Here is a 57,671-nt window from a genome sequence, read left to right on the forward strand (position 1 = left end):
GGGCGAGAAGGGCCCGCTCTGGCTGCGGCTGCTCACCCCGCTGCGCAACCCGATCGCGGTGGGCTCGCTCGCCGGGGTGGCGGTCGCCGCGACCGGTGTCCATGTCCCGGATCCGGTCATGGACCCCCTGACCCTGATCGGCAACATGTCGGTGCCGGCGGTCCTGCTGGCCTTCGGCATCTCCCTGTGCGGCAGCACGATGCCGGGGCGGGGCGCCGACCGGAACCCGGTGTTTCTCTCGGTCGCGCTGAAGTCGGTGGGCCAGCCGCTGGTGGCCTGGGCGCTGGCGGCGGGGGTGTTCGGGCTGCACAGCGCCCAACTGCTCGACGTGGTGGTGACGTCGGCGCTGCCGGCCGCGCAGAATCTGTACACGTACGCGAGTCGGTACCGCGTGGCGGAGGGGCTGGCGCGGGACTCGATCCTGCTGTCCACGGTGCTGTCGGTGCCGGTGCTGGTGGTCGTCGCCGCCCTGCTCGGCTGAACCCGCCCGGGCCGGAATGGCAGTCACCGAAGGCCGGAGCCGGTCCTTGGCCGATCCGGCCAGTCCTTGAAGGACGAAGGGGCCGGATCAGGAACGACGAAGGGGCCGGCCCCGCAAGGCGGACAGGCCCCTTCGTCCACCACTCGGCATCGTCAGGCGATGCGCTCCAGGACCACCGGCGACGCCGTGAAGGACGTCCCCGCCGCCCCGATGTCGTAAGAGCCCTCCACCGCCTGCAGCGCGTACTCGAAGCGCTCGGGGGTGTCGGTGTGCAGGGTCAGCAGGGGCTGGCCCTCGGTCACCGTGTCGCCCGGCTTCGCGTGCATCTCCACGCCCGCTCCCGCCTGCACCGGGTCCTCCTTGCGGGCGCGCCCCGCGCCCAGGCGCCAGGCGGCGACGCCGATGTCGTAGGCGTCGAGGCGGGTCAGGACACCCGCGGTCGGGGCCTTGATGACGTGCTGTTCCTTCGACGTGGGCAGGGTCGCGTCCGGGTCGCCGCCCTGGGCCGCGATCATGCGGCGCCAGACGTCCATCGCGGAGCCGTCGGCCAGGGCCTTCGCCGGGTCGGCGTCCTTCACTCCGGCCGCGTCCAGCATTTCGCGGGCCAGGGCAATGGTCAGTTCCACTACGTCCGACGGGCCGCCGCCGGCAAGGACCTCCACCGACTCGCGGACCTCCAGCGCGTTGCCCGCGGTCAGGCCCAGCGGGGTCGACATGTCCGTCAGGAGCGCGACCGTCTTCACACCGTGGTCGTTGCCGAGGCCCACCATCGTCGAGGCCAGTTCGCGGGCGTCCTCGATGGTCTTCATGAAGGCGCCCGTGCCGACCTTCACGTCCAGGACCAGGGAGCCCGTACCCTCCGCGATCTTCTTCGACATGATCGACGAGGCGATCAGGGGGATCGCCTCGACCGTGCCCGTGACGTCGCGGAGCGCGTACAGCTTCTTGTCCGCGGGGGCCAGGCCGTCGCCCGCCGCGCAGATCACCGCGCCGGTCGTGTCGAGGACGCTCAGCATCTCCTCGTTCGAGAGCAGGGCCCGCCAGCCGGGAATCGACTCCAGCTTGTCCAGCGTGCCGCCGGTGTGGCCCAGGCCGCGGCCCGACAGCTGTGGGACCGCCGCACCGCAGGCCGCCACCAGGGGCGCCAGCGGGAGAGTGATCTTGTCGCCGACGCCGCCCGTCGAGTGCTTGTCGGCCGTCGGGCGGGACAGGGACGAGAACTCCATGCGCTCGCCGGAGGCGATCATCGCCGCCGTCCAGCGGGCGATCTCGCGGCGGTTCATGCCGTTGAGCAGGATGGCCATCGCTAGCGCGGACATCTGCTCGTCGGCGACCTCCCCGCGGGTGTACGCGTCGATGACCCAGTCGATCTGCTCGTCGCTGAGCTCGCCGCGGTCCCGCTTGGTGCGGATGACGGAGATGGCGTCCATGGCCATGACTTGGCTTCCTTCCGAGGGTCCAGAAGTCGTACGGCCCCTCTGAGCCGGTCGCTTGAGCAACTCAGAGGGGCCGCACGGGAGTTACTTGGTGAGATGGCCCGGCCCGAAGGCCTGCGGCAACATCTGGGACAGCGGCAGGATGCCCGCCGGGGTCTCCAGCAGCAGGTCCGGGCCGCCGAACTCATGGAGCAGCTGGCGGCAGCGGCCGCACGGGACCAGGATCTCGCCGTGCCCGTCGACGCAGGTGAAGTGCGTCAGCCGGCCACCGCCGGTCCGCTGCAGCTCCGAGACCAGCCCGCACTCGGCGCACAGGCCGAGGCCGTACGAGGCGTTCTCGACGTTGCAGCCGGAGACCGTGCGGCCGTCGTCGACCAGGGCGGCGACCCCGACGGGGTAGCCCGAGTAGGGGGCGTACGCATGGGACATGGCCTCGCGGGCCAGCTCGCGCAGCGCCTCCCAGTCGACGTCGGCCGGCGGGGTCACTTGCCCTGGCCCTTCCGATAGCGCATGCCGTCGGCCTTGGGCATCCGCAGGCGCTGCGCGGACAGCGACAGCACGAGCAGCGTGACGACGTACGGCGTGGCACCCACGAAGTCGCTCGGCACCTCGTCGGTGACCAGGTACCAGACCAGGACGAGCGCGGCGACCATGAGGCTGATCCCGCCCTGCCAGTGCGCCTTCTTGTACAGCTTCCAGCCGGCCAGGCCCATCAGGAGCACGACCAGCAGGAGCAGCAGCGCGTGGACGGTGTCGCCGCCGTTGCGCAGCTGCAGCGCGTCGGAGTAGCCGAACAGGCCCGCGCCCATGGCGAGTCCGCCCGGCCGCCAGTTGCCGAAGATCATGGCTGCGAGACCGATGTAGCCGCGTCCGCCGGTCTGGTTCTCCAGGTAGGTGTGCGAGGTGACCAGCGCGAGGAAGGCGCCACCGAGGCCGGCGAGACCGCCGGAGACCGCCACGGCCACGTACTTGTACTTGTAGACGTTGACGCCGAGGGACTCGGCGGCGATCGGGTTCTCGCCGCAGGAGCGCAGGCGCAGACCGAACGGGGTGCGCCACAGCAGCCACCAGCTGCCGACGAACAGCAGCATGGCGAAGAGCGTCACCACGGACAGGTCGGTGACCAGGCCGCCGAGGATGCCGGCGATGTCCGAGATCAGGAACCAGTGGTGGTTCTCGAGGGACTTGAGGCCGTCCGACAGGCCCGGCACGTCGATGTTGGGCAGCGAGTCCACGGGCGGGGACTGCTTGGGGTTGCCGCCCGCGTCGGCCGCCTTGCCCTCGGAGAAGAAGAGCTTGGCGAGGTACTGGGTGGTGCCGAGCGCGAGCAGGTTGACCGCCACACCGGAGATGATGTGGTCGACGCCGAAGGTGATGGTCGCGACCGCGTGCACCAGGCCGCCGAGGACGCCGAAGCCGACGCCGCACAGCAGGCCCAGCCACGGGTTGGACTGCCAGCCGATCCAGCCGGCGCCGAAGGTGCCGAGGATCATCATGCCCTCGAGGCCGATGTTGACCACACCGGAGCGCTCGGACCAGAGGCCCGCGAGACCGGCCAGACCGATCGGCACGGCGAGGCCGAGCGCGGCCGAGACCTGGCCCTCGGAGGTGAGCTGGTCGGAGCCGGTGATGACGCGGACCGCGGCGACGAGCAGCAGCGCACCGGCGACGATCATGAGGATCTGGCCGGTCGAGCGGCCCGAGCGGCCGCGTTCGGTGTCCGCCTTGGGAGCCGCGGGGGGCGGCGTGTCGGTCATCGTGGCAGTCATCACGCCACCTCCTGCTTCTTGGTCGGGGCAGCGGCCTGGGCGGCGAGCTCGGCGCCGACGCGCTGCTGCTGGCGCTTGAGGCCGTAGCGGCGTACGAGCTCGTAGGCGATCACGACGGACAGGACGATGACGCCCTGGATGACGCCGAGGATCTCCTTGTCGTAGCCCTCGAACTCCAGGTGGTTGGTGGTGCGTTCCAGGAAGCCCCACAGGAGGGCGCCCAGCGCGATGCCGACGGGGTTGTTGCGGCCGAGCAGCGCGATGGCGATGCCGGTGAAGCCGATGCCCGACGGGAAGTCGTTGCTGAACTGGTGGCTGTCGTTGAGCAGGGTCGGCATGCCGATCAGACCGGCCACCGCACCCGAGATGACCATGCTGGTGGCGATCATCTTCTTGACGGAGACACCGCTCGCGGTGGCCGCGCTCTCGGACTGGCCGACGCTACGCAGGTCGAAGCCGAAGCGGGTGCGGCCGAGCACGAACCAGTACGCGACGCCGATGATCACGGCGATGACGATGAAGCCCCACAGCTCGCCGGCCGCGCCCGTGTTGATCTGGAAGAAGTACGAGGACTCCGGCAGCGGTTTGGTGGAGATGACCGTGCCGCCGCTCTGCAGCTCGGCGAGCTTCCCGGGCTGCAGCAGGTAGGCGATGATCGCGGTCGCGATCGAGTTCAGCATGATCGTCGAGATGACCTCGCTGACGCCTCGGGTCACCTTGAGCACGCCCGCGATGCCCGCCCACAGGGCGCCGGTCGCCATGGCGCACAGGATGATCAGCGGGATGGCGATCCAGCCGGGCACGGTCAGCGCGCCGCCGAGGACGGCGGCGAAGAACGCGGCGATGCGGTACTGGCCGTCGACACCGATGTTGAACAGGTTCATACGGAAGCCGATGGCCACCGAGACACCGGCCAGGTAGTACGTCGTCGCCTTGTTCAGGATGTAGACCTGGCTGTCGCTGGCGCTGCCGTAGGTCACCATGTCGCTGAAGGCGGCGCCCGGGTTCTTGCCGGTGGCGAGGATGACCAGGGCGGTGACGACGACCGCGGCGACGATGGCCAGCAGCGGCGCCGCGATGCCGAGGAGCAGCCGCTCCTTGTCGATGCGTTGGGTCAGCTTGTTCATCGGGCGTCGTCCTCTGTGCTCTCCGGGCCGGAGGCCTCTGTGTGCTCCAGGTGGCCGGTGGCCGCACCCGTCATGGCGGAGCCCAGCTCCTCGGGGGTGATGGTGGCGGGGTCGGCGTCGGCGACCAGTCGGCCGCGGTACATCACCCGCAGGGTGTCGGAGAGCCCGATGAGCTCGTCCAGGTCGGCGGAGATCAGCAGCACGGCCAGGCCCTCGCGGCGGGCCTCGCGGATGTGGTCCCAGATCGCGGCCTGCGCGCCGACGTCCACACCACGGGTGGGGTGGGCGGCGATGAGCAGCTTGGGCGCGTGGCTCATCTCGCGGCCGACGATCAGCTTCTGCTGGTTGCCGCCGGAGAGGGAGGCGGCGGTGACGTCGATGCCGGGAGTACGGACGTCGTACGCCTGGATGACGCGCTGGGTGTCGGTGCGGGCCCCCTTGATGTCGAGGAGCTGGCCGCGGGAGTTGGGCCTCTCGGTGACGTGGCCGAGGATGCGGTTCTCCCACAGCGGGGCCTCGAGGAGCAGGCCGTGGCGGTGGCGGTCCTCGGGGATGTAGCCGACGCCGGCCTCGCGGCGGTGGCGGGTGGGGGTGTGGGAGATGTCGGTGCCGTCGAGGGTGATGACGCCCGCGTCGGGGTCGCGGATGCCCATGATCGCCTCGACCAGCTCGGACTGGCCGTTGCCCTCCACACCGGCGATGCCGAGGACCTCGCCCTTGTGGATGGTGAGGGAGATCGCGTCGAGGATGATGCGCTCGATGCCGTCGAGGTCGGTCTGGCTCAGGTGCAGCTTGTCGATCTCGAGCAGCGGGACGTCCGTGACCGTCGACTCCTGGGTCTCCGGCGTGGGCAGTTCGCTGCCGACCATCAGCTCGGCGAGCTGCTTGGGGGTGGTGCCGGCCGGCTCGACCGTGCCGACGGTGGTGCCGCGGCGGATGACGGTGATCTCGTCGGCCACGGACAGGACTTCGCCCAGCTTGTGGGAGATGAAGATGACGGTGAGGCCCTCGGCCTTGAGCTCGCGCAGGTTGTCGAAGAGCGCTTCGACCTCCTGCGGCACGAGCACGGCGGTGGGCTCGTCGAGGATGAGGGTCTTGGCGCCGCGGTAGAGGACCTTGAGGATCTCCACGCGCTGGCGGTCGGCGACGCCGAGCTCCTCCAGCAGGACGTCGGGCCGTACGTTCAGCCCGTAGGCGTCCGAGATCTCCTTGATCTTCGTGCGCGCCTTGGCGCCGATGCCGTACAGCTTCTCCGCGCCCAGGACGACGTTCTCCAGGACGGTGAGGTTGTCGGCGAGCATGAAGTGCTGGTGCACCATGCCGATGCCGCGGGCGATGGCGTCGGCGGGGTTGCTGAAGGTGACCCGCTCGCCGTTCACCGTGATCGTGCCCTCGTCCGGCTGCTGCATGCCGTAGAGGATCTTCATCAGGGTGGATTTGCCGGCGCCGTTCTCACCGCACAGGGCATGGACGGTGCCCGTACGGACGGTGATGTCGATGTCCTTGTTGGCCACGACACCGGGGAATCGCTTGGTGATGCCGCGCAGTTCGACGGCAGCGGGAGGGCTGGACGCGTTGATGGCGCACTCTCCTCGGGGAAAAGGGGCTGCGTAGGGGAGGGCAGGCGTCGGTGACGCTAGCGCGGCAACTCCGTGCTACACGCGTAGAGTTGACACATTGTTATGGCTCGACGAGGGGGTTTGTCGAGCGCCCCCTCGCCGAGCCCGGGTTCCCGCGGGAACCGTCAGGTCAGCTGGTCTTGACCTTGACGGTGCCGTCGACGATCTTCTTCTTCGCGGCGTCCAGCTGGGTCTTGATGTCGTCGATGAAGCCACCGCTGGTGGCCAGGCCGACACCGCCCTTGGCGAGGGAGTAGACCTGGTTGCCGGTCAGCGGCTTGCCGTCGTGCACGGACTTGACGAAGTCGTAGACACCGACGTCGACGTTCTTGACCATCGAGGTCAGGATCGAGTTCTTGTACTTGGACAGACCCGGGATGTTGTACTGGTCCGAGTCCACGCCGATGGCCCAGGCGCCCTTGACGCCGGAGACGGCCTCGATCGAGCCGTTGCCGGAGGAGCCGGCCGCGGCGTAGACCACGTCGGCGCCGTTGTCGAGCATGCCGGACGCGGCTTCCTTGCCCTTGTCGGGGCTGGCGAAGCCGGACAGGTCGGAGCCGTGGGTCAGGTACTGGACGTCGACCTTGACCTTGGAGTTGGTGTCCTTGACGCCCTGGACGTAGCCCGCCTCGAACTTCTTGATCAGCGGGGTGTCCACGCCACCGATGAAGCCGACGTGGTCCTTCTTGGTCTTCAGCGCCGCGGCGACACCGGCCAGGTAGGAGCCCTGCTCCTCGGTGAAGGTGATGCTGTCGACGTTCTTGGCGGTCGCGACCGAGTCGATGAGGCCGAAGTTGACCTTCGGGTACTTGGCGGCGACCTTGTCGACCGAGGTGGCGTAGGAGAAGCCGACGGCGACGATCGGGTTGTAGCCGGCGTCGGCCAGGTCGGTGAGGCGCTGCTCGCGGTCGGCCTCGGTGTCGGAGCTCTTGGCGGTCAGTTCCTTGATGGAACCGCCGAACTCCTTCTCGGCCTTGTCGGCGCCGCGCGCGGCGGAGTCGTTGAAGGAACGGTCACCGCGGCCGCCGACGTCGTAGGCGAGACCGATCTTGATTCCGCCCTTGCCGCTGCTGGACGAAGCGGAGGACGAGCTGTCCTCTTCGGACGAGGTGCTGCCACAGGCTGTGGCAGTCAGTGCAAGAGCTGCGGTGGCGATACACGCAGCGGAAAGCTTGGCTACCCGGCGCACGGGAGGCTCCTTCACCTGACCTGAGCGCCTTGTCGGCGCTTCATGTGAGCACCATGCCAGTGCTCGGGCCCGGACGCCCCTGCGGCGTCGGCTTCGCGGCATCGTAACGCGCGTAGATGTCAGAAAAGGACCTACTCCAAAGCCGTTATCGATTCGAGGCAAACGGCGTCTGAACTCGGCGTCTGGAGCCGTCGCACGCACGGATTTCAATGAGTGCACGATTGGCTTACGAGCATGTTGCGCCGGGCGGCAGAACGGCCCCCGAGGGGGCCGTCCGACCAACTCCCGTGCTCAGTGCTCCGCCGCGTCCAGCAGCGCCGCCGCGGTGAACAGCTCCACACCCACGGTGATCGCGGACTCGTCGGCGTCGAAGTCGCCCTGGTGCAGGTCGCGCACGGTGCGCTCGCCGGGCGTGCGGACGCCGAGGCGGGCCATGGCGCCGGGCACGTGCTCCAGGTACCAGGAGAAGTCCTCGCCGCCGAGGCTCTGCTCGGTGTCCTCGACCGACTGGATGCCGCGTCGCGCGGTCATCGCGTCACGCAGCAGGTCGCTCACGTTCGGGTCGTTGACGACGGGCGGGACGCCGCGCACGTAGTTGATCTCCGACTTGGCGCCGTGCAGGTTGGCGACCTCGTCGATGGCGGCGACGACGACGTCCGGCGCCTGCCGCCAGGCGCCGATGTCGAGGCAGCGCACGGTCCCGGAGAGCTCGGCGTGCTGCGGGATGACGTTCGGGGCGTGCCCGGACTCGATCCGGCCCCAGGTGATGGCGAGCCCGCTGCGGGTGTCCATGCGCCGGCCGACCAGGGCGGGCACGTCGATGGCGACGCGGGCGGCGGCGGTGACCAGGTCGGTGGTCAGGTGCGGCCGGGCGGTGTGCCCGCCGGGCCCGTCGAGGGCCACCTCGAGCCGGTCGCAGGCGGAGGTGATGGCGCCCTGCCGCAGCCCGATGCGCCCGGCGTCCACCCTGGGGTCGCAGTGCACGGCGATCATCCGCCCCACCCCGTCGAGCACCCCGCCCTCGATCGCGTCGGCGGCGCCGCCGGGCAGCACTTCCTCGGCCGGCTGGAAGACGAGCCGCACGGGCCGCGGCAGCAGGCCCTGCCGGTGCAGCTCGGCGAGCACGAGGCCGGCGCCCAGCACCACGGTGGTGTGCACGTCGTGTCCGCACGCGTGCGCCCGGTCGGGCACGGTGGAGCGGTACGCGCACTCACTCTTCATGTCCGGGATGGGCAGGCCGTCGATGTCGGCGCGCAGGCCGAGCATGGGCCGCCCGCCGTCCCACTCACCGATGTCACAGACGAGCCCGGTACCGGTGGCGAGGACGCGCGGCCGAAGGCCTGCCGCCTCGAGCCGCTCCTTGATCGCGGCGGTGGTACGGAACTCCTGGTTGCCGAGCTCGGGATGCATGTGCAAGTCGCGCCGGAAGGCTACGAGTTCGGCACGCAGCGTCTCGGGCAGCATGCCGGGAAGCACGGCTTCCCCGGGTTGGTCGGCCTCGGGCTCTAGGGACATCAGTTGCTTCACCCTCTGAAGGGTAGGACGCCGGGGTGGCCAACTGACCCTCGATCAACAAAAGTTCAACCCGTTAGGCGAAGAAAAATTGGCCGCTCGACGCATGGCTGTGAGTGGAGATGGGTAAACCTGCCTTTTCTCTACGCATACCACGCTCCGGACGACCCCGGCGGTTCTGTTCGCCTGTCGGGACCGCACCGGAAGGACCGGCGCGCGTGCACACGAACACCTGATGCAGCCCCGGTGAACCTCGGGACAGCCGCCCGGCACCCGGACTAGGGTCCGGCCTCGTGAGCCTCGAAACCCCGGATTTCCTGCATGACACCCAGACCTCGTACGACGCGATCGCCCGCCCGTACACCGAACAGCTCGCCGACTGGCTCGGCGACAGACCGCTGGACCTGGCCCTGGTCGCCGGGTTCGCGGAGCTGGTGCGCGCGGGCGGTACGGCGCCCGTCGCCGACGTCGGCAGCGGTCCCGGAAACGTCACCGCCCGGCTGCACGCCCTCGGCGTGCCGGTGTTCGGGGTGGACGTGTCGCCCCGGATGGTGGCGCTGGCGCGCGAGGCGCATCCCGGGCTCCGGTTCCACGTGGGCTCGATGACCTCGCTGGACCTGCCGGACGAGACGCTGGGCGGCGTCCTCGCCCTCTACTCGATCATCCACGTCCCGGACGAGCACCTGTCGACGGCCTTCGCCGAGTTCCACCGCGTCCTGGTGCCCGGCGGCCATGTCCTGCTCGGCTTCCAGACCGGCGACGAGGACGACCGGATGCATCTGGCGGAGCGCTTCGGGCACGAGATCTCGCTCGACTACTACTTCCGTACGCCGGACACCGTCGTCGAGCAGCTGGTCAAGGCGGGTCTGCGGCTGCACACGCGCGTGCTGCGCGAGCCGGCGGACGAGGAGACGCGGCCGCGGGCGTACCTGCTGGCACGGAAGGACGGCTGAGACAGCCCCCTGGCGCGCCCCCAGCGCCCGTTCACGCCGCCGTGACGGCCGACAGGCGGGTGACGTCCCGTGCCGTGCCCGTGACCCCTGACAGGAAGCCCTGGGCGCGCGGTGAGGCGTTCTGCGTCAGCCAGGCCGGGTCGATGTCGCAGACGGCGACGCGGACCTCGGTGCCGACCAGGGCGAGGGGCAGGGTGTGCACGACGGTGGAGGGGAAGCTGAGGATCGTCCGGCCGACCGGGCCCCGGCGGGCGATCAGCTCCAGGGGCAGGTCGGGGCGGACGATCTCCAGGCCCGTCTCGACCGCCAGGCGGTGGAGCTTGTCCGTGCTCTCGCGACGATGGGCGAAGTAGCGGGTGGCGCCGTGGGCCTTCGCCAGGCTGCGGACGGCCTGCAGATAGCGGTCGCCGTCCACCACACCGGTCTCCACCAGCGAGGTGCCCACCATGTCGGCGCCCTTGGTGATGCGGGGCGGGCCGAAGCGGGCCCGGGTCCAGGCGAAGTCGTTCGCCGTCACCGTCACCCCCTCCGGCCTCTCGTCCATCGGCATGGAGGAGAAGATCTCCACCTGCCGCTTCCCGCCGGGGGTCAGCCGGCGGCGGGCCGAGGAGGAGACCGGGGCGAAGATCAGGTCCCGGGCGCCCGGGCGGCCTCCCTTGCGGTGCCAGCGCACCAGGCGTTCCCCGCGGGCGAGTTGGGCGACGAACTCCATGGTGGCCGTGCCGTCGTCGACGACGACGAGCTCGCGGGCCTTGGTGATCGTCAGCAGCAGCTGGACGTAACGGGAGAACGGGTCGCCCATCACGACCCGGCGGGCCCGGCGCAGCAGCGGGGTCAGCCCGCCGATGGTGTGGAAGGGGGCGCCCGGACCGCCGCGCGCCTCCTCCCAGCGGACCGCGTACCCCTCGTCCCGGGCCAGCTCGGCCATCCGGCGCAGCTGGCCGCGGGTCATGGGGTCGTTCGGCGACAGGACGACGACGGTGAGCCCCCCACCGGGGGTCTCCTCCGGGGCCCCGAGGGCATGGAGGTGCGCCCACTCCAGCACGTTCAGCAGCTGTACCGGGCTCTCGACGAAGGCGAGAGTGTGGGGGCCGGCTGACCCGGCGCGGGGGCTCATCTACGTACGACCGTCCCGTCGTAGAGCGTTACAGGGTGTTCAGGCTGTTCAGACGCCGACCGGCTCGCCCGCGGCGGCGGCGATCTCCGCCTCGGCGACGACGCCCGTGACGCGGCGCAGCTTCTTCATGGGGCCGAGCTCGGAGTCGTAGACCTTCTTGACGCCGTCACCGAGGGAGGCCTCGATGGTGCGGATGTCGCGGACGAGGCGGGTCAGGCCCTGCGGCTCGACGGAGGCGGCCTGGTCGGAGCCCCACATCGCGCGGTCCAGGGTGATGTGGCGCTCGACGAAGGCGGCGCCGAGGGCGACCGCCGCGAGGGTGGTCTGCAGGCCGGTCTCGTGGCCGGAGTAGCCGATCGGGACGTTCGGGTACTCCTCCTGCAGGGTGTTGATCACGCGCAGGTTGAGCTCCTCGGCCTTGGCCGGGTACGTCGAAGTGGCGTGGCAGAGCAGGATGTTGTCGCTGCCCAGGACCTCGACCGCGTGGCGGATCTGCTTCGGGGTCGACATGCCGGAGGACAGGATGACCGTGCGGTTCGTCGACCGCAGGGCGCGCAGCAGCTCGTCGTCCGTGAGGGAGGCGGAGGCGACCTTGTGGGCCGGGACGTCGAACTTCTCCAGGAAGGCGACGGCCTCGGTGTCCCACGGGGAGGCGAACCAGTCGATGTTCTTGGTCTTGGCGTACTCGTCGATCTGGCGGTACTCGTCCTCGCCGAACTCCACGCGGTGGCGGTAGTCGATGTACGTCATCCGGCCCCAGGGGGTGTCCCGCTCGATGTCCCACTGGTCGCGCGGGGTGCAGATTTCCGGGGTGCGCTTCTGGAACTTGACGGCGTCGCAGCCGGCCTCGGCAGCGGCGTCGATCAGCTTGAAGGCGTTCTCGAGCTCGCCGTTGTGGTTGATGCCGATCTCGCCGACGACATAGACGGGGTGGCCCGGGCCGGCGGTCTTCGAACCGAACGTGCGCAGACGGGAGTTGGTGCTCATGGCAGGAACTGTCCTTACTTGGTTAGGGAGTCGAGAGAGGGGCCGAGGATCCAGCTGGCGATCTCTCGGATCGCGCCGTCGCCACCGGGGACGGTGGTGACCGCACGTGCGGCGCCGCGTACCACGTCGTGGGCGCTCGCGACCGCCACGGGCCAGCCCACGAGGGCGAAGCACGGGAGGTCGTTGACGTCGTTGCCGACGTAGAGCACGCGCTCGGGCGCGATGCCCTGCTCCTCGCACCACTGCTTCAGTGCGAGGTCCTTCCGGTCGATGCCGTGCAGCACGGGAATCTGCAGCTTCCGTGCGCGGGCGGCGACGACCGGGTTCTGCTCCGTGGAGAGGATCAGCATCTTCAGGGCGCTCTTGCGCAGCGCCGCGATGCCGAGTCCGTCCCCGCGGTGCACGGAGACGAACTCCTTTCCATCGGCGTCGATCAGCACCCGGTCGTCGGTCTGGGTGCCGTCGAAGTCCAGTACGACCGCGTCGACGTCTTCGGCGGTCGGCAGCGAACCGGGGCGGTCCGCGTCGAAGAGGGGGGCCAGCGCGCGGGCGCGGGCCAGGTCGTGCGGGTCGTCGATCTCCAGCACCCGGGCGGGGTCCGTACGGACCAGTTCCGTACGGCCGAAGAAGCGGTGCTGGTGCTTGCGGAAGCCGGGGGCGTCCATCGCGTAGGCGGCGCCGGTCTCCAGGAGGTCCTGGGGGCGGTCCTGCCGGCGGGGGCGGAAGGACTTGTCGTGGTTGACGCCGTAGCCGCCGCCGGTGGCCGCGTCGGCCTCGGCGACCGTGCCGGGGACGATCTCGTCCTCCGCGTCGCGCCAGATGAAGCCGTGGAAGGGGGCCACCGTCACCGCGGTGTCCGCGCCGTTCTCGACGACCGCGCCGGCCACCCCGTCGATGTCCTCGCGGATGATGAACGGGCTGGTGCACTGCACGAACACCACCACGTCGACGGCCGCGCCGTGCAGGGCCTCGTGGGCCTCCATGGCGTGCAGGACGGCCGCCTCGGAGGTGGCCGTGTCACCGGCGATGGCGGCGGGCCGCAGCACGACCTCGGCGCCGGCCTGGCGCGCGGCGGTCGCGATGGCCTGGTCGTCGGTGGACACCACGACGTCGGTCACCAGGCGGGTCGCCCGGCACTCGCGCACCGCCCGCGCCACCAGCGGCACACCGCCGACGGGGGCGAGGTTCTTCGCGGGCACGCCCTTGGAACCGCCGCGCGCGGGAATCACCGCGAGCACCCGGCGCACCGAAGCGCCTTGGCCCGCTTCCGGGTTGGACATGGGCTGTACTCCTTGGGACGAAGACTCGGAAGGCCGTGACGGGGCGGGCGGCCGGGAACTCACAGCTCCCCCATCCGCCGGATCACCGGGGCCACGCGCTGCACCCCGTGCCGGTAGGCACCCCGTGCCGCCCGGCGCACGATCTGCCGGACCGGGCCCGGCTCCCTGTCGGCGGCGGGTGCTCCGGGCAGCGGGCTGCCGTCGGGGCCGAGATGGTGGCGGGCGAGGAGGCCGGGCAGATAGCCGGGCGCCGTCACGGGCGTGTAGTACGGGGTCAGGGGCGCCGGGCCGCCTGGCCGGTCGAGCAGCTTGGCGATGCGCTCGCGCGCCGCGTCCCACGAGGAGGCGTACGAGCCTCCCCCAGAGGGGGTACCCCCAGCGGCAACGCCCTGCCGGGCGACCCACTCCGGGTCGGGCGCCGGCCGGTGTCCGGCGTCCAGCTGGTCCCAGGAGGCGAGGCACCCGGAGCCGACGAAGTGGTGGTTGCCGAGCACCTCGCGCACACCGAGGTCGGTCAGCACGACGGTCGGAATGCGGCGGTGCAGCGACTCCAGCGCGGCCGTGGAACTGATGGTGACCAGCAGGTCGGTGCGGTCGAGGACCTCGCCCATGTTCCCGTACACCAGGCGGAAGTTGGCCGGCGGATCGAGCCGCTGGACCAGCTTCTGGTAGGGCTGCTCCTCGATGTGCGTGGTGTGCTCGCCCGGCCTGGAGCGCAGCTTCAGCAGCACCTCGCGCTGGGGGTGCAGCCGGGCGTGCTGGACCAGCCGGTTCAGCAGGTACAGACGGTCCTTGCGGCTGTCCGGGACGGACGGCTGCACGGCGAACACCACGGTGTACGGGTCGTGTTCACCCTCGTACGCGGTCCCGCCGAGGAACGGGAGTGCCACCTCGGTCACCGACGAGGCGTCGGCGCCCACGCCCTCGTACACGGCGCGAAAACGCTCCGCGTCCTGGCGTGAGTTGGCGAGGACGAGGTCCGCGCCGTGCCGCAGCAGGAGGCCGTCGGCGAGCTTCTCGTAGACGACGCCGACGTAGCCGGTGACGACGACGGGACGCCTGGTGCGGCCCTCCCACACGCGCTTGAGCCCGTGCAGCATGGCCTGTACGCCGCCGCCGACGAGCGCGAGCACGACGACGTCGTACTCCTCGTCGGCCATGGCGCGCAGGAACTCGACGGACGTGACCTCCTTGAGGGAGTCGGCCCGCACACCGACCTCCGCCAGCTGGCGGGCGGTCGGAGTCGCCCGCCCGCGCAGCAGGAATCCGCTCAGCTCGAGGCCGGCTTGCGCGTCCTCGTGAGATACGGCTTCCATGGACGGGCCCGGGGCGATACGAGCCGCGGTCAGCGCACCCCATTTCCAGCGGGTGTCGGAGTCCGCGAGTACGGCGATTCGCGTGGGCTTCGAGGTACTTGGTGGCACACCGAAGACGCTAGGAAGCAATTCCGAGGTGCGGCCCAACCGCACCTCAACAAAAAGTTAACAACACCTCGCCGAAAGCCGAACTGGCCCGCCAAATCCCCGGAAGTACAGGGGATGCACCGATCCGACACATTGAGTTCACCCACCGTATGGGCACCGGAAAGTTGCGCCGCCGGACGGCCTCCTAGGCTTCCTCACGTGCCTAAGCTTTCCGTGATCGTGCCGTTCTACAACGTGCAGCAATACGCCCCGGACACCCTCCGAAGCCTTCGATTGAACGCGCAACGGGATTTCGAGTTCGTACTGGTCGACGACCATTCGAAGGACGAAACTCCGGCCATTCTCGAACGTGCGGCCGAGGAACTCTCGGACGTCGCGCAGGTGCGTTATATCCGCCATGAGAAGAACGGGGGACTCGCCACCGCGCGCAACACCGGCCTGGACGCGGCGCAGGGCGAGTACCTGACGTTCCTGGACGGCGACGACTGGCTGGCGCCCGGCTACCTCTCCGAACTGGTGACGGCCATCGAGGAGTTGGGCTGCGACTTCGTCCGCACCGACCATGTGCAGGCGACCGCCCGCGCGCGGAGCGTGCACCGGGTGCCGATCGGCCGCCGCTGGGAGGTCTTCAACCCGCGCGAGGCGATCCTGCCCGCCGACCGCAGCACCTCCGTGGACTACGCCTACGCCTGGGCCGGCGCCTACCACCGCCGTCTCCTCGACAAGGGCCTGCTGCACTTCACCGACGGGCTGCGCACGGCCGAGGACCGGCCGTGGATCTGGAAGCTGCACCGCGAGGCGGAGTCGTTCGCCGTGTTGAGCCTGCTCGGCGTGTTCTACCGGCGCGGGGTCGCCTCCTCGCTGACCCAGATCGGCGATGTCCGCCAGCTCGACTTCATCCGCGCCTTCGACCAGGTCATCGAGGAGACGGCGCAGGACCCGGACGCGGACCGGCTGCTGCCGAAGGCGGTGCGGACGTACTGCGCGATCATCGCCCACCACCTCGCGGACGACAGCAAGTGGGAACCCGCCGTGGCCAAGCAGCTGCGGGCCATGAGCGCGGCGGCGATCAAGCGCATGCCGCAGGACGCGCTCGGCGACGTCCTGGAAACCATGGACATGCACCGCTCCTCCAAGCTGCGCCGGCTGCGGCGCCGGGTCACGACTGCGAAGGCGGCCGCCTGATGTCCCGTACCACCCGCATCTTCTGCGTCTCGACGCTGTACGGCGCCGCCACCCTGGCCGCCGCCCTCGACTCCGACTGCTTCAGGGAGCGGGACGGGCAGGAACCGGCGCGCCGGCTGCTGCTGGTGTTCAACAACTCCGCGACCCCGGAGACCACTCCGCCGGTCGACGAGATGCCGGGCTTCGAGCCGTTGCGCGGCCACTTCGACGCCGTACTGTCCTGGAACGAGGCCATCCGCCCCTTCCACCCCGGCGCCTGGACCCCGCGCGCGGACGACGTCCCCCTCTTCGAGCGCTATCTGCGGCTGCTGTGGGACCTGGGCGAGGACCGTGTGGAGCTGGTCCTGGAGTCCATCCAGGTCACGCCCGCCCTGACCGTGGCCCAGCTGTTCACCGACGCGCCGGTCGACGTCTACGCCGACGGCCTGATGAGCTACGGGCCCACCCGCAACAAGCTGGACCCACTGGTCGGCACGCGCGTGCGGCGGCTGCTGCACCTGGACCTGGTGCCCGGGCTCACGCCGATGCTGCTGACCGAGTTCGAGGTGCCCGCGCAGGTCGTGCCGACGGAAGCCTTCCTGAAGGTGCTGGGCGAACTCACCGCGTCCGTACCGGAGTTGCCCGCGCTGCCCGACAACTCGGCGCTGCTGCTCGGCCAGTACCTGTCCGCGCTGAACATCCTCTCCCCCGAGGAGGAGGAGGACCTGCATGTGCGGATGATGCGTGGGGCGGTCGAGCGCGGCCACCGGGCGATCGTCTTCAAGCCGCACCCCACCGCGCCGGCCCGCTACAGCCGCGCCCTGGAGAGCGAGGCCGAGAAGCTCGGCGTCGACCTCACCGTCCTGGACGTGCCCGTCCTCGCCGAGGTGCTGTTCGAGAAGTCGCCGCCCGGGCTGGTCGTCGGCTGCTTCTCGACGGCCCTGTTCACGGCGTCCGCGTTCTACGACCTCCCGGTCGCCCGCATCGGCACCGAGCCGCTCCTGGACCGGCTGACCCCCTACCAGAACAGCAACCGGGTGCCTGCCGTCCTCGCCGACGCCGTGATCCCCGACCTGGAGGGCCGCAAGGGCGAGGCTGCCGTCGCGGCGGACACGCTGGCCGGGCTGGTCGACGCGCTCAGCTTCACCATGCAGCCGCAGATCCACCCGGGCCTGCGTCAGGCGGCGGAGCGGTATCTGTCGAAGCACCTCGGGCCGCGCACCAAGCGGTACTTCCGCAGGAAGCGCCTCACCTCGCTCGGGCTGCCGGGCGGCATCCCGGAGCGGCTCGCCTTCCTCCCCCGCAACTCCACCGCGCGCCGGGTGGTGCGCCGGGCGCGGGCGCTGAAGAAGGCTGTTCGCCGCTGAGCCGGTGAAGCACGGCACGGCGACCGCCGCCCGGCCTGGAGAAGGCGGGCGGCGGTCGGTTTTCGCGGGCCGTACGGCGGTGTTCAGCCGCCCAGGACGACGCGCAGGTCGGCGGCGTTCGCCTCGGTGACCTTCCACAGTTCCTGCTGGCGGCCGTGCACGTCGGCCACGGTCTTCGCGTGGTCGGCGAGGAGGTCCTTGGAGCGCTCCACCAGGCGTGCGGCGAGGTGGCGGTCGTGGACCGAGACCCCCCACTCGGGGCGCTCGATGTCCCGCAGGAAGTACGCCATCTTCGGGTGCGAGATCAGGCTGATGATGGGCGTGCCGCAGCCGAACGGGATCATTCCCGCGTGGCCGCGCATGCCGATCACCAGCTGGGTGCGGGCGTACAGGTCGCGGATCTCGTCGTTGTCGAAGTCGTACATCGGGATGACGGGCAACGAGATGCCGTGCTCGCGGCGCAGGTCGAAGGCGATCTTCTCGTCGTCGAGCGAGTGCGCCGCGCACTTCACCTCGGCCAGCTCGCCCAAGTCCCGTACCGCCTGCGCCATTTGGGACAGGAAGTAGTCGTAGTCGTGGCCGAAGCGCAGGCCCGCGCGGTCGTAGGCGGCGTTGATCAGGATCGTGTCCTCGCGGTGGGCCGGGTCCTGCCAGCCCGCCACCAGCTGCCGGGTGACCGTCGTGGGGCACGGCTGGAAGCGCACCTTGTCGTGCAGGTGGGCCGGGAGCATGGCCCGCACCTTCTCGATCGAGCCGTGGTTGCGCAGCCCGAAGAAGCTTGCGCGCTCGACGAGTTGACGCAGCGAGGAGCGGAAGCGGCCGGCGCGGTAGGACTGCCCGTCGAAGGCGTTGAAACCGACGGCGAACACCGCGACGGGCACGTCGATGCGGGCCAGCAGCTCGTCCGGGACGTTCCACTGCCAGGCGCTGTTGCCGTTCGGCATGGTGTCCGGGATGAACAGGCCGCCGCCGCCGATGACCAGGCCACGGCGGGAGTTGACGCGCTCCAGGGCCGCCTCGTCGAACAGGCGGTGGGCGTGCACGGAGTGCCAGCGCCGGGAGGTGGTGTCCGGGCCGAAGGCGAGGCGGACGCTCTCCGGGAGGAGCTTGTCGCCCGCGTTGCCCTGCCGGTCCATGTAGAAGGCGACGTGGGCGAGTTGGTCCTCGGCGGCGCCCTGTTCCTGGGCGGGCACGGAGGCCGCGCGCTGCACCCACAGACGGCTGGGCCGGTGGGTGGGGTCGACGGAGATGCCGGCCGTGGCGTGCTTCAGGGCCTGGGCGTTGTCGCCGTGCACCCAGGAGATCTGGGCGAGACGGGCGTAGGCGGTGGCGGCCCGGTTGGGGGCGGCGGTGGCGAGCAGCAGCTGGGCCTTGGCCTCCTCGTACCGGGAGACGCTTATCAGCGCGTGGCCGAGGACCTCGTGCGGCCACGCCTCGTCGAGCGGGATGCGGACGCTGCTGAGGATGTCGACGGCGTCCTGGTAGTCGCCGGCCCCGATGTGGGCGGCGGCGACCTTGCGGGCCACCTCGACGTCGCCGGTGCGGGCGACGTGCGGGGTGCCGTAGTGGACGAGCAGGTCGTGGTGGAGGGCGCCCTGCTGCTCCAGGTAGGCGGCCTGGAAGTCGCCGTCGGACAGCTCGAACTCCCGCCAGCGCTCCTCGGCCTGGCTGTAGCCGGCCTCGCCGCCCTGCCAGGGCTTGTGGCGCCCGGTGAAGTGCAGGATCGCGGTGTCCTCGGGGACGGGCAGGTCGCCGGAGAGCCGCCGCTTGACGAAGTTGTAGCGCGCGTCGAGGCGGACGAAGTCGCCGTCCAGGACGGAGTTGAGGATGCCCTGGTCGTGCTTGTCCAGCTCGTAGTCGCCCGAGCGGCCGCACTTGTCGAGCCGGGCGCAGAACTCGTCGCTCAGATACTCGCGCTGGATGACCAGCAGCCCCGAGTTGAGCTTGTGCTGCCCGTAGAAGAACTGCGGGACGGCCGCCAACCCCGCGCGGAGTTGGAGCAGTTCGGTCAGGTCACCCAGGACGACCATGTCCGTGTCGAGGGTGATGACGGTGTCGTACTCGCGGATCCTGAAGACGTCGAGGATGAAGTACGCCTTGCGGACCAGGTAGTTGTCCTGGTCGCCCTTCCGGTACGAGTCGTAGTGGTCGGCGTCGACGCGGCGCATCACGATGCGCGGGTGCAGGGCGCGGATCTGCGCGATCGAGCCGGGACGCAGGTCGTCGTAGAGGACGACGAAGTCCTCGCACACGCCCGGGTTGGACAGGGCGAGGCTGCGCAGCAGGGCGAGGAAGCCGGGCAGGTAGTTCTCGTCGACGAAGGCGGCGAAGGCGACCCGCCGCTTACCGGTGATGTCGTGCGCGGCGGTCGCCGGGGCCGAGGGGGCGGTGGCCCGGGCCGGGGAGGTCGTGGTCATCGCAGGGATATCCTCGTGTCGGTCGCGCTCTGGGCCCGCTGCATGACCCATTCCTTCTCGCTGGTGTATTCGTGCACGGACGTGATGGCCAGCTTCATCGCCTCCGGCACGCGGTAGGCGCCGCTCTCGTAGAAGTCGAAGCCGATCAGGTCGAGCTTCGGGCTGACGTCCAGGAAGTCCAGCAGCCACAGCATGTTGAAGCCGGTGGTGGGAATGCCCGACCAGACGTCGCCACCGACCTGGCCGATGGTGCGCACGGGCCAGCGCAGCGACTCGTCGCCGAGGTAGGTCTGGGCTCCGGGCACCAGACGGTTGCGCAGCGAGTACTTCCAGTCGCCGGAGACACCGCCGAAGACGAGCCGGGTGGTGACCTGCTGGTCCCAGTTGAAGCCGTGCTTGTGGATGGTGGCGTGGATGTCGGTGCGGCTGCCGGTGTGCTTCGGGTCGATCCGGTACGAGTTGAAGCGGACCACGAGGTCGTACGCGTCGATCTCGGCACCCATCGAACTGGCGCCCACCCGGCCGGAGTTGGCGATCAGGCAGATGGACTTGCCGGCGATCCGGTTGCGGAACTCGCCGAGGCCGATCCACTGCACGCCGCCGACGGTCGGGTCGGCGACCGGGCCGCGCATCCGGGCGCGGCGCTGCTCGGCGTAGAGCGCGAGGGCCTCGGTGAGGGCGGCGAGGTCGATGCCGGGGGCGGCGGTGCGCAGGTCGAGGTACTGGCTGAGCAGTTCCTGCCGGTCGGCGACCGGGGCGTCCTCGGCGGTCAGCGCGAGGAGCGCTCCCACCAGGCGCGGCTCGGCCTCGGCCCAGTCGCCGACGGCGTGCGCGGCCAGGCCTTCGGCCCACACGTCGGTGGCGGGGCGCCGGGTGAACTCCTCGGCGCGCGGGCTCTGTTGCCGCAGCAGCCCCAGCAGCTCGCGCTCCTTCTCCCCCGCGATGCGCAGACCGGCGATCCGGGCGCGCACGCCGAAGCCGTCGTCCTGGGTGAGCTCGAGGTACTTCTCGTACGCCTGCAGCGCCTCGGCCTCGTCACCTAGGGCCTCCAGGAGACGGGCGCGCAGCCGCCAGCCGGCCCGGGAGTTCTTCCGCTGGGCGAGCACGGTGTCGCTGATGACCAGGGCGAGGTTCAGCTCGTCGTCGTAGCCGCACTCCAGCGCCTTGTTGGCGACGGCGAGCAGGGCGTCGAGGAGTTCGGCGGGGATGTCGGACGCCGGGGTCGCGGCGCCCTTGACGGCGCGCTTGAGCAGCGCGGTGGCACCGCCCGCCGGGGCGGGCGCGGGGGCCGTGGTGGCGGTCGTGCCCCACACGACGAGCAACTTGCGCAGCTGTTCGGCGAGTTCGACACGGCGCCGGTCGATGCTGCCGACGAGTTTGCCGCTGTGCGCCGCGCAGGCGCGCAGACAGTCGTCCAGCTCCCCTCCACGTGCCCGTCCCCGTTTTGTCTGGACCCTCGTCATGACGCTCCTGGGTGATGACCAAGTCATTGCTGTGAGGTGACGCTGATGACCGAATCGGTTGGTGGGTTTACCGAGGCGTGGGGGGATGCTGGGAAAAATTAGGTAGCGAAAGCGACTTCCAGGTGAACCGCCAGGTACCAAAGAACGAATCGTTCGCCCGTCAACCAAGTCTTCTTCACGATTCGGACCATTCGTCGTCACCGATGGCCGTCACCGATCGCCGTCACTCCGAGGGGGCGTACCGCGTCTCGATTCCGGCGACCACCAGCGCCAGACCCTCCTCGAAATGCCGGTCGTAGCCCTCGAAGATCTCCGCGCCGGCCGCGGCCGCGAGGGGGAAGTCGGCCAGCAGGCGGGCACGTTCCTCGACGTCGTACCCCTCGCGGCGCCGGCCGGGCAGGGGCTGGACGCCCTGCTCCTCGGTGACGAAGCCGATGGTGTACGAGTACGCGGTGGAGTTCGCGCGGACCGTCTGGGCGAGGGTGAAGCCGGCGGCCGTGAACAGGCGCAGGTTCTCCTCCATCTCCCGCGCGTGGTCGACGCCGGTGAACCGTGAGCCGCTGAAGACCTTCGCGCCGTCGCGGTAGGCGAGCAGGGCCGCGCGCAGTCCGCGGTTGGACTTCAGCAGCCGTTCCTGCCAGGTGTCGGCGGGGTCGAGGGCACTCCCGGCGACCATCCGGCGGTACATCTCCGTCGCCATCTCGTCGAGCAGCGCCTGCTTGTCCTTGAAGTGCCAGTACAGAGCGGGCGCCTTGACGTCCAGCTCTCTGGCGATGGTCCGCAGGCTCAGGCCGTCCAGGCCGACCTCGTTCAGCAGCTTCAGGGCGGTGTCCGCGACTCGCTTGCGGTCGAGGGGCGCGCGTCGTTCCGTACTCACGCTTGACAGCTTAACAGCGTTAAGGGCACCCTCGGAGTCGACGGCACTTAACATCGTTAAGGAGAGTGGATCATGAGTGCTGCGGATGTCGTGATCGTGGGCGCGGGCCCGACCGGTCTGGCCCTCGGCGTCGACCTCGCCCGGCGGGGAGTGGACGCGCTGGTGGTGGAGAAGGCGGACGGGCTGTTCCCGGGTTCGCGCGGCAAGGGCATCCAGCCGCGCACCATGGAGGTCCTGGAGGACCTCGGTGTCCTGGACGCGATCCTCGCGGCCGGCGGGCCCTACCCGGTCGGGATGATCTGGCAGGACGGCGAGCGGGCGGGCGAGCACCGGATGTTCGACCCGGCCGAGGTGAAGGAGGCGGCCGGGGACTCCGCGTTCACCGAGCCGTGGATGGTGCCGCAGTGGAGGACGCAGGAGATCCTCTTCACGCGGCTGAAGGAGCTGGGCGGGAGGGTGGACTTCGGCCGGGAGGTCGTCGCGCTCGACCAGGACGACACCGGCGTGACCGTGCGTTTCGCGTCCGGGCCCGATCTGCGCGCCGGGTACGTCGTCGCCGCCGACGGCGGCCGCTCGGCCGTGCGGCGCGCGCTCGGGATCGACATGACAGGAGAGACGGTCGACCCGAACCCGGTCCTGGTCTGCGACGTGCGGATCACCGGCCTGGACCGCGACAACTGGCATGTGTTCCCGCCGAGCGGAGAGGGCGACGGCTTCCTGGCGATCTGCCCGCTCGCGGGCACGGAGGACTTCCAGCTGGTCGCCCAGTTCCCGGAGGGGACGGAGGTGGACCTGTCCCTGGACGGCATCCGCAAGGTCGCCGCCGCCCGCTCGCACCTCGCCCCCGAGGACATCACGGAGGTCCGCTGGGCCTCGGACTTCCGCCCCCGGGCAGCCCTGGCGGACCGCTTCCGCTCCGGTCGGGTCTTCCTGGCCGGCGACGCGGCCCACGTGCACTCCCCCGCCGGCGGCCAGGGCCTCAACACCAGCGTCCAGGACGCCTACAACCTGGGCTGGAAGCTGGGCGCGGTACTGCGCGACGGGGCGGACCCGGCCCTGCTGGACTCCTACGAGGAGGAACGGCGCCCCATCGCGGCCCAGATGCTCGGCATCTCCACGGGCGTACACCGCGGCGAGGTCCGGCGCGGCGCGGCGACGGTCCAACTGGGCCTGGGATACCGGGAGTCGTCGCTCACGCAGGACACACGGGACGCCGTGGGCACGGTACGGGCGGGAGACCGCGCTCCGGACGGGACGGTGGAGGGCGTACGGCTCTTCGACGCGTTCAGGGGGCCGCACTGGACGCTGGTGGCGCTCGGCGTGGCTGCGCCCGGGCTCCCGGAGTCGGTGCGTGTCGTCCGCGGGAGCGCCCAGGAGCCGTACGGCAAGGGGCTGTTCCTCGTACGGCCGGACGGCTACGTCGGCTGGGCGGGGAACTCGGCGGCCGGGCTCGGGGAGTACGTCGCACGGTTCGGTTCCCACACGGTCTCCTGAGAGGGCCGGCTCCGGCCCTCGTCGGGGTCGGTGCCGATCAGAAGGCGTCCGACGGGACGTAGGTGCCCCACACCCCCCGCAACGCGTTGCACACCTCCCCCACCGTCGCCCGCGCCCGCAGCGCCTCCTTCATCGGGTACAGAACGTTGTCCTCGCCCTCGGCGGCCTTCTTCAGGGCCGCCAGGGCCGCGTCCACCGCCGGCTGGTCGCGCTCGGCGCGGAGCTTCGCCAGGCGCTCCGCCTGCCGGGCCTCGATGGCCGGATCGACGCGGAGTGGTTCGTAGGGCTCCTCCTCGTCCAGCTGGAAGCGGTTGACGCCGACCACGACCCGCTCGCCCGAGTCCGTCTCCTGGGCGATGCGGTAGGCGCTGTGCTCGATCTCGTTCTTCTGGAAGCCGTGCTCGATGGCGGAGACCGCCCCGCCCAGATCCTCGACCCTCCGCATCAGCGCGACGGCCGCCGCCTCCACGTCGTCCGTCATCTTCTCGACGACGTACGAGCCCGCGAACGGGTCGACCGTCGCCGTCACGTCCGTCTCGTACGCCAGCACCTGCTGGGTACGCAGGGCCAGGCGGGCGCTCTTGTCCGTCGGCAGGGCGATCGCCTCGTCGAAGGAGTTGGTGTGCAGGGACTGGGTGCCGCCGAGGACCGCGCCCAGGCCCTGGACCGCGACCCGGACCAGGTTCACCTCCGGCTGCTGTGCGGTCAGCTGGACGCCCGCCGTCTGCGTGTGGAAGCGCAGCATCAGGGACTTGGGATCCTTCGCACCGAACTCGTCCCGCATCACCCGGGCCCAAATGCGCCTCGCCGCACGGAACTTGGCGACCTCTTCGAGGATCGTCGTCCTCGCCACGAAGAAGAAGGACAGGCGGGGCGCGAAGTCGTCCACGTCCATACCGGCGGCGACTGCCGTGCGGACGTACTCGATGCCGTCGGCGAGCGTGAAGGCGATCTCCTGTGCGGGGGACGCGCCCGCCTCGGCCATGTGGTAGCCGGAGATCGAGATCGTGTTCCACTTCGGGATCTCCGCCCGGCAGTACTTGAAGATGTCCGCGATCAGGCGGAGGGAGGGCTTGGGCGGGAAGATGTACGTCCCCCGCGCGATGTACTCCTTCAGCACGTCGTTCTGGATCGTGCCCGTGAGCCGGGACGCCGCCACGCCCTGCTCCTCGCCGACCAGCTGGTACATCAGCAGCAGCAGGGCTGCGGGCGCGTTGATCGTCATCGACGTCGACACCTTGTCCAGCGGGATCCCGCCGAACAGCACCCGCATGTCCTCGACCGAGTCGATCGCCACGCCCACCTTGCCGACCTCGCCGTGCGCGATGGGGGCGTCGGAGTCGTGGCCCATCTGCGTGGGCAGGTCGAAGGCGACCGACAGGCCCATCGTGCCGTTGGCGATGAGCTGCTGGTAGCGGGCGTTGGACTCCGTCGCCGTACCGAAACCGGCGTACTGGCGCATGGTCCACGGGCGGCCCGTGTACATCGACGGGTAGACACCGCGGGTGAAGGGGTACGCCCCGGGCTCGCCCAGCTTCTGAGCCGGATCCCAGCCCTCCAGCACCCCGGGCCCGTACAGCGGTTCGATGGGCAGTCCGGACTCCGACTCGCGCGCCATGATGTGATGCCTCCCGCTCAGCGACCACTCGGGTGGGTGGACTCACCACAATGCCCCGCCGTTCGCAACCAGTCATCCGCGGGGAACATCTCAGGTGACATCCGTGCGGACGGCTGAGACGAGGGGGGCCTCGATGCGTACTACGGGCATGGGGAGATCGATCGCCGCCGCGGCGGCACTCGCGGCCCTGGTCACGGTGTGCGGCTGCACGGTGCAGGGCGCGGACGGCAAGGGTCACTCGCCGGTGCACATCCAGTTGCCGAGCAGCAGGGCCCCCTCCACCAAGGCCGACGACAAGCCGAGCGCGTCCCCCTCGAAGGCCGGCCCCGCCGTCCTGTGGTCCCCCGGCGACTCCGGCGGCGAGGTCCGCGAACTCCAGGCCCGGCTGCGCCAGGTCGCCTGGCTCTACGACGGCCCGACCGGGACGTACGACGACCTGACCGAGGACGCGGTCAAGGGGTTCCAGGGCAAGCGCGGGCTGCCGAAGACCGGGCGGACGGACACCGTCACCTGGCAGCGGCTGCTGAAGATGACGCACGAGCCGGGCAAGTGGGAGCTGTACCTGATGGGCGGCCAGCCCGCCGGCGCACCCGATCCGCGGTGCCTGACCGGACGGGTGCTGTGCATCGACAAGTCGAGCCGGACGCTGCGCTGGATGATCGCCGGGCGGACGGTGTCGACGATGTCGGTCCGCTTCGGCGCGACGGGCACCCCCACCCGGGACGGCGTGTTCCAGGTCTACTGGAAGTCCCGCCACCACTGGTCGACGCTCTACGACTCGTCCATGCCGTACGCGATGTTCTTCAGCGGCGGCCAGGCCGTGCACTACTCGTACGACTTCGCGGCCCGCGGTTACGCCGGCGCCTCGCACGGCTGCGTCAACGTCCGGGACGAGGCGGCGATCGCGGATCTGTACGGGCAGGTGCGCAATGGCGACAAGGTCGTCGTCTACTGGTGAAGTCCCGTGAGCGGGAAGGACGTTAGGGGCGCGGGCGGGACCGGGGGAACGTGTCCCGCCCGCGCCGGGGTGCACGAGCCGTGGGTACGGGGGGAACCCCGGCTCTGTGCGACGGCCGATGACCAGTCGGCTCACTCAGTACTGCGCAGGTGCGGCCGAAAACGTTACTGGCGGGGCGAAGAAAACCTCACAGACCGCGAAACCGCAGGTCAGAGCGCGGTCAGAGGGCGCTGTACGTCGGCGAAGGCGACGGAGCCCGCGTCGGCAGCAGCCGACTCGGCTGGAGGGGCGGGCGGGAGGACTGCGTGGCGGTGCCGCCGATCACGCCGGGGCCTATGTGGTGGCCGTCGCCGTCACCGCCCTGGTCGCCCTGACCGTCCTGGCTGCCGTACCCGTCCCGGCCGCCACCGTCGCCCTTGCCGTCCCGGCTCTGGCTCTTGCCGCCGTGGGCCGTGCCCTCGGTGACGGCGAGGACGTACTTGCAGTACTTCCACACGCGTCGCGGGTTGGTGCCGCCCGCCGCGCCCTCGAGGGCGCGCCTGCGGTCGGCGCTCAGCTCCTTGCCGTCGCGCACGTCGCGGCAGGCCGAGGGGGCACCCCTCCACCAGCCGCCAACGTTGCCATTCTTCTCGTCGGAGCCCGGCTTGGCGGAGGTGTCGCCGCCCGACGGGCCGCCCGGGGTCGCCGGGGCGGTGGAGCCGCCGGTGGAGCCGTCGGGCGTGGGCTCGCCCAGGGCGCCGTTCGGCGAGGGCGACATGAACGGGCGCTTGGGGGTCGCGCCGGCCGAGACCGAGGCGCCGGGGCCGGGCACGTCGTTGCCGAAGGGCGTCGGGAACACTCCGCTTGTCGCCGCGAACGCGACTCCGCCGAGCATGCCGGCCGCGAGCACCGCCGTCAGCCCGAAGCGCGCGGACCGAAACCGGCGGGAGCGCCCGGTGCCCGGGCCGCCGCCGATGCGGACGAGCCCGGCGTCGGAGGCCGAGGGGCGGGCGCGGTGACGGCCTACGGTGTCCTGCGCGGCGCTCCCGCCGGACCGCGCGAGGCGGAAGGCGGCCAGCGCGGCGGCCTCGCCGGGGAGTTCGGCGCTGCTCAGCGGGGGCTCGGCGGTCAGCTCGCCGAGGGTTTTCGCGAGCCGTTCCGCCTGGTCACGGGCGACGGCATCGACAGCTTCCAGTGACTCACCGCGCAGCAACGCCTCCGCTGTCTCACGGTCCAGCCATCTGTAGTGCTCGTCGGCCATCACATGTCCTTCTGCGTCCGCGCACGCATATGCGTCACACTCGCGGACGTCACCGCACGGTCGTGCGGTTCTCGCTGGGGCGGCAGTCCGTCCAGACCGCCGATCGATTCCGGATCCTCGCCGAGCAGTTCGGCCAGACGCTTCAGACCGCGGTGCGCCGCCGTCCGTACGGCGCCGGGGCGCTTGCCGAGCGTCTCGGCGGCGGTCTTGGCGTCGAGGCCCACGACCACGCGCAGCACGACGGCCTCGGCCTGGTCCTGCGGCAGCCGGGCGATCAGGGAGAGGGTGTGGTCGGTGGCCAGGGACTCCATGGCTTCGCCCGCGGTGTCGGACTCGGCGGCCCTGCCGGTCAGTTCCGTCTCGTCGCCGCCGATCGCGGGGCGGCGGCCGCGCATGCGTATGTGGTCCAGGGCGCGGTTGCGGGCTATCCGGGCGGCCCAGCCGCGGAAGCGGTCCGCGTCGCCGCTGAACCGCTCCAGGTCACGGGCGATCTGCAGCCAGGCCTCGGACGCGACGTCCTCCGCGTCCGGGTCGCCGACCAGTGTCCGGACGTATCCGAGCAGGCGTGGGTGCACCGCCCGGTACACAGTCCGGAACGCGGTCTCGTTCCCGTGCTGTGCCGCAAGCACCGCGGCGGTCAGCTCCGCGTCGTCCCCCAGCACCAGTGGTTCCTCGTTCGATGGTCGCGGCGTCGAGGCCGCCGATCGTTGCGATGATCATTCGTCTTCCGCGCCCGGCGCGAAAGGCACGTTACGACCTGAAACCGCTGCTCGTCCATGTCCGTACAACATGCAACCACCCTGTGACGGGGCGCTCTGTGCCCGGGGTGTGACAGAAACCGCACTCATGGCGCTGTAGAAAGTACGGGCCGCCGCGCGGCCCGTGCCGCGCGACGGCCGGGGCCTCTCCTGTGGGGGGTGGCGGCCCCGGCCGTTGCTTCGGTGGCGAACGGCGGGGCGCAGAAGGCTAGTTGGCCTTCTTCTCGGCCTGGCTGTCGGCGGGACTGCTCGCCTCGGCCTTCTCCGCTTTCTTTACCTTCTTCGGCTTCGGGGTCTCGGCCGGCGTGCTCGCGCCCGTGGCCTGCCCCAGCTGCTCGGCGCAGTAAGCGGTGACCTTCCCCTCACCGCCCGCGGCCGCGATCAGCCGCTGCCAGGCCGTCGAGTCCAGCGCGTTGCCGTGCCCGTCGACCTTCTCGTACGCCCGGCAGTGGGCCTCGGTGTCCTTCGCCGTGACCGGGCGGTCCGGCGTGGCGGAGGCGCCCGGCGTGCGGGAGGCCGTCGCGGACGGAACGACCGGCGCGTGCGACCGCTGCCGGGCCACGTGCCCGTCGTCCGACGAGCCGCCGCCCGAGCCGATCGTCGCGTACGCCACACCGCCCAGGGTGAGGCCGGCCAGGCTCAGCGTCAGGGTGGCCCGCAGCGAGCGGCGGGCCCGGCCGTGCTCGCGCGGGCGCCAGTCGTCCCGGCGCCGGGTCCGCGTGCTGTGCGCCCCGGCCTCCCTGGCGGCCAGGAACGCGGCCACCGCCCGCTGCTCGGCGTCGGCGTCGAGGGCGTCCGAGCGCATCGCACCGGCGAACAGACTCTCCAGCGCCGAGCCGGCCGACCCGTCCTCGGAGCCCGGCAGGGTCCCGCCCGGGTGCACGCGCCGACGGCCCGGGGCACTGCCCTCGCTCTGCCGGTCACCCATGTCCGTATCCATCCGTGTCCGGCAGTCGGCCTTCGTCGCCGCCGCTCATGCCGTCGTTGACGTTCAGTCCGTCTTTGACGTTCAGTCCGTCTTTGACGTTCACTTCGACTCCCCCAGCGTCCTGGGATCCTCATTCGTCACACCTGGGCCGCCGAGCCGGGCCGCGAGGCGCTTCAGGCCCCGGTGCGCGGCCGTGCGCACCGCGCCGGGGCGCTTGCCCAGGACGCGGGCCGCGGCGGGGCCGTCGAGGCCGACGACGACGCGCAGCAGCACGGCCTCGGCCTGGTCGTGGGGCAGGGTGCGCACCAGTTCCAGGGCGCGCTCGGTGGACAGCGCCTCCAGGGCCTGGTCGGCGGTGCTGTGCGGGCCGGGCAGCTCCAGTACGTCCTGTTCGAGCGCCGCCGAGCGGGGCCGTACCTTCTGCCGGCGCAGATGGTCCAGGGCGCGATGCCGGGCGATGGTCGCGGTCCAGCCGCGGAAGCCCGCCCCGTCGCCCTTGAACCGCCCGAGGTCCCGGGCGATCTCCAGCCACGCGTCGGACGCCACGTCCTCGGCGTCGTCGCCGACGATCCCGCGGAGATAGCCGAGCAGGCCGGGCTGCACGATCCGGTACGCGACCGCGAAGGCGGCCTCGTCGCCCTCCTGGGCCCGCGCGACGGCCGCCCCGAGCTCTCCGTCGTACGCCTGCCCGCGGCGGGGTGCGCGTCCCTGGCCCAACACTGTCCTCGTTGTTCGTACGAGTGCGGAGCGGGCTCCAAGATCAGAACGGAACCCGTACCGTGCGCCACGTCCGGCCGTGCACACGCCTCCATGGTGATCAGCGCCAGCCATCACAGAAGTGTCACAGTCCGTCGGACGCCTCATGCGTTGCCCCGGAGACATGGCTGGTCAAGCGCGTGGGGGCTGGGCGGGCGCGGTGAAGATCGGCAGCGTCCCACGAGGCCTGCGCCCCTCAGCCGATCGCGATGCGCGGATGGGCGCCGGGGTTGATCCACCCCATGATCTGCTCCATCGTCGCGCGTGGCACCGACACACAACCGGCCGTCGCGCCCTGCCCGTTGATGTGCAGGAAGATCCCGGCGCCGCGGCCGGGAGTGGCGGGCCACCGGTTGAAGTTGATGACGAGCGCCTTCGCGTACTGCACCGGATGGTCCACGAGATGCTCACTCCCCCGGTCCCCGCTCTCGGTGAGCGGAAAGTCGGCACCGGCGGCCGTATGCATCGAGTTGTAGAACTTTGACTCCGGGTCCTCCACCCACCAGTGCGTGGAGTTCACCACCGTGTACGGCATGCTCGTCCCGCCCGCCTCGACGCCGAACCCCTCGGTGATCGTGTACGTCCCCGAGGGCGTGGTGTATGTGTTCTGCCGCCGCGTCGCCCCGTCCACGACACCGTTGGACCCGACCCGCCCGGCAGCCGTGCTGAACTGCGCCTTCCAGCCCGAGGACCCCTTGGCCCAGGCGGTGACCGTGGCGTAGGAGCCGCTCGACTTCACGGTGATGAGCTGGGTGGCGTCGCCGGGGTAGGCGGGGACGGGGAAGCTGGGGGTGGTGGAGGTGGAGGGTGCCTGGGTCGTCTGCCGGGTGCTTCCAGCGCTCGTGTCGGCGGCGGAGGCCGATACGGAGGGGCTCTTCTTGGCCGGCGCCGTCGGGGAGGCGGAGGACGACACGGACGAAGAGGCCGACGCGGAGGCCGACTTGGACGCGCTCGGCGAGGCGGCAGCGGCCGACGACGCCTCAGCCACCGCACCCCCGGCTCCGGCCTCGGCCTCTCGATCGCCCTGCCCTTGCTGCCCGCACGCCGATGCAAGCAACAGGGTGCCAGTGGCGGCCAGTGCGGCGGAGCACGTACGGATGCGGAAACGGTAAGCGGGCAGCACGAAGTAACCCCTCGACGGGTGAGAGAAAACGGGTGAAAGAACTAGGTCGAAGAAAACGAATGCGGACTGTTCGGGGCCGTCCGCCGCCCGTCAGGCCACGGCCCTGCGGGCCCGCCCGTGCAGCATCAGATAGAAGGTCTGCAGGGACTCCTCGGGGCCGCCCGCCTCGAACCGGTTGTGGACTTTGCCCACGGGGTTCCAGACCCGCCCGTCAGGCATCCGTACGCCGACCGGCTGGCCGAAGTAGGCGCGCTGCTCGGCGTCGAAGTCCACCCACACCGCCCCCGCGCGGCGCACGAGCACCTCACCGACGTACGCACCGAGCCCGATCAGCGTCTCCCGCGCCTGCTCCCGGTCTGCCCCGCCCTTGCGCACTCCGTCGACCAGGAAGTCGACGACCCGCAGACTCGCCACCGAGTAGTCCAGCGGCAGCCGGTTGCGGGCGGTGACACGCGCGACGAAGGCCGCCGCGCACGACCGCATCTCACCCGCGCACGGAACGCGCTCATCCACTGTGCTCATGGGACCCCACCCCTTTGCTTGACCAGCGGCGAGGACTCCTACCGGCCCTCCCCCGCTGACCAAGCGGATGCGGCGTCACGAACATCACTGGTCACAGGCGTGTCGATGGACACACAGAAAGCCCACAGCGGCCGTACAACCTTTTTGACTTTCGTACGTCGGTGAAGGCGACGCCCCGTGCCCGTTCATGTCCCGGCCCGGCCGCCACCCCCGGGCCCGCTCAGAAGTCGTAGCAGGCGTAGTCGCCGTCGGGGCCCCGGGCGATCCGGTCCGAGCCCCAGCAGTGCAGCATCGGCCCGATGCGGTAGAGGGCGGCGCCGCCGACCAGCAGCACGGCCGCGGCAAGCACGGCGGTCACGATCCGCATCACCTTCATCCGCCGTACGCCCCACCACGCGCCGGCGACGGCCGGCAACCCCAGGATCAGGGCGACGGCCGAGACCGGCGCGATGTTGTGCTGGAGCCCGGGGAAGGCATCCGGATCCGCGGCCTTCCGGACGGCGGCGTAGGCGAAGAAGAACAGCACCAGCCCGAGGAGCAGCAGCCCGACGGATCCCGCCCCGCGCCCGACGGCCCGGCCCCGGCTCGGCGTCCTGTCGGCGTCCGCGCGTACGAGGTGCCGACCGAAGATCGCCCGCAGCCGGTCCGCATCCTCCGGGTTGCTCAGGCCGCGCTTGGGCAGGACCCCGACGCCGACGGCGGACTTGTCGGCGCTGAGCAGCACGAACAGCTCCGGGGTCTCGGCATAGCGCGGGTACAGGTGCCAGTCGAGGGTGGTCGAGCTGTGGGCGGTGGTGAGGCAGATCCCCGTGTCGTCGACGACAGCGCGGAAGTCGCCCTGCCGCTCGCTGAACCGGTGGAGCCGGCGAGCCTGCAGCCGCGGCACGGCGGTCATGAAGGCGACGAAGGCCACCGTCGCCAGGTACAGGTGCCACGGGGTGTCACGGTGGCCGTCGCCGAGGGGCGACAGAAGGACTCCGACGGCCGTGACCACCAGCGTGTAGATCAGCAGCCGGCGCCGGAAGCGGCCCGCTCCGGTGCTCTTCGCCCGGGTGCGGATCGCTGCCGCGAGGTCGTCGACGGTGGGCCGGTAGGCCAGCTCCACCGGTCTCTCCGTGACGGCGTCCGTCGATTCCCGGCCCTCGGCCATGTCCCCTCCCCGGTTCGGTGATCGACCGGATCGTAGCGGCGGGGAGGGCCGGGACGTGCTCGGGGTCAGGGAGGCGGGAGCGGAGGGCTCGTTCGCCGACGGCGTTCCCCCAGGGGACTTCCACCCCCCATCGATCACTCATGCCGGGCGCATCATGACGATCGCCCCCAGGAACCCTGGGGGCGATCGCTGTTCACATGTGCCTGCGGATCAGTTGCCGATCAGCCGACGCGGTCACTCACTCAGGCCCAGTACCTTCGGGAGGTCGCCGGGGAAGTCCCTGGGCATGCCCGGCACGTCGATGGTGCGCCCGTACACGCCGGCCAGGAACTCGACGGCACCGACCGGGAACTCCGACCAGTCGCCGTTGGCTCCGCGGACGACCACCGGCCATGCGTCCGGGTCCGCGGGACTCGTCCTCCAGTAGAAGGAGTCCCCCGAATTGGACTCCGCCCAGGAGATCAGGCCACCGGGCTGCGGGAAGGGGACATAGTCCTCGGTGTCGTCCATCTCGTACAGGTCCTGAAGGATCTCGTCCTCTCGGGCCTCGGACGCCCACGACGCCTCGGTGCCGGGCCGGGGAACGGACACGCTCAGGAAGTCGTCGATGACCAGCACCGGGTACGCCTCCGCCAGAGCGCGGAAGTCCGAGGGCAGCGCCGTCCCGAGGACCGCCTCGAAGGCGGCCCAGTCCACGTTGCGCCCCCCGGGCACACGCCACCGTGTCATCGACGGAAGCGCGGCCTCCAGCTCCTCGATCCTCAGCATGTCGTCTGCCAATCCGTGCTGTTCTGGACCACGACGTTGTTGAACAATGGTCCGTCCTCGGTGTAGGCGGACATGGTGATGCTGTCCGCGTATCCCGTGGTGTGGCTGTAGTTGACCTTCCCTGTGTACATGACCCACTTCCCGGCCGCGAGCTGCTTCTCCATCTTGATCTCGCAGCGCCGCATGCCGCTCCGGTTCATGCGCTTGAACCCGGTGAACAGGTTCTCGTTGACCCAGTCGCCGCTCACCTTGTCGCCGACGATGTGTACGCGGTCGAAGATGTTTCCCTTTCCGGACCTGGGAGTGTTGTTTGCGGGGTCCGGGTATCCGTACACGTCCACCTTGCCGCCGTCGTCCCTCTTTGCGCCTACCGGCTTGTAGTCGCTCGGGCACAGCAGCGCGGTCGCCCCCTGGGCACGGCCCGCCCCGTCCAACGACTGGTACTGGAACCGCGACGACTTGGGCTCGGAGTCACACCGCTTCTTGTTGTCGTCCGTGCCCGTGTCGCCGCCGGGCAGGTCACCGGGGCGCGGCCGGGCAGTCGGCTCGGGCTCCGGGTCGTCGTCGCTGCTGAAGAGGTCCGAGAGGCCCGACGTGATCGAGTCGAAGGTGTCGCTGATGGAGTCCGACACGTCCTTGTCGGTCGCGACCGCGTACGTCGCCACCGCGGCGACCACGAGCAGCGCGGCGCCGCCTTCGATCGCATCGTCGATACCGAAGAAGTGGCCGTCCAGTTCGACGTTGCTCACCGGGTTGCCGCCGGCGAAGGCGTAGCGGTTTCCGGTGAACGGGTCGGCACCGAGACCCATGTCGGACAGCGCGCCGGTGTACATGTCCCGGGTGGTGAAGCGGTTGAGGCCCGGGTCGTAGTCGCGGAAGCCCATGTCGTACGTGCCGGACTGGGCGTCCCAGCGCTTGCCGTTGTAGCGGTAGGGGTTGTAGTCCTCCTTGGTGGGGTTCTGGGCGTCGGGCTTGTCGATGCCGGTGAACTCGGAGGTGTCGTCGCTTCCGTAGGCGGTGTAGCCGTAAGTCGCCTTGGTGTCACCGTTCTTGTCGGTCAGCGTCTCGACGTCGGTATGGCTGTTGTAGCCGTAGTAGGTGTCCTCGGTCGTGCCGTCGGTGTTCTGCTTGACCTGGGACAGGCGCTCGCCCCACGGGCTGTACTGGAAGGACTTGGACAGCTGGCCGGCGACCTTCTCGTCCAGGACCTCGCCGGAGAGACCCAGGTATTCGAAGTCCGTGGTCTTGCCGTCGGCGGTCTTGGACAGGGTGCGGTCGAGCGGGTCGAAGGTGTAGTCCGTCGACTTCATCGCGCCGGTCCCGTCCATCTTCTGGGACTCGACGACGTGGTCGAAGCCGTCGTACACGCTGCGTCCGACGACCTTGCCGTTGCTGGTGACCGACTCCTGGCGGCCGAACGGGTCGTAGTTGTACTGGAACGCCGTACCCGCGACGGACGCGCTCTGCAGCCGGTTGCGGTCGTAGGTGAAGGTCGTGGACGTTGTCTCGACCGTCTGGCTGATGACGTTGGAGTTGTCGTCGTGGACGTATGTGTCGGTCGACGCGCCGTTGCCGGTCTTGACCGACTGCTTGAGCCGGTCGACCGGGTCGTAGGTGTCGTTGGTGGTGGAGTCGAGGTACGCCGAGTGGTTGTCGGCGTTCATCTTCTTCGCGACGTCCTGCGTCTGGTTGCCGTTGGCGTCGTAGTCGTAGGTGTGCGAGGCCACCAGGGTGCCGTTGGCCTTCTTCTCCGCGGTGGTCTTGAGCGCACCGTCGAGGAAGTAGGTGCTGTCGCCCGTGTTGCCGTTGTTCTTGGTCTCCCGCAGGACCTGGCCGCGATCGGTGTACGTGTACGACGTGACCTTGGGAGACGGGTCCGTGGCGGTCTTGCCGACCGAGATCGTCTTGGTCAGATCACGCGTGTCGTACGTGTACGCGGAGTACTGGTCGGGGTGTGTGACCGTCTCCGGCTGGCTGTTGGCGTCGTAGGTGTAGGAGGTGGACTTCTTCTCCTGGCCCGCGAGCGCCTCGGTGACCTTCTGGATCTGGTCCAGGCCCGTGTAGGCGACGGTGTAGGCATCGATCGGCGCACCGGGGGAGGTGTCGTCGATCGACGTCAGGTTGCCGTTGACGTCGTAGGCGTAGGCGAACGTGTGCTTCTCGTTGTCCGTGTCGGCCGAGTTGTCGCGGACGAGCTTGACGCCGTCGGCGACGACCGTGCCCGCGCTGTTCTGGAACAGCTGGAGCTTGGCCGCGTTGCCCTGCTTGAAGGCGAAGGAGCCCAGCGAGACCCAGGTGCCCTGGTTGGCGGTGGCGTTCTGGTCGATCGTCTTGTCGGCCGCTCCGCCGTCGTAGGTCACGGTGTACTTGGCCGTCGTCGCGGCGCCCGTCACCTTCGGGAACTTCACGTAGGCCGTGTAGGTGCCGTCCTTCGGGATGTTCAGCGTCCAGGTGAACGCGTCGGTCCCTGCTCCGGCCGCGTGGGTCTCGTGGTTGTAGCCCTGCTGACCGGTGATGTCTCCCTTCGTCCAGGTGCCGGCCTCGGAGGTGTTCTGGGTGTCGGAGTTGTCGACGAGCACGACTGAGCTGCCCACCGGAACACCGTCGTCCGACTTCGACTTGAGCTTGCCGTCCGGGTAGAACGTCCAGCTCATCGTGCGGTTGGAGGAGCCTCCCGCCGAGGTGAGGGTCCGGGCGGTCTGCCGGCCCAGCTCGTTGTAGTCGTACGTGGTGACGATGTCCCACGGATCCGTCGACGACTTGGTCCAGCCGTTGTCGAAGTACGAGTACGTGGTGTCATTGCGGACCGTCTGGCCCGCGGACGGCGGCATCGAGGTCTTGGAGACCCGGCCTACCGCGTCGTAGGACGTCTCGGTGTAGACGTTCGGATTGTTGTAGCGGGCGTCCGCCGGGTCGTACGGCTGGAACTGCTTCACCGGGCGGTTCAGCGCGTCGTACTCGGTACGGGAGGTGAAGTCGTCGGCGTTCGCCGTCTCCACACCGCGCGGAGTGATCACCTTCGTGGTGTTGCCGACCTGGTCGTACTCGTACTTCGTCGACCGTGTCGTGGTGCCGTCGTGCGGGACCTTGACCTCGGTCTGCTTGCCCCGCTCGTCGTAGGTGATCAGGGTCTCGTTGTTCTCGGCGTCCTTGCTGGAGACGACGAGCGAGTCCTTGTCATAGGTACGCGAGCTGGTCTTGCCCAGCGCGTCGGTGACCGACACGGCCCGGTGGTTCAGGTCGTAGGCGGTCTTGGAGGTGTAGTCGTCGGGGTCCGGGGTCGCGTTCTTCTTCGGGTCGATGACCGTGAGGAGATTGCCGACGTTGTCGTACTCGTAGGAGATCTTGTCGCCGACCGCGTTGACCACGGAGGAGAGCTCGTAGATCTCGTCGTAGTTGTGGGTCGTGACGTAGTCGTTGGGGTCCGCGGTGGTCGCGGTGCCCTTGGGCTGAGTGGTCGTCCTCAGATGACCGGTCTTGTCGTAGGTGTAGTCGGTCCTGCGCTCCGGGCCGGTCGGCGTGTCCTTCGGATCTGTCGACGAGAGCATCTGGTCCGCGGCGTCGTACACCGCGGTGGTCACCGCACCGTTGGGCAAGGTGGACGTGGTGACGTTGTCGTTCGCGTCGTAGACCGGGGCCGGAGTGGTGATCACGACGCCCTGCTGCTTGGGCACCGTCTTGACCAGCGGACGTCCGAACGTGTCGTACGTCTGCGTGGTCACCTTCTGGTTGGCGTCGGTGACCTGGGTGACGTGGCCGCGCTCGTCGTAGACGAAGGTCGTCGACTTGTTCAGCGCGTCCGTGATCGTGTTCGGGTAACCCGTCGGGCCGAAGCCGCTGTTGGTGGTCGGGTTGCCGTTGGCGTCGGTCGCCTTGGTCAGCTCGCCGTAGGCGTCGTACTCGTACGACGTGGTGTAGTCACCCGCGGTCGTGGTCGCGACGCCCTTCGGGTCGGTGACTGTCTTCAGGTTCCCGAACGAGTCATAGCCGAACTGCCAGGCACGTCCTTCCGGTGACGTCTTACGGAACAGGTCGGCCGAAAAGCCGTCGGCTCGCGTCTGGTACTCGTACTTCGCCGCGTTGGCCGGCCACTTGGTGGTGTCCGACACGCAGGTGGTCGTCTGGTCCGGTACGCCCGCCTTGTTGTTCTCCGCGTCGCGTTGCCAGAGCGGGTAGCCCGTCTTCTGGTCGTAGCAGTACGCGGTCTTCGCCCCGTTGTTCTCCTCCAGGTAGGTGACGTTGTTGTCCGCGTCCCAACTCATCTTCGTGGTCTGGGACTTGGCGTTGGTCGTCTGGACCGGGCGGCCGAAGTCGTCCGTCACGTACGTCGTGGCGTGCGATTCGGCATCCGTGACGGTGCTGTCGGTGAACTTGGTGTTCGACGTGTCCGCCGCGTAGGCGAAGCCGGTCGCCCCCTGCAGACGGTCCGTGATCGTCTTCGTCCACCAGTGGTACTTCGGGTCGTCTCCCGTCTGCGGGGCGTAGTACGCCAGCTGGGTCGCGTTGCCGCGCGGGTCGGTGGCCTTGACCAGCTTGACGTTCTTGTTGCCCTGGGTGGCGTCGTAGGTGAACTTGAAGACCTTCGGCTGGGCGGAGCCGTCACCGTCGGTGAACTGGCCGAGCAGGCCCTCGCCCGTGTAGTAGAAGGAGATCTTGCGGCCCGAGATGTCCGTCATGGACTTCACGTGGTCGTAGATGTCGGGGTCGGTCAGGTTGGTGCCGGTGACCTTGGCGCCCGTGCCGTCGATGTAGTCGTACGACGCGTCGCCCTTCTTGTAGTAGTCGACCGTGAGGGACTGACGGCCCGTGGGGTCGGTGACGTACTGCAGGAACTTGGTCGGCTTGTTGTGGGACTTGCGCTGCTCGTACGTGAACGTCTGCGTGTTGCCGTTCTTGTCGACCGTCGACGTCAGGTAACCGTCGCAGCCGAAGAGGAAACGCGTGCCGTCCGGGCGCATCAGCGTCCACGCGTCGGGGACCGGGTCCTTGTCCGGCGTGCAGTCCAGGCCCGCCTTCATCGTGACCTTGTAGTGGACGCCCGCCGGGGCCTTCCACGTGCCGTCCGCCTGCTTGGTGAAGACGTGCGTGGTGCCGTCGCCGTCCGGGAGACGGATCTCGGTCGGGTTCGGGTTCGGGTGGAAGTCCAGCGGCGCGCCCAGGCGGATGGGACCGGCCGCCTGGCCGGACCAGCCCGCGCCCAGCACCGTGTCGGACGTGTCGAGCGAGTTGTAGGAGAAGCGGGCGAAGGTACTCAGGCCCCGGCCCGGGTTGGTGAACGCGTTGTACGACCACACGGTGTTGCCGGAGGCCAGGTTGCTCATCACCGTCGAGCCGGCGCCCGTGTTCTTCCCGGTGTAGGAGTAGAACTTCTCCAGGCCCAGCGAGTCGGAGGTCGGGTCCTCGACGGCCACGTTCTGCTTGAGCGGCGGTATCGACGTGTTCGTCACCGACAGCCAGCTGCCGTCCGAGACCTTCTTGACGTCCCAGCCCAGCACGTAGTCCGTGCGCTTGTTGCCGGAGTCGGAGTTGATCGGCGTCTTGACCTGCGCCTGGATCGTCGCCGACTGGCCGGGGTTCAGTGCCGGTATCGCCGTCGAGAGCTGGTTGCCGCCGGTCGTCACGTCCGTGCCGTCCGGGAGCTTCCAGGTGTACGACAGGACCCGCTCACCGCTCGCCCAGGCACTCGACGTGGTGTTGGTGACCGTGAAGTCCACCGTGTACTGGGAGTTGGGCGTCATACGGGCCGGTGTCTGCGGCGCGTAGTACGTGTCGTCGGTCGTCGAGTCGACGTAGATCACCCGCAGCAGCGGGCCCAGCTGCGGATCGGGGGCCTCCGAGGCCAGGAACAGGGTGCGTTCCTGCGGGCCGGTGGTCGTCTCGTCCTTCAGCTTGACCAGGGCGCCATGGTTTGTCGTCGGCGTCTTGATCCAGCCCTGGGTCAGCGACGTCGCGTCCCACCAGTGGCGGCCCACCTCCGAGACCGTGCCGACCGTGTCGGAGACGGTCGAGGAGAAGTCGCCGCCCGCCGTGGTCCACGCCGTCGTCGAGGTGGCGTTGTTCCAGGTCGCGGTCGTCTCGCCGAAGTCCTTGTTCAGACCGTGCAGTTCGTAGATCGCACCGTTCGTGCCGGTGGTCGTCTCGGCGCCCCACATGAACAGCCGCGACTCCAGGACCGTGGCCGTGGTCGGGATGCTCGACGTGGTGAACTTCAGCGCCGCGCGGGCCTTGCCGTAGGTGGTGGAGTTGTTGCCGACCTCCAGCCACTTCTGGCCCACCCCGAAGGAGGAGATGGTGTCCTCGTTCGTGGTCGGCTGCGCGGAGGACAGGGTCGTGTCCGTCACCCCGGACGTGCCCTGGATCAGCCGCATGGTGCGGCCGGCCTTCGGGACGCCGACGATGCGGGTCGGTGAGCCGAGCAGCTGGCCGTTCTTGGTCTTCACCGCGAGCTGGTAGTAGTACGACCGCCCGATCTCCACCGAGGAGGAGTCCGGGGTCGGGGTCGCGGTGGTGTCCGTGTACGTCGTCGCCGACGTGGCGATCGGCGCGACCAGGGTGGCCGCGGACGGCGTGAACGTCTGCTGCGTGGAGCGGTGCAGCTGGTACTCGGCGATGTCGTAACCGGAGTCGCCGGTGGTGTTCGTGTACGCCTTCCAGCTCAGCTCCGGGCCGGTGGAGTGCACCACGGTCGGCGAGTCGAGGGTGGTGCCGACCATGCCGTACGTCACCGTCAGCCGCGGAATCGTGGAGGTCTCGCCGCCGTAGTCGCCGTCACCGGACTCGTAGCGCGGGCCGCCGGTCGGGGCGGTGGACGTCTCGTCGGTGGCCTTCAGCACGAAGCCGTTGTTGGTCGACGTACCGTCGACCCACTGCTGGACGGTGTCCGTGACCGGGAACTTGTGCCACTGGTTGTACTCACCGGCGTTCTTCACGATCGACGCCGGGTTCACCCAGCGCACCGCGTCCGCGACGACCGCGGTGGACGTGGAGGCGGGGCCGTCGCCGAGGACGGCCTTGCCGGTCGTGCCCGCGGAGAAGTTGATCTGCGAGCCGCCGTTCAGGGACGACCACACGCCTCCCGTGCCCGACTGCTGGTTCACCGTGTACGTCGTGGAACCACCGCTGCCCGTCACCGTGTAGGGCGCGTTGGTGGCCCGGTCGCTGCCCGCGACGTAGTGCGCGTCGACCCGGTAGGAGGCGGTCTCCGGGAGCTTCGGCTGCCAGGTGTACGTGTCGCCGGCGACCGAGTCCTTGTTGGAGCGGTAGTCGCTGCCGATGCCGGACGAGGAGCTCGTGACGGGCCAGCTGCCGACGGCGGCCGTGGTGCCCGTGTCGCCGTCGTCCACCTGGACGGTGGTGCCGGACAACTCGCCCACCAGCGAACTGGTGTTGGTCCAGTTCGCCGTCGACTCGTCCCAGGCCCCGGTCGCCCGGTAGGCGCCGATGGTGACATCGTTGGCGTTGGTGGTGTGCGCCTGGTCGAAGTACATCTCCAGGCGCGCGGAGTCGACCTTCGTGCCCGAGGGGATCTCACTCAGCGGGAACTTGATCAGCGAGCGGGCGGTGCCCGTGTCGGTCTTGCCCGCCGACAAGTTCCAGGTGGTGTTGAAGTTCGTCGAAGCCTGGTCCGACAGGACCATCGTGTCCTGGGAGTCGGTCGGCGAGGGCGCGATGGTGATCGTCGGGTCGATGACGACCGGGTACTGGCGCTCCTTGGCGGCCAGCCACTTCTCGTCCGGGGTCACGGTCAGCTTCCAGGACTTGCCGTCCTTCGTGAGCTTCTGCGTGACCTTCGTGCTGTAGGTCTTCCCGAAGACCGACTTGTTCGCCCTCTTCGCGTCCGTCATGTACGGCGCGGGAATGACGAGTTCGGGCGTGTTCGGCAGTTCGCCGTACAGCGCGATCGAGCCGTCCTTGCGGGCCTTCGGGGTCAGGCCCTGGGTGTCCAGCGTGAAGGTGAACTTCAGCGGGGAGTCGGGGCGTTCGGCGAGGGTGATGTTCTCCTTCACCCGGCCCGGGCCTACCGCGTACTGCAGGTCGGCGCCCTGCGCCGCGTCCTTGTACGTGACGGTCGAGCCCTTTGCCGTCGGCTTCAGATCGCGGCTCGCGCCGTCGAGGCCGAGGCTGACCGAGCGGCCGTCGGGCGACTGGAAGCGGACCAGTCTGTCGGACTTCCCGCCGAACCAACTGCGGCCGTTGTTCGTCGTGTTGGCGAACTCGTAGCCCTTGGTCTTCGAGTCGCGCACCGAGGTGTCGACGGACTTCCAGGACTTGGTCTTCGCGTCGCGGTAGGAGGTCGGCAGCGCGGACAGCTCCGCTTCGACCTGGCCGTTCGACAGCTGCCAGAAGCGGGCGCCGGCCGTGCGCCTGCTCTTCAGCTCCTTGACCCGGTGGGCCTTGGGGGCCTTCTGCCCCTTCGCCGGCTTCTGCCGGTCGGCCACGTCCAGTTCGTCGTGGGACGGCGGCTTGGCGAGCTTCGGGCCGTCGTCGTCACCGCCGAACCATCCCTTGACGGTGTCGACGATGCCCTTGCCGTGGCCGCCGGATCCGGAACCGGACTCGGGGGCGGCATAGGCGATCTGTGGCAGCGCGGTACTCGCCACCGCCGACACGACAAGGCAGGAGAGCAATCTCCCGTATCGGACTTTCACGTCCAGTGCCCTTTCGTATGCGGCGCCCCCGAATTCGGGCACGCCGAACCTCCGGACGGGAATTCCCGGCCGGATTCTGTGAACTTGCTGTATGGCAGCCCGAGTTGTAATCAGCTCACTGATCACCTGTCAATGGATGTCCCAAAAAGGGCAGTTGAGCACAGAGGCGGCCAGAGGCCGGATTTCCCGGCAAGCGGTTTCTCCCGTTTCATCCGCTCGCTGGCCCCTGACTTTTCTGTGCGCTATAACTCCCGCTCATGTCAGAGACGGACAAGGAATCGACAAGGGACTGGCGCCCCCTCGCCGTTGCCGGCGCGCTGCTCGCCGCGTGCGGCGGGCTCGTGCTGTACGGCGTGCTCGACACCGAGGACAAGCCGGGAAAGCCCCCTGTGCCGACCGCCGCGGTGACGTACGAGGTGACCGGCGAGGGCACCGCCGACATCGCCTACCAGGGCCGCAGCGAGGCCGGGAGCGCCACCGTCGACCGTGCCGTCCCGCTGCCGTGGAAAAAGACGGTGCGGGTGCCGCTCGGGCGGCCGCCGCTGGTCTCGATCACGCTCGGCGAGAAGGGCGGGCGTGCCAGCTGCTCCCTCGCCGTGCGCGGCAAGCACGTCCAGACCGCCTCCGCGTACGGCAGGTTCGGGCGGGCCACCTGCCAGAGCGAACTTGCCTCGCCGCCGGCCACGGCCGCCGCCGAGTGACGTTTGGCCCGAGATTCACGCTGTGTGTTAGTGCCGCCCGCTGTCGCGGGTGTGGCAGTCATGTTCCTTTTCCTGGGGTGGGGTAAGTGAGTCCTCGCGGTACGCGCGCGTACAGACCGCTGAGCATGAAGCGACGGGCGTGGCTGACGCTCGGTGCGGTGGTACTGGGAGGCGGGGGTGTGGTGACGTACGCCGTCGCCGGCCCGTCCTCCGGTCACGGCCAGGCCAAGCGGCCGGTGAAGGTCTACGACCTCGCGCTGAAGGGCACGACGAGCGGCGAGCGGGAGCTGCCGCGCACGGAGACCAAGGAGTTCTCGATGCTCGGCGTCTCCTGGACGGGGGCGACCAAGCGGCTGCACGGCACGGCCCAGGTGCGCACCCGTAGCAGCGAGAGCGGCGAGTGGACCGCCTGGAAGGACCTCGAGGCGAACGTCGACCCGCTGGAGGACCCCGAGGCCGGCGCCGGCGCGCGCGGCGCGTCCGAGCCGCTGTGGGTCGGCCCCTCCGACGGCGTCCAGGTCCAGGTCGTCCACAAGGACGGTTCCGCCTCCGGCCTGCCCAAGGGCCTCCAGGTCAGCCTGGTCGACCCGGGAATCGCCACCGACGCCGAGGCGAAGGCCGAGCCGGCCGCATACGTGGCGGATGTGACCCCGAGCGACAGCACGTCGCCCACGGACTCGGCGTCCCCCACCGACTCGGCGTCTCCCAGCGACAGCGCGTCCGCGTCCCCGACCGACTCGGCCTCCGCGTCCCCCAGCGACAGCGCGTCCGCGTCCACCTCGACGTCCGCATCCCCGTCGGCCTCGACCAGCACGTCCGCGAGCCCGACGTCCACCACGCCCACCGCCCCGCCGTCCACCGTGCCCGAGCCGCCGATCGTCTCGCGGTCCGGCTGGGGCGCCGACGAGTCGCTGAGCCCCGACCCGTCGGAGTACAACGCGGACGTGAAGGCCGTCTTCGTCCACCACACCGACGGGACGAACGACTACTCCTGCGCCGACTCGGCGGCGATCGTGCGCGGCATCTACGCGTACCACACCCAGACCAACGGCTGGAACGACATCGGCTACAACTTCCTGGTCGACAAGTGCGGCACGATCTTCGAGGGCCGCAAGGGCGGCGTCGACCTGCCCGTGCTCGGCGCGCACACCTACGGCTGGAACCGCGAGTCCGCGGGCATCGCGGTGCTGGGTGACTACACCTCCACCGGCGCCACCAACGCCGCGCTGACCTCGGTCGCCCGTATCGCGGCCTGGAAGCTCGGCCAGTACGGCGCCGACCCCTCCACCACCGTGAAGCTCACGGCGGGCGCGACCCAGACGAACTACTTCGGCACGAGCTTCACGGCAGGCAGCTCGTACACCTTCAACCGGATCTCCGGCCACCGCGACGGCTACAACACCCAGTGCCCCGGCAGCTCCCTCTACGCGCAGCTGCCGACCGTCCGCGCCTGGGCGTCCGGCCCGGTGCAGGGCCTGAAGGTCACCTCGCTGTCGGGCGCGGGTCTGTCCGGCTCGACGTACTACACGAAGGGCGCCATCACGGCGAAGTGGTCGACCACTACGCCGGGTTCGCTGATCTCCAGGTTCGAGCTGCTGGTGGACGGGAAGGTCGCCGCCACCGCCTCCGGCACGGCCACCTCGGTCGGCACCACGCTGGCCTCGGGCAGCCACACCGTCGCCGTACGGGCCGTGCACCAGTCGGGCAAGACCGCGACGTCCGCCGCGCTGACCGTCGTGACGGACACGACGGCGCCGACCTTCACGACCGCGCCCAAGCTCTCGCTGCGCACCGGCACGGTCAACACCACCGCCGTTCCGGTCACCCTCGGCTGGAAGGCGGCCGACAACAGCGCCCTGAAGTCGGTGAGCCTGCTGTCCCCGACGACGGCCACCTTCGGCCCGACCACGACCAGCTCCAGCCGCACCGCCAACTCCGGTACCGCGTCCACGTGGTCGATGAAGGCGTACGACTACGCGGGCAACACCACGACGTCGTCGCCCTCCTACACGCCGGTGATCCTGCAGGAGACCTCGGCCACCAAGTCCGGTACCTGGACGTCCCGTTCGTCCACCAGCTACCTGGGCGGGAAGTCGTACTCCAGCGGTTCGAAGGGCGCGAGCCTCAGCTGGACCTTCACCGGCCGCTCCGCGTCCTGGGTGGTCTCGCGGGCCTCCACCTCGGGCCAGGCGTACGTCTACGTCGACGGTGTGAAGGTCACGACAGTCGACCTGATGTCGTCAACGACCCAGTACCGCCAGGCGATCTGGACGAAGACCTGGTCGAGCAGCGCCAAGCACACGGTGAAGATCGTGGTAGTCGGCACGAGCGGCCGCCCGACGGTCACGACGGACGGTCTCGTCTACATCAAGTAGCCAGCATCAAACGGCCGTTCAGGTCGCCGTATCCACCGGTTCGGGCGTCCGCTCCTGCGCAGCTTGCGGGGTGGGCGCCCGGTCCGCGTTCACGACCACCCCGGCGATCAGCGCGGCCAGCAGCAGCGCGACGAACGCCCACCAGGTGGCGACGTTGAAGCCGTGCACAGTGGCCTCGGCCTGCAACGACCGGGGGTTCACCCCCGGCCCCGCATGGGCCGTCAGATACCGCGCGGTCACGCTCGCCGCGATGGTGTTGAGCAGCGCCGTACCGATCGAACCGCCCACCTGCTGGGCCGTGTTGAAGGTGGCGGAGGCCGCGCCCGAGTCGCGTGGCGCCACGCTTCCGGTGGCCAGCGACACCGAGGTCATCATCGCCGTACTCATGCCGAGACCCAGCATCAGCATGCCGGGCAGGACATGCGAGGCGTACGCCGGCTCCACGCCGACCTGGGCGATGACGGCCAGCCCGCCCGCGGCCAGGAGCAGCCCCGGCACGATCAGGAACCTCGGCGGCACCTTGTTCAGCAGCCGCGCGGCGATCTGCGTCGAGCCGACGACCATCGCGACCGTCATCGGCAGGTAGGCGACGCCGGTCTTCAACGGCGACCAGCCGAGGACGCCCTGCAGGTAGTACGTCAGGAAGAGGAAGACGCCGAACATGCCGATCGTGACGAACAGCGTGGTCAGGAAGGCGCCGACCCGCTGCCGGTCCTTCACCACGGACATCGGCAGCAGCGGCACCTTCGCCCTGGTCTGCCACAGCCCGAAGGCACCGAGCAGGACGACCCCGGCGACCAGGAGCGTCACCACCAGCCCGTCGTGCCAACTCCGGGACTCCGCCTCGGAGAAGCCCCACACGATCGAGAGCATCCCGGCCGACCCGAGCAGCGCGCCCGGCACGTCGAGGCGGGCGTCGGGGTGGCGCTCGCCGGGCGCGAGCAGGGCCAGCGCGCCGAAGAAGGCGACCAGCGCGATGGGCACGTTGACGTACAGGCACCAGCGCCAGTCCAGATACTCGGTGAGTATCCCGCCCGCGAGCAGCCCGACCGCCGCGCCGGCGCCGATGATGGCGCCGAAGATGCCGAACGCCTTCCCCCGGTCCTTCGGATCGGTGAACGTCGTGGCGAGCAGCGACAGCGCGGACGGCGCGAGCAGCGCGGCGAACACGCCCTGCAGGGCCCGCGCCCCGAACAGCATCCCGGAGTTGGCCGCGGCCCCGCCGAGCGCGGAGGCGGCGGCGAAGCCGAGCAGCCCGATCACGAAGGTGTTCCGGCGTCCGACCAGGTCGGCGATCCGGCCACCGAGCAGCAACAGCCCGCCGAAGGCAAGCGTGTACGCGGTGATGACCCACTGCCGGTTCCCGTCCGACATGTTCAGGTCGGCCTGGGCGGACGGCAGGGCAATGTTCACGATGGTCATGTCGAGGACGACCATCAGCTGGGCGAGCGCGATGACGACCAGCGCCCACCAGCGGCGGTTCTCGGCCATGCAGGCCTCCCGAGTCGTACCGTCCCGAGGTCGTCTCCATGCTCCCTCCGGACGCCACCATTTGGGAACGCCAGCGTCTCTTATTACGGCGATTTTGCCGCCGGGGTCACCTTCGGGCGGCGGTGGTCGCGTCCCGGCACAGCAGCCGCAGCGACCCGTCGCCGGCGAAGCAGCGCCGGGCCTCGTCGAAGGGGTCCCACATCCGCCCGTCCGGAGTGCGCACCCAGTGGTCGCCACCGGTCGTCCACCACTCGGCGCCGACCTGACGGACGATCACTTCACCTGCGTAGGCCCCGAAGCCGCGCAACACGCTCTCCACGGCGGCATACGGCGCCTCCTCCTGCCGTATGCCCTCGATCATCCGGTCGACGCGCCACAAACTCTGCGCCGAGTAGTCGAGGCGCAGCCGCGCCCCCTCGCGCATCGCCACGACCGCGTCCGCCGCCCACCGCACGGGCTTCGTCGCCGCGTTCGGCCTGGTCTCGTGGAAGGTAGTCACATACACAGGAGCGGGCTCGGCGGGCTTTGCGTCACGCGATTTCCGGTGGATTCCCGAGACTGGCGCAGGACCGCCCCACGGCCACCGCAGGACAGTCACAGGACTCCCGCAGGTGCGAGTTTTGCCCGGGAGTGACGCTTCGCACCTTCCGTGCGCTCCTCTCACTGATGAGTCTGTACTTCCACCTCCGCGCCATACCGCCCTCGGCCCTGCGCAACAGCGCGAACTGGCTGCAACGGCTGTTCGAGGACGACTGGAACACCGTGCGCCTACGCATCGACCGGCACCGGGAGGAGATGCTGGACAAACGGTACGTGGACCAACACGCCCTCTATACGGCGCACTCGCAGGACAAACTGCCGGCCCATGTGGTCCTGGGCGGCCTGCCGGTGAGCCACCCGCAGCCGGAACAGCCACCGTTCCTGATACTGACCTCGGCACAGGTGAACCGGGTGGCCGACTACCTCACGTCGGCCGACTTCGAGGCACTGTGGCGCCCGGCCCGCGACGGGCTGCTGTCGACGCACGGCGGCCCCGCTCTCGAACCGGAAGTACACGCCCTGTTCGCGTCGACCCACCGCGACCTGACGGCGTTCTACACACGCACGGCCGAGTACGGAGACGCGGTGGTGAAGTGGCTGCTGCGCTGAGATCTCCGGTTCATGCAGCGGCCCGTAGAGGCGGGGGGCGTTGCCGAAATGCGGCTCCGCCGCGTGGGCGGCGACCAGCCACAACGCACCCGCAGCCGCCCAACAACCCACAGCCGCACCCCCGAAGGCGCAACCGCCCTACCCGCGGAGCGACCGTGCCCGCCGCGACACCACCGCCCGCAACACCCGCCGCCCCTCGACGGACACCTCCAACGCCCGCCGCAACCCACCCGCACCATGCCCGGCGAGCACCTCGAGAACGATGATCTGCCGGCGCAACTCCGCGGCGACGAGCGGCGACATCCCCTCCGTACGACCCTCACGACGCGAGTCGACCGAGGAGACCCGGCCGGCCAGCGGGTCCAGCAACCGATGTATCTGCAGCGCAGCGACCGAGCAGGCGTCGGCCCACACCCGCACCGCGGCGGCGGACGGGTCGGCGGGCGCGGCGGCGAGCATCCGGCGGGCCAGCAGCGCGGCCTCGCCGTCGCCGGGCCCCTCGGGACCGCCGAGCTTCCCGCGCGCGTCCTGAAGCCGCTCGCCCCAGTCGTCGGCGTCGTCGGCGTCCGAGAGGCTGGCCCACAGGGGCCGCAGAATCTCGTCGTCGCCGCCCAGCAGGGGCACACATCGATCCAAACAAGCCAACCCGCTGGCGGCCAGTCCGCGTTCGTCGGCCTGAGCGATCAGTTCCACCAGGCTCATCCGTGCCTCCTTCTGCGGGTCCCTGCAAGGTCCAAGCAGGGCTCTTCCCTTACGGAGCCCGCACTTCCCCTTACTGCGTGCGACGGCTCGGGAGTGTCACAGCGGCACCACTCCCAGCCGGTCGAGCAGCCGGAAGAAGAGGTTTTCGGCCAACGGGTCGGCATCGGCGGTCAGAACGTCGAGCAACGGCCCGGCGTCGATCTCGTGTCCCGCCTCGGCGGCCCAGACGACCGCCCGGTCGGCGGCGTCACGCGGCTGAAGGAAGTAGTCGTCGAGCGTGCGCCCCTCGTTCCCGTCACCGAGGTACCCGGCCATCGCGGCCCGCGCCAGGCACGTCGTCCACGCCCCGCTCTCGGGCGCCGCCGCCTCCACGACCACCGAGGCGCTGTCCATCACGTACCCGAAGAGCGCGGGCGCCCCGGTCTGGGCGGCGAGGACGTTCATGTTCCCGAGCTCGCCGTCCCCGCTCGGGTACTCCCACACCTGCCAGCCGCCCGGCGCCTCGGCCCGCGGCTCCATGCCCTTGGCGCCCGCCAGCGCGTCGAGCTCCGCGAGCGGCCGCTCACTGCGCCCCACGACGAAATACCCCCAGTAGCCCATGTCCCGCTCCCCCACGGCTCTCGGCTTCGGCTCGCACCGAATACACCACAGTCGCACGGCCGTTCGCAGCCGTAAGCGAAGAAGCCCGGGTCCTGGGGCGCGCTCAGCCCAGACGGCCGGCCAACGCCTTGAACTGCGTCCACGAGAGCGCGGGCCGCCCGGGATCCCAGAGCTTCTGGACCGTCGCCCGCAGGGGCATCCGGATTCCGGCCGCGACCTGGTCCTGTGTCTGCGAGGTCGAGAGGTCGCACCACACGGCGAAGGTCCCGCCGAGGATCTGCCCGTTGTACTTCGACGGGACCGCCTGGGTGCCGCGCACGACGAGCGGGGTCCACTGCTCGTAGATCCGCTGCCCGGTCGGATAGACGAAGTTGTTGGGCTGCCCGAGGACGTAGTAGAGGAACTCGTCGTTGTAGTTGATGAGCTTCCGACCGGCGCTCAGATACTCCACCGGCTGCCGCGCCCCGATCTCCTTGCCGGTCCAGTACGCGACCTGCAGGTCCTTGGCGGGCTGCACCGACGTCCCCCGGAAGAAGCCGTCGTTCCACACCCGCATCGTCCGGTCCTGGGCCCGGATCGTGTCGGCACGGTCGTTCAGCCACCCGGTGGTGAGGTCGGCGACGGTCCCGCCGGACCCGTACTTGTTCCTGGCGGCGGCCGCCAGCTGCGGGTAGGACGCCTCCGGATTGGACACCGTCAGCGCCTGGTACTCGTCACCGCCGAGATTCCACTGGTTGCCCGGGATGAGGTCGGCGTACTCCTTCAGCAGGTCGTCGACGATGTCGGCGGCGGCCGGCTTGGAGATGTCGACGGCCCCACGCGTCGCCACCCCCTGCGCGTTGCGCAGCTGCAGATCGGGGTGAGCGGCGATGACGGCGCCCAGATGCCCGGGCGAGTCGATCTCGGGCACCACCGTGATGTGCCGGCTCTCGGCGAGGTCGACGATCTTCTTGATCTCGGCCTTCGTCAGATGCTGCTGGGACACGATCTCGGGATGCGAGTCGGACTCGATCCGGAATCCCTGGTCGTCGGAGAGGTGCAGCCCCAGCTCGTTGAACTTCAGGTCGCCGAGCTCCCGCACTCGGTCCTCGATCCAGGCCGCGGTGAAGTGCTTGCGCGCGATGTCCAGCATGAACCCGCGCACCGGCTTGGCCGGCTCGTCCTTCACGACCCCCTCGGGCGCGGTGCCGCCGCCGTGCACCTCCTGCTTCAGCGTGCGGGTGCCGTAGAAGACACCCGCGTCGCTCGGCCCGCTGATGTTCACGCGCCCACCGCGCACGGTCATCGCGTACGACTCCGGGTCCGCACCCTCGTCGTCGTTGAGCGCCAGCCGTACGTCCCCGGCCCGCACGTCGTCCTTCTCGCCCGCGTACGTCAGCCCCAGCTCACCGGCGATCAGACGACCCTCGTCGGCGAGGTCGGCGTCGTTCACCACCACGCGCTCGCCCCGCGCCGCACGCCAGCCGGGCCCGCGCGCCGCGGTGTGGGAGCGCACGGCGGGGATGGTCCGAGGGGCCTTCGAGAGGGCGTAGGAACGGGTCGGCTTCGGCGTCGGACTCTGGCCGCGCGAGGCGGTGGGTGCGGCCGCAGACCGGTCGACGGAGGGCTGCTGCTGCGCCGATCCCGCCGGGCTGCTGTCGTCGGCGGAGGCCCAGAACCCCAGGCCGATCCCGAGCGCGACCGTCCCGGCAAACGCGCCCGCGACGATCATGCGCCTGTGCTTCACGTTCTGCGCCGGAGGCCGACGCCTGTGCTGGCTCACATCGCCAACCTAAGTCCCTCGGGCAAGGCAAGGCGTCCACCACGCGTTCCGAAACTCTCCCCTGAGGGTGAAATTCGGGCATCCGCCGGACACCTCATGCCAATTCTCGATAACCTGACGTAACACCTCTCACAGCATCCCCTGCCGAAACCCACGTGACGCCCACACACCTTCCTGGCCGAGTCGCCGCCATACCGGCGCTGCCCGAGCAGACCCGCACTCCACCGTCCCCGACGGCACTGGAGTCCTTCAACACCGCATCCACGGACGACGCCCGGCGTCTCCTCCTCGCCTGCCTCCGCAGCCTCTGCTGGTCCCACCGCGTGGCAGACCACCGCCCGTACCCGGACCTCGAGTCCCTGCTGGCCGCATCCGACGAGGCGGCCTACGACCTGTCCCCCGCCGACCTGGCGGAAGCACTGGCAGGCGAGACATTGCCGCCCCTTCCCGACGAGACGTACGCGGTGGCCTATACGGCGCTGAGCGCGGCGCACGCGGCATACGAGGCGAAGTTCGGCCACGCCTTCGTCATCTGCCTGGACGGCCTGTCCCCGAACGAAACCCTGGACCACGCCCTGGCAGGCATCCGCAACCGCCTGACGAACGACCCGGAGGAGGAGCGGGTAGTGGCGGCAGAGGAACTCCGGCGCCTGGCGAGGCAACGGCTCGCCGAGTTCCTCAGGGGCGCGGGGCTGTAGTCGGTATGCGGCTCCGCCGCGTCGGCGCGACCGGCCCGGACGAACCCACACCCGGCACATAACAGGACACCCCATCCCAGACGCCGCCGACGCTCACCCATACGCGTGCCACTTTGATCACACCGGTAGGCCCGGCGTAAGCCCAGCGGCGGCGCATGGCTACGATGCTGGGGGCCGGTGGACCGTACCCGGCCGGGCCCGACCGACAGCACAAGCCGGCGCGGCCCCAATCCCCGCTCCCGGAGGGACTTCCGTGCCGGCTGGAACGCTGTACCGCGGCCGGGAAGGAATGTGGTCCTGGGTGGCTCATCGAGTCACCGGCGTCCTCATCTTCTTCTTCCTGTTCGTTCACGTGCTGGACACCGCTCTCGTCCGTGTCTCCCCCGAGGACTACGACAAGGTCGTAGCCACGTACAAGACCCCGCTCGTCGCCGTGCTGGAGTATGGCCTCGTCGCCGCCATCCTCTTCCACGCGCTCAACGGCCTGCGCGTCATCGCCGTCGACTTCTGGTCGAAGGGCCCGCGCTACCAGAAGCAGATGCTCTGGTCCGTCGTGGGCCTGTGGGTCGTGCTGATGCTCGGGGCGATCTACCCCGTCCTCGGCCACGCCGCTCGTGAACTGTTCGGGAGCTGAGACCGATGGCCACCACTGAAACCGCCGCGTCCGGAATCGGCCCCGTCGAGGGCGGCTCCGTCCACAACGTGGACAACCCGGCGCCCCTCATCGAGGCCCCGCGCAAGCGCACCAAGAAGACCCCGAAGTCGACCCGGGGCAACTTCGAGATGTACGGCTGGCTCTTCATGCGCCTGTCCGGCATCGTGCTGGTCGTCCTGGTCCTCGGTCACCTGCTCATCCAGCTCGTGCTGGACGGCGGTGTCTCCAAGATCGGCTTCGCCTTCGTGGCGGGCCGCTGGGCCTCGCCGTTCTGGCAGGTCTGGGACCTGCTGATGCTGTGGCTGGCGATGCTGCACGGCGCCAACGGCCTGCGCACGGTCATCAACGACTATGCGGAGCGCGCGAACACCCGGCTGTGGCTGAAGGGCCTGCTCTACACCGCCACGGTGTTCACCATCCTGCTGGGCACGCTGGTGATCTTCACCTTCGACCCGAACATCCGCTAGGCGCACGGGACTGAGGGACTGAGAGAACCACTCATGAAGATCCACAAGTACGACACAGTCATCGTCGGCGCCGGCGGCGCGGGCATGCGCGCGGCCATCGAGTCGACGAAGCGCAGCCGCACCGCGGTCCTGACCAAGCTCTACCCCACCCGCTCCCACACGGGCGCTGCGCAGGGCGGCATGGCCGCCGCGCTCGCCAACGTGGAGGAGGACAACTGGGAGTGGCACACCTTCGACACGATCAAGGGCGGTGACTACCTGGTCGACCAGGACGCCGCCGAGATCCTGGCGAAGGAGGCCATCGACTCGGTCCTCGACCTGGAGAAGATGGGCCTGCCGTTCAACCGGACGCCCAACGGGACGATCGACCAGCGCCGGTTCGGCGGTCACAGCCGCAACCACGGCGAGGCCCCGGTCCGCCGCTCCTGCTACGCGGCCGACCGCACCGGCCACATGATCCTCCAGACGCTGTACCAGAACTGCGTGAAGGAGGGCGTGGAGTTCTTCAACGAGTTCTACGTCCTCGACCAGCTGATCACCGAGGTCGACGGCGTGAAGCGCTCGGCCGGCGTGGTGGCGTACGAGCTGGCGACCGGCGAGATCCACGTCTTCCAGGCGAAGGCCGTGATCTACGCGTCCGGCGGCTGCGGCAAGTTCTTCAAGGTGACGTCCAACGCGCACACGCTGACGGGTGACGGCCAGGCGGCCGTGTACCGGCGCGGGCTGCCGCTGGAGGACATGGAGTTCTTCCAGTTCCACCCGACCGGCATCTGGCGCATGGGCATCCTGCTGACGGAGGGCGCCCGTGGTGAGGGTGGCATCCTGCGCAACAAGGACGGCGAGCGCTTCATGGAGAAGTACGCGCCGGTCATGAAGGACCTGGCGTCCCGTGACGTCGTGTCCCGCTCCATCTACACGGAGATCCGCGAGGGCCGCGGCTGCGGTCCCGAGGGCGACCACGTCTACCTGGACCTCACGCACCTTCCGCCGGAGCAGCTGGACGCCAAGCTGCCCGACATCACGGAGTTCGCGCGGACGTACCTCGGTATCGAGCCGTACACGGACCCGATCCCGATCCAGCCCACCGCGCACTACGCCATGGGCGGCATCCCGACGAACGTCGAGGGTGAGGTCCTGACCGACAACACGACGGTCGTCCCCGGCCTGTACGCCGCCGGCGAGGTGGCCTGCGTCTCGGTCCACGGCGCGAACCGTCTGGGCACCAACTCCCTGCTGGACATCAACGTGTTCGGCCGTCGGGCCGGCATCGCGGCGGCGGAGTACTCGCAGACGGCGGAGTTCGTCGAGCTGCCGGAGGACCCGGCGGAGCTGGTGGTCTCCCAGGTGGAGGCGCTGCGCTCGTCCACGGGCACCGAGCGCGTGGCGGTCCTGCGTCGCGAGCTGCAGGAGTGCATGGACGCGAACGTCATGGTGTTCCGCACGGAGCAGACGATCAAGACGGCGGTCGAGAAGATCGCGGAGCTGCGCGAGCGCTACAAGAACGTCTCGATCCAGGACAAGGGCAAGCGGTTCAACACGGACCTGCTCGAGGCCATCGAGCTCGGCAACCTCCTGGACCTCGCCGAGGTCATGGCGGTGTCGGCGCTGGCCCGCAAGGAGTCGCGCGGCGGTCACTACCGCGAGGACTACCCGAACCGCGACGACGTCAACTTCATGCGCCACACCATGGCGTACCGCGAGGTGGGCGACGACGGCACCGAGTCCATCCGTCTCGACTACAAGCCGGTCGTCCAGACCCGCTACCAGCCGATGGAGCGTAAGTACTGATGGCAACCCCTGTTCTGGACAAGAAGGACGCGGCCGGCGAGCCCGAGCCCGGCTTCGCCGACTCCCCGTACATCACGGCCACCTTCCGCATCCGCCGCTTCAACTCCGAGGTCTCGGCGGAGGCGGTCTGGGAAGACTTCCAGCTGGAGATCGACCCGAAGGAGCGCGTCCTCGACGCCCTCCACAAGATCAAGTGGGACCAGGACGGCACCCTGACCTTCCGCCGTTCCTGCGCCCACGGCATCTGCGGCTCGGACGCGATGCGGATCAACGGCAAGAACCGCCTTGCCTGCAAGACGCTGATCAAGGACCTCAACCCCGACAAGCCGATCACGGTCGAGCCCATCAAGGGCCTGACGGTCCTCAAGGACCTCGTGGTCGACATGGACCCGTTCTTCCAGGCGTACCGCGACGTCATGCCCTTCCTCATCACGAAGGACACGAACGAGCCCACGCGCGAGCGTCTGCAGACGGCCGAGGACCGCGAGCGCTTCGACGACACCACGAAGTGCATCCTCTGCGCCGCGTGCACGTCGTCCTGCCCGGTCTTCTGGAACGACGGGCAGTACTTCGGCCCGGCCGCCATCGTCAACGCGCACCGCTTCATCTTCGACAGCCGTGACGAGGCGGGCGAGCAGCGCCTGGAGATCCTCAACGACCGTGACGGCGTGTGGCGTTGCCGCACGACCTTCAACTGCACGGACGCCTGCCCGCGCGGTATCGAGGTCACGAAGGCGATCCAGGAAGTGAAGAGGGCGCTGATCACTCGGCGTTTCTGACGGCTCGTCCGAGTCCGGCAGTTGCGAGGGCCGTTCCTCCCAGTGGCGGGAGGACGGCCCTCGCTGGCAGTATGAAGCGCTGATCCGACAGCCTGATCCAATTTCGGCTGGGAAAACGGGGGACGACAGCATGACCGACCCGAATCCGTACGGTGCCAACCAGTGGGGCCCTGGTCAGCCTCCGGCGACGCCCGCACCCGGCTACGGATACCCCAACCCCGCGCCGGGGTACGGCTTTCCCCCGCAACCGGGGGCTCCGGCTCCCATGGGCGGGGCCCCGGTGCTGTCCATCGGGGACATCACGGTGATGGGCGACCAGATCGTCACGCCGGCCGGCTCCCTTCCGCTGCGCGGCGCGGTGTGGAACGCCACCGACATGTCGCACACCGAGGAGAAGATCCCGGCGTACGCCATCGTGCTCGCGGTGCTGTTCTTCGTGTTCTGCCTCCTCGGCCTGCTCTTCCTCCTGATGAAGGAGAAGACGACCACGGGGTACATCCAGGTCACCGTGACGAGCGCGGGCCGGCACCACTCGACGATGATCCCGTCCATGGGGCCGCACACCTTCCCCGCGGTCATGGGGCAGATCAACTACGCCCGGTCGCTGAGCAACATGTGAACCCCGGCTCCGCGGCGGTGACGCGTCACAGCTGACTGAGGATCGTCGGGTCCGTGATCCTCGTGTCGTCGGCCAGCATCATCGCCTTGCTGAGGATCACCGCCAGCATGCGGTCGCCCTCGTAGGGCAGGTAACCGGCCTGCGGGGCGCCCGGGTTGGACTTCGGGACGATGCACAGGTACTGGTCGTTCGGGGTCATGAGGATGTTGCCCGAGCCGAGGTGGATCCTGTACGTGTGGCGTTCGCCCTTCACGTGCAGGAAGCGGCCTTCCAGCGTGCAGCGGTCGGCTATCGCCAGCCTCGGTATCAGGCGGTCCAGGAGGGCGCGGCGCGTCTCGGCGCTCTGGCCCAGCTCGCCGAAGCCGTACGTCGTCCAGTACTCCCGGAAGCGGCCGCCCGGGCCGCCGTCCTGCCAGGTCGGGTCGTTGCCGACGCTTGCCACACCGACGAACAGGTCGACGTCGCGCAGGACTTCGGAGAGGACGAGGGGCGGGACGTCGGTGAGCGGAAGCGGGTCGACGGGGTCCGCCCCGTCCCGCAGCCACATGTGGTACTCGCCGCCGCTGCAGTGCGCCGAGTTCTCCGGGGCGTCGATCGGGTAGAAGCGGACCTGGTCGGTGCGCAGGCGGAGGTAACTGCCGGACTCCGTGGTGTCGTCGCCGTAGCCCTCGCCCTCGCCCTCGATCCAGTACTCGGCGCGCAGGCCCCACTGGGGCAGCTCCCGGGTGGCCGGGGGTGCCTCGTCGTCGACCATCAGGCGGAGTTTGTTGCGCCAGCCGCGGACGGCGGCCAGGGAGTGGAACTGGTGCTGGCGCAGGACGTGCGCCGCGAAACGGTTCGAGTACGTGCCCGTCGTGCGCTCGGCGTCCGTCAGCAGATAGACCTCGCGGTGGGCCTGCTTGAAGGGCTGCGTGATCCCGTGCCGCTCCAGCCAGTCGCGCCAGGCGACGATCTCGGCGGGTTCATGGCCGACCGGGTGCCACAGCCGGACTTCGCCGCCTTCGGTGACCGCGTCGTCGGTGAGGGTGCGCAGGGCGCCCTCCGCGTAGCCGACGGTCGTGCCGTCCACCGTCCACAGGAGCCGGCGGGCGAGGGTGCCGACCAGGGGGTGGTCGAGGTAACGCTCGCGCCAGGCGGCGTAGGACCAGGTGCGGCGGGCCAGGAACTGGCGGTCCAGGCGCTCGCTCTGCGCCGAGAGCATCTTGTCGATGTCCTTGACTGCGGCCTTGAGCTCCTTGAGCTCGTCCGGGTGGTCGCGCCGGACGGCCGCCGGCACCCCCTTCGTCGCCTTTCCCGCCGCGTTGCGCCAGCTCAACAGGCCCTTGGAGCCGTGGACTTCGAGTACGGCGGTCACCTCGCCGAGTCGATGGTGCGCGCGTCCGACCTCCGTCAGGCCGTACGCCGGCACGGCCAGCTCCTCGATCTCCTCGCGGCTGAGGCCCAGCGCCTCGGCCCGCGCGTCCAGTGCGGTGTTCAGCAGCTTGAGCGTGCCTTTGTAGGTGACGCGGGTGGCGAGGCGGGCCAGTTCGGCGAGGGCAGGCTCACTGTCGATACGGGCGAGGGCGTTGACACCGGCGTTGGCGATCTTGGGGTTCACCGGTCCGAGGCCGGGGACCTTGCGCAGGGCCGTCTCGACCAGGGCGCCGAGTGTGCGGGCGGTGTCCGGGTGGGCGGGCAGGAAGGAGAGCAGCCAGGTCAGGCCGCGCAGTGCGTCGGCGTTGTAGGGGTCGTAGGTCACGT

At 69.8% G+C, this 57,671-nt stretch carries 45 protein-coding genes (2 of these 45 only partly in view); 15 read left to right on the forward strand and 30 right to left on the reverse strand.

Annotation, left to right across the window (positions count from 1 at the left end; translation table 11 throughout):
• On the forward strand, positions 1–481 hold the 3' portion of the coding sequence (locus tag OG303_RS20075) for an AEC family transporter (RefSeq protein WP_405869782.1). 440 nt of this gene lie to the left of the window's left edge; the window shows 481 of its 921 coding nt (coding positions 441–921); the start codon falls outside the window, past its left edge; the stop codon is at positions 479–481.
• A gap of 152 nt (positions 482–633) precedes the next feature.
• Here OG303_RS20075 and OG303_RS20080 read toward each other — a convergent pair whose 3' ends face one another.
• From OG303_RS20080 to OG303_RS20110, 7 genes are all read right to left on the reverse strand, one after another.
• A complete protein-coding gene (locus OG303_RS20080; protein ID WP_405877380.1) occupies positions 634–1,911 on the reverse strand; it encodes a thymidine phosphorylase in 1,278 nt (425 codons plus the stop codon).
• A 90-nt stretch (positions 1,912–2,001) separates the two neighbouring features.
• Positions 2,002–2,403 carry a cytidine deaminase gene (locus OG303_RS20085; protein ID WP_405869783.1) on the reverse strand — a complete coding sequence of 134 codons (402 nt, stop codon included), beginning with the start codon at positions 2,401–2,403 and terminating at the stop codon, positions 2,002–2,004.
• Complete coding sequence (locus OG303_RS20090; protein WP_405869784.1) at positions 2,400–3,686, reverse strand: ABC transporter permease; 1,287 nt, start codon at positions 3,684–3,686, stop codon at positions 2,400–2,402. Before OG303_RS20090 ends, OG303_RS20085 begins: the two co-directional genes overlap by 4 nt.
• Positions 3,686–4,813: an ABC transporter permease gene (locus OG303_RS20095; protein ID WP_405869785.1), complete on the reverse strand. Its 1,128-nt coding sequence runs from the start codon at positions 4,811–4,813 to the stop codon at positions 3,686–3,688. The genes OG303_RS20090 and OG303_RS20095 overlap by 1 nt, the downstream gene beginning before the upstream one ends.
• Positions 4,810–6,327: an ABC transporter ATP-binding protein gene (locus OG303_RS20100; protein ID WP_405869786.1), complete on the reverse strand. Its 1,518-nt coding sequence runs from the start codon at positions 6,325–6,327 to the stop codon at positions 4,810–4,812. The genes OG303_RS20095 and OG303_RS20100 overlap by 4 nt, the downstream gene beginning before the upstream one ends.
• A gap of 235 nt (positions 6,328–6,562) precedes the next feature.
• The gene (locus OG303_RS20105) at positions 6,563–7,621 is read right to left on the reverse strand and encodes a BMP family protein (RefSeq protein ID WP_405869787.1); all 1,059 of its coding nucleotides are present in this window, start codon (positions 7,619–7,621) and stop codon (positions 6,563–6,565) included.
• A 291-nt stretch (positions 7,622–7,912) separates the two neighbouring features.
• Positions 7,913–9,136: a M20 family metallopeptidase gene (locus OG303_RS20110; protein ID WP_405869788.1), complete on the reverse strand. Its 1,224-nt coding sequence runs from the start codon at positions 9,134–9,136 to the stop codon at positions 7,913–7,915.
• A gap of 290 nt (positions 9,137–9,426) precedes the next feature.
• Between OG303_RS20110 and OG303_RS20115 the strand changes: the two genes are divergently transcribed.
• Positions 9,427–10,086 carry a class I SAM-dependent methyltransferase gene (locus OG303_RS20115; protein WP_405869789.1) on the forward strand — a complete coding sequence of 220 codons (660 nt, stop codon included), beginning with the start codon at positions 9,427–9,429 and terminating at the stop codon, positions 10,084–10,086.
• A gap of 31 nt (positions 10,087–10,117) precedes the next feature.
• Here OG303_RS20115 and OG303_RS20120 read toward each other — a convergent pair whose 3' ends face one another.
• Genes OG303_RS20120 through OG303_RS20135 form a run of 4 tightly spaced genes read right to left on the reverse strand, consistent with a single transcriptional unit; the run spans position 10,118 to position 14,894 of the window.
• On the reverse strand, positions 10,118–11,203 hold the full coding sequence (locus OG303_RS20120; protein ID WP_405869790.1) for a hypothetical protein: 1,086 nt from the start codon (positions 11,201–11,203) through the stop codon (positions 10,118–10,120).
• Positions 11,204–11,251: 48 nt separating this feature from the next.
• Positions 11,252–12,190 (reverse strand): N-acetylneuraminate synthase family protein, encoded by a 939-nt coding sequence (locus OG303_RS20125; RefSeq protein ID WP_405869791.1) that lies wholly within the window; start codon positions 12,188–12,190, stop codon positions 11,252–11,254.
• Between the two features lie 14 nt (positions 12,191–12,204).
• Complete coding sequence (locus tag OG303_RS20130; protein WP_405869792.1) at positions 12,205–13,470, reverse strand: cytidylyltransferase domain-containing protein; 1,266 nt, start codon at positions 13,468–13,470, stop codon at positions 12,205–12,207.
• A 59-nt stretch (positions 13,471–13,529) separates the two neighbouring features.
• Entirely contained in the window at positions 13,530–14,894 is a 1,365-nt protein-coding gene (locus OG303_RS20135) for a DUF6716 putative glycosyltransferase (RefSeq protein WP_405869793.1), read from the reverse strand.
• A gap of 198 nt (positions 14,895–15,092) precedes the next feature.
• On the opposite strand from OG303_RS20135, the gene OG303_RS20140 reads away from it, so the two are divergent.
• Both OG303_RS20140 and OG303_RS20145 read left to right on the forward strand, forming a co-directional pair.
• The gene (locus OG303_RS20140) at positions 15,093–16,079 is read left to right on the forward strand and encodes a glycosyltransferase family 2 protein (RefSeq protein ID WP_405869794.1); all 987 of its coding nucleotides are present in this window, start codon (positions 15,093–15,095) and stop codon (positions 16,077–16,079) included.
• Entirely contained in the window at positions 16,079–17,425 is a 1,347-nt protein-coding gene (locus tag OG303_RS20145; RefSeq protein WP_405869795.1) for an alpha-2,8-polysialyltransferase family protein, read from the forward strand. The genes OG303_RS20140 and OG303_RS20145 overlap by 1 nt, the downstream gene beginning before the upstream one ends.
• 83 nt (positions 17,426–17,508) lie before the next feature.
• Here the strand turns inward: OG303_RS20145 and OG303_RS20150 are convergent, their stop codons facing one another.
• The 3 genes from OG303_RS20150 to OG303_RS20160 form a co-directional block, all read right to left on the reverse strand.
• A complete protein-coding gene (locus OG303_RS20150) occupies positions 17,509–19,842 on the reverse strand; it encodes a glycosyltransferase (protein ID WP_405869796.1) in 2,334 nt (777 codons plus the stop codon).
• Entirely contained in the window at positions 19,839–21,305 is a 1,467-nt protein-coding gene (locus OG303_RS20155) for a glycosyltransferase family 29 protein (protein WP_405869797.1), read from the reverse strand. Before OG303_RS20155 ends, OG303_RS20150 begins: the two co-directional genes overlap by 4 nt.
• A 223-nt stretch (positions 21,306–21,528) precedes the next feature.
• The gene (locus OG303_RS20160; RefSeq protein ID WP_405869798.1) at positions 21,529–22,182 is read right to left on the reverse strand and encodes a TetR/AcrR family transcriptional regulator; all 654 of its coding nucleotides are present in this window, start codon (positions 22,180–22,182) and stop codon (positions 21,529–21,531) included.
• A gap of 72 nt (positions 22,183–22,254) precedes the next feature.
• Here OG303_RS20160 and OG303_RS20165 point away from each other — a divergent pair, with 72 nt between their 5' ends.
• Positions 22,255–23,676, forward strand: coding sequence for an FAD-dependent oxidoreductase (locus OG303_RS20165; protein ID WP_405869799.1), 1,422 nt, complete (start codon positions 22,255–22,257; stop codon positions 23,674–23,676).
• Between the two features lie 37 nt (positions 23,677–23,713).
• Here the strand turns inward: OG303_RS20165 and OG303_RS20170 are convergent, their stop codons facing one another.
• The gene (locus OG303_RS20170; protein ID WP_405869800.1) at positions 23,714–25,294 is read right to left on the reverse strand and encodes a methylmalonyl-CoA mutase; all 1,581 of its coding nucleotides are present in this window, start codon (positions 25,292–25,294) and stop codon (positions 23,714–23,716) included.
• Between the two features lie 133 nt (positions 25,295–25,427).
• Between OG303_RS20170 and OG303_RS20175 the strand changes: the two genes are divergently transcribed.
• Positions 25,428–26,252, forward strand: coding sequence for a L,D-transpeptidase family protein (locus OG303_RS20175; RefSeq protein WP_405869801.1), 825 nt, complete (start codon positions 25,428–25,430; stop codon positions 26,250–26,252).
• Positions 26,253–26,472: 220 nt separating this feature from the next.
• On the opposite strand, the gene OG303_RS20180 is transcribed toward OG303_RS20175, so the two are convergent.
• From OG303_RS20180 to OG303_RS20220, 9 genes are all read right to left on the reverse strand, one after another.
• A complete protein-coding gene (locus OG303_RS20180; RefSeq protein WP_405869802.1) occupies positions 26,473–27,492 on the reverse strand; it encodes a hypothetical protein in 1,020 nt (339 codons plus the stop codon).
• Positions 27,492–28,154 carry an RNA polymerase sigma factor gene (locus OG303_RS20185; protein ID WP_405869803.1) on the reverse strand — a complete coding sequence of 221 codons (663 nt, stop codon included), beginning with the start codon at positions 28,152–28,154 and terminating at the stop codon, positions 27,492–27,494. Before OG303_RS20185 ends, OG303_RS20180 begins: the two co-directional genes overlap by 1 nt.
• Before the next feature lie 304 nt (positions 28,155–28,458).
• Positions 28,459–29,178: a hypothetical protein gene (locus OG303_RS20190; RefSeq protein ID WP_405869804.1), complete on the reverse strand. Its 720-nt coding sequence runs from the start codon at positions 29,176–29,178 to the stop codon at positions 28,459–28,461.
• Positions 29,179–29,277: 99 nt separating this feature from the next.
• Entirely contained in the window at positions 29,278–29,895 is a 618-nt protein-coding gene (locus OG303_RS20195) for an RNA polymerase sigma factor (protein ID WP_405869805.1), read from the reverse strand.
• A gap of 235 nt (positions 29,896–30,130) precedes the next feature.
• The gene (locus tag OG303_RS20200) at positions 30,131–30,922 is read right to left on the reverse strand and encodes a L,D-transpeptidase family protein (RefSeq protein WP_405869806.1); all 792 of its coding nucleotides are present in this window, start codon (positions 30,920–30,922) and stop codon (positions 30,131–30,133) included.
• Between the two features lie 225 nt (positions 30,923–31,147).
• Positions 31,148–31,579, reverse strand: a complete 432-nt coding sequence (locus tag OG303_RS20205) for a hypothetical protein (protein ID WP_405869807.1) — start codon at positions 31,577–31,579, stop codon at positions 31,148–31,150.
• 220 nt (positions 31,580–31,799) lie between these two features.
• A complete protein-coding gene (locus OG303_RS20210; protein WP_405869808.1) occupies positions 31,800–32,729 on the reverse strand; it encodes a YcxB family protein in 930 nt (309 codons plus the stop codon).
• 234 nt (positions 32,730–32,963) lie between these two features.
• Positions 32,964–33,497 carry an SMI1/KNR4 family protein gene (locus OG303_RS20215; RefSeq protein WP_405869809.1) on the reverse strand — a complete coding sequence of 178 codons (534 nt, stop codon included), beginning with the start codon at positions 33,495–33,497 and terminating at the stop codon, positions 32,964–32,966.
• Complete coding sequence (locus OG303_RS20220) at positions 33,491–41,134, reverse strand: DNRLRE domain-containing protein (protein ID WP_405877382.1); 7,644 nt, start codon at positions 41,132–41,134, stop codon at positions 33,491–33,493. The genes OG303_RS20215 and OG303_RS20220 overlap by 7 nt, the downstream gene beginning before the upstream one ends.
• Positions 41,135–42,402: 1,268 nt before the next feature.
• Here OG303_RS20220 and OG303_RS20225 point away from each other — a divergent pair.
• The gene (locus tag OG303_RS20225) at positions 42,403–42,846 is read left to right on the forward strand and encodes a hypothetical protein (RefSeq protein WP_405869810.1); all 444 of its coding nucleotides are present in this window, start codon (positions 42,403–42,405) and stop codon (positions 42,844–42,846) included.
• Between the two features lie 125 nt (positions 42,847–42,971).
• On the forward strand, positions 42,972–45,221 hold the full coding sequence (locus tag OG303_RS20230; protein ID WP_405869812.1) for a peptidoglycan recognition protein: 2,250 nt from the start codon (positions 42,972–42,974) through the stop codon (positions 45,219–45,221).
• A gap of 18 nt (positions 45,222–45,239) precedes the next feature.
• Here OG303_RS20230 and OG303_RS20235 read toward each other — a convergent pair whose 3' ends face one another.
• Both OG303_RS20235 and OG303_RS20240 read right to left on the reverse strand, forming a co-directional pair.
• Positions 45,240–46,712: an MFS transporter gene (locus OG303_RS20235; protein ID WP_405869813.1), complete on the reverse strand. Its 1,473-nt coding sequence runs from the start codon at positions 46,710–46,712 to the stop codon at positions 45,240–45,242.
• 106 nt (positions 46,713–46,818) lie between these two features.
• Complete coding sequence (locus tag OG303_RS20240; protein WP_405869814.1) at positions 46,819–47,211, reverse strand: hypothetical protein; 393 nt, start codon at positions 47,209–47,211, stop codon at positions 46,819–46,821.
• 167 nt (positions 47,212–47,378) lie between these two features.
• On the opposite strand from OG303_RS20240, the gene OG303_RS20245 reads away from it, so the two are divergent.
• Positions 47,379–47,861, forward strand: coding sequence for a DUF1877 family protein (locus OG303_RS20245; RefSeq protein WP_405869816.1), 483 nt, complete (start codon positions 47,379–47,381; stop codon positions 47,859–47,861).
• A gap of 138 nt (positions 47,862–47,999) precedes the next feature.
• Here OG303_RS20245 and OG303_RS20250 read toward each other — a convergent pair whose 3' ends face one another.
• The 3 genes from OG303_RS20250 to OG303_RS20260 form a co-directional block, all read right to left on the reverse strand.
• Positions 48,000–48,563 carry a hypothetical protein gene (locus tag OG303_RS20250; RefSeq protein WP_405869818.1) on the reverse strand — a complete coding sequence of 188 codons (564 nt, stop codon included), beginning with the start codon at positions 48,561–48,563 and terminating at the stop codon, positions 48,000–48,002.
• A gap of 96 nt (positions 48,564–48,659) precedes the next feature.
• Complete coding sequence (locus OG303_RS20255) at positions 48,660–49,163, reverse strand: hypothetical protein (protein WP_405869820.1); 504 nt, start codon at positions 49,161–49,163, stop codon at positions 48,660–48,662.
• Positions 49,164–49,266: 103 nt separating this feature from the next.
• Positions 49,267–50,874: a family 20 glycosylhydrolase gene (locus OG303_RS20260; protein ID WP_405877384.1), complete on the reverse strand. Its 1,608-nt coding sequence runs from the start codon at positions 50,872–50,874 to the stop codon at positions 49,267–49,269.
• Positions 50,875–51,080: 206 nt separating this feature from the next.
• Here OG303_RS20260 and OG303_RS20265 point away from each other — a divergent pair, with 206 nt between their 5' ends.
• The 6 genes from OG303_RS20265 (at position 51,081) to OG303_RS20290 (ending at position 55,931) form a co-directional block, all read left to right on the forward strand.
• Positions 51,081–51,623, forward strand: coding sequence for a 2-oxo-4-hydroxy-4-carboxy-5-ureidoimidazoline decarboxylase (locus tag OG303_RS20265; protein ID WP_405869821.1), 543 nt, complete (start codon positions 51,081–51,083; stop codon positions 51,621–51,623).
• Between the two features lie 253 nt (positions 51,624–51,876).
• Positions 51,877–52,257, forward strand: coding sequence for a succinate dehydrogenase, cytochrome b556 subunit (sdhC, locus tag OG303_RS20270; RefSeq protein WP_405869823.1), 381 nt, complete (start codon positions 51,877–51,879; stop codon positions 52,255–52,257).
• A 5-nt stretch (positions 52,258–52,262) separates the two neighbouring features.
• Positions 52,263–52,745: a succinate dehydrogenase hydrophobic membrane anchor subunit gene (locus tag OG303_RS20275; protein ID WP_405869825.1), complete on the forward strand. Its 483-nt coding sequence runs from the start codon at positions 52,263–52,265 to the stop codon at positions 52,743–52,745.
• Between the two features lie 33 nt (positions 52,746–52,778).
• Positions 52,779–54,533: a succinate dehydrogenase flavoprotein subunit gene (sdhA, locus tag OG303_RS20280; RefSeq protein WP_405869826.1), complete on the forward strand. Its 1,755-nt coding sequence runs from the start codon at positions 52,779–52,781 to the stop codon at positions 54,531–54,533.
• Positions 54,533–55,312 (forward strand): succinate dehydrogenase iron-sulfur subunit, encoded by a 780-nt coding sequence (locus OG303_RS20285; RefSeq protein ID WP_405869827.1) that lies wholly within the window; start codon positions 54,533–54,535, stop codon positions 55,310–55,312. Before sdhA ends, OG303_RS20285 begins: the two co-directional genes overlap by 1 nt.
• 130 nt (positions 55,313–55,442) lie before the next feature.
• Positions 55,443–55,931 carry a hypothetical protein gene (locus tag OG303_RS20290; RefSeq protein ID WP_405869829.1) on the forward strand — a complete coding sequence of 163 codons (489 nt, stop codon included), beginning with the start codon at positions 55,443–55,445 and terminating at the stop codon, positions 55,929–55,931.
• Positions 55,932–55,956: 25 nt separating this feature from the next.
• On the opposite strand, the gene OG303_RS20295 is transcribed toward OG303_RS20290, so the two are convergent.
• Positions 55,957–57,671: the 3' portion of a DUF4132 domain-containing protein gene (locus OG303_RS20295; protein WP_405869831.1), read on the reverse strand. It continues 775 nt past the right edge of the window; only the last 1,715 of its 2,490 coding nucleotides appear in the window; its start codon lies off the right edge, out of view; it ends in the stop codon at positions 55,957–55,959.

The organism is Streptomyces sp. NBC_00005, from assembly GCF_045160215.1.
GTDB lineage: Bacteria > Actinomycetota > Actinomycetes > Streptomycetales > Streptomycetaceae > Streptomyces.

Bases quoted from the DNA above. Each gene is read 5' to 3' on its own strand.
- OG303_RS20290 (WP_405869829.1), top strand. From the start codon at position 55,443: ATGACCGACCCGAATCCGTACGGTGCCAACCAGTGGGGCCCTGGTCAG.
- OG303_RS20130 (WP_405869792.1), bottom strand. From the start codon at position 13,470: ATGTCCAACCCGGAAGCGGGCCAAGGCGCTTCGGTGCGCCGGGTGCTC.
- OG303_RS20175 (WP_405869801.1), top strand. From the start codon at position 25,428: ATGCGTACTACGGGCATGGGGAGATCGATCGCCGCCGCGGCGGCACTC.
- OG303_RS20125 (WP_405869791.1), bottom strand. From the start codon at position 12,190: ATGAGCACCAACTCCCGTCTGCGCACGTTCGGTTCGAAGACCGCCGGC.
- OG303_RS20170 (WP_405869800.1), bottom strand. From the start codon at position 25,294: ATGGCGCGCGAGTCGGAGTCCGGACTGCCCATCGAACCGCTGTACGGG.
- OG303_RS20095 (WP_405869785.1), bottom strand. From the start codon at position 4,813: ATGAACAAGCTGACCCAACGCATCGACAAGGAGCGGCTGCTCCTCGGC.
- OG303_RS20210 (WP_405869808.1), bottom strand. From the start codon at position 32,729: ATGGCCGAGGGCCGGGAATCGACGGACGCCGTCACGGAGAGACCGGTG.
- OG303_RS20245 (WP_405869816.1), top strand. From the start codon at position 47,379: ATGAGTCTGTACTTCCACCTCCGCGCCATACCGCCCTCGGCCCTGCGC.
- OG303_RS20165 (WP_405869799.1), top strand. From the start codon at position 22,255: ATGAGTGCTGCGGATGTCGTGATCGTGGGCGCGGGCCCGACCGGTCTG.
- OG303_RS20110 (WP_405869788.1), bottom strand. From the start codon at position 9,136: ATGTCCCTAGAGCCCGAGGCCGACCAACCCGGGGAAGCCGTGCTTCCC.
- OG303_RS20225 (WP_405869810.1), top strand. From the start codon at position 42,403: ATGTCAGAGACGGACAAGGAATCGACAAGGGACTGGCGCCCCCTCGCC.
- OG303_RS20205 (WP_405869807.1), bottom strand. From the start codon at position 31,579: ATGAGCACAGTGGATGAGCGCGTTCCGTGCGCGGGTGAGATGCGGTCG.
- OG303_RS20275 (WP_405869825.1), top strand. From the start codon at position 52,263: ATGGCCACCACTGAAACCGCCGCGTCCGGAATCGGCCCCGTCGAGGGC.
- OG303_RS20235 (WP_405869813.1), bottom strand. From the start codon at position 46,712: ATGGCCGAGAACCGCCGCTGGTGGGCGCTGGTCGTCATCGCGCTCGCC.
- OG303_RS20190 (WP_405869804.1), bottom strand. From the start codon at position 29,178: ATGGGTGACCGGCAGAGCGAGGGCAGTGCCCCGGGCCGTCGGCGCGTG.
- OG303_RS20120 (WP_405869790.1), bottom strand. From the start codon at position 11,203: ATGAGCCCCCGCGCCGGGTCAGCCGGCCCCCACACTCTCGCCTTCGTC.
- OG303_RS20250 (WP_405869818.1), bottom strand. From the start codon at position 48,563: ATGAGCCTGGTGGAACTGATCGCTCAGGCCGACGAACGCGGACTGGCC.
- OG303_RS20155 (WP_405869797.1), bottom strand. From the start codon at position 21,305: ATGACGAGGGTCCAGACAAAACGGGGACGGGCACGTGGAGGGGAGCTG.
- OG303_RS20150 (WP_405869796.1), bottom strand. From the start codon at position 19,842: ATGACCACGACCTCCCCGGCCCGGGCCACCGCCCCCTCGGCCCCGGCG.
- OG303_RS20090 (WP_405869784.1), bottom strand. From the start codon at position 3,686: ATGACTGCCACGATGACCGACACGCCGCCCCCCGCGGCTCCCAAGGCG.
- OG303_RS20230 (WP_405869812.1), top strand. From the start codon at position 42,972: ATGAAGCGACGGGCGTGGCTGACGCTCGGTGCGGTGGTACTGGGAGGC.
- OG303_RS20260 (WP_405877384.1), bottom strand. From the start codon at position 50,874: ATGATCGTCGCGGGCGCGTTTGCCGGGACGGTCGCGCTCGGGATCGGC.
- OG303_RS20180 (WP_405869802.1), bottom strand. From the start codon at position 27,492: ATGGCCGACGAGCACTACAGATGGCTGGACCGTGAGACAGCGGAGGCG.
- OG303_RS20215 (WP_405869809.1), bottom strand. From the start codon at position 33,497: ATGCTGAGGATCGAGGAGCTGGAGGCCGCGCTTCCGTCGATGACACGG.
- OG303_RS20080 (WP_405877380.1), bottom strand. From the start codon at position 1,911: ATGGACGCCATCTCCGTCATCCGCACCAAGCGGGACCGCGGCGAGCTC.
- sdhA (WP_405869826.1), top strand. From the start codon at position 52,779: ATGAAGATCCACAAGTACGACACAGTCATCGTCGGCGCCGGCGGCGCG.
- OG303_RS20285 (WP_405869827.1), top strand. From the start codon at position 54,533: ATGGCAACCCCTGTTCTGGACAAGAAGGACGCGGCCGGCGAGCCCGAG.
- OG303_RS20145 (WP_405869795.1), top strand. From the start codon at position 16,079: ATGTCCCGTACCACCCGCATCTTCTGCGTCTCGACGCTGTACGGCGCC.
- OG303_RS20255 (WP_405869820.1), bottom strand. From the start codon at position 49,163: ATGGGCTACTGGGGGTATTTCGTCGTGGGGCGCAGTGAGCGGCCGCTC.
- OG303_RS20220 (WP_405877382.1), bottom strand. From the start codon at position 41,134: ATGGTCCTGTCGGACCAGGCTTCGACGAACTTCAACACCACCTGGAAC.